This window comes from Dyella sp. M7H15-1 (assembly GCF_004114615.1).
Taxonomy (GTDB): domain Bacteria; phylum Pseudomonadota; class Gammaproteobacteria; order Xanthomonadales; family Rhodanobacteraceae; genus Dyella_B.
Map to the genome: position 1 here is coordinate 2,648,818 of NZ_CP035300.1, position 57,671 is coordinate 2,706,488.

Sequence of the window (57,671 nt, forward strand, 5' to 3'; positions counted from 1 at the left end):
TGGCGCCTCGCGCCAGCGAAGGGCCATCGCAACAGTGGTATCACCCTACCTTGCTCGGATACTGGAAAACGCGATGGCAACGCGGCGTCAAATGAGGGTGTTTTCGCCCTGACCGTGGTTCAGTTACTTGCCTTCTTTCAGCGCAATAGCCGGAATGCCTGCGCTGGACAGGCGCTGCTTGGCCGATTCCAGTTCAGTGGCCGAGTGGAACGGTCCCAGGCGGACGCGATGATAGGTCTGGCCACCCAGGTTGACCGACTGCACGTTGGCGACAAAGCCTTGCAACGCCAGCTTCGCCTTGAGTGTTTCGGCATCGGCTGCGCTCGGGAAGGCGCCAACCTGCAGGAGATAGCCACTTGGGGTATTAGCCGCCGGAGCCGGTTGCTGCACGGCTGAAGCGGGGGCAGCGGTAATGTTTTGCGTGACGGCCGCGGGTGCGTTGGCCGGTAGTGGCTGTGGGGGGGCGGCTGCAGGTGGGGTTTGCTTGGCGGCCTGTTGTTGCTGTTGTTCGGCCTTGGCCTGGGCGCTGATCTCGGAGTCTGGGATGCGCACTTCCTTTTCCGACAACACGGAATAGAAATCGTATTGCGGCTTCTTCGGTGTGGTGGCGCCGCCAGCCGGAGCCAGCTCTTCATCGTTGCCGGGCTGTGCTGTGGCTTCGGGGTTAGGTTGCGGCCCCTTGGGGGCCATAGGTACCAGGGAGTGGCGCATCAACACCACCACGACCAGAGCGCCGATCAGAATGCCAACGAGGACGCCGGCCCAGGCCGGAAATCCGCCGCTATGATTGCGCACGGCCTGTCGACCTTTGCCCTTGCGTGGTGCCATTACATGCTCTCCGGGGCGCTGAGGCCCAACAAATTCAAGCCATTCTTCAGAACCTGCCGCGTGGCTATCACCAGCACCAGACGCGCATCACGCAGGTCCTTGTCGTCCACCAGGAACTGATAAGCGTTGTAGTAGGTATGCAGCGCGTTCGCCAGCTCGCGCAGCCAGGAGGCGATTAGGTGCGGTTCGAGATGGGCCGCGGCGTTTTCGACCAGTTCAGGGTATTTGGACAATTCGGTCAGCAGGATCTGCTCATGTTCGTTGTCCAGGCGCGCCAACTGGGTTTGGCCGTTGGGCAGGTCGATAGCAAAGCCCTTTTCGCCGGCTTGGCGCAGTACGCTGCACGCGCGCGCATGGGCGTACTGGATGTAATAGACCGGGTTGTCGTTGCTCTGCGAGCGTGCCAGGTCGATGTCGAACACCAGTTGTGAATCGGAGCGGCGTGCAATCAGGAAGTAGCGCGTGGCGTCGCGGCCTGCTTCGTCGATCAGGTCGCGCAGGGTGAGGTAGCTGCCGGCGCGCTTGGAAATTTTCACCTCTTCGCCACCGCGCATCACCGTGATCATCTGATACAGCACGTAGTGCGGCCAGTCCTTGGGAATACCGATGTCCAGCGCTTGTAGGCCGGCCTTCACGCGGGCCAAGGTGCCGTGGTGATCGGAGCCCAGCACGGTGACGGCGTTCTCGTAGCCGCGCTGCCATTTGCTGAGGTGATAGGCCACGTCCGGGACGAAGTAGGTGTAGGTGCCGTCGGACTTGCGCATCACGCGGTCCTTGTCGTCACCGAAATCGGTGCTGCGCAGCCACAGCGCGCCGCCTTCCTCATAGGTATGGCCATGGGCGACGATTTCGCGCACCGCTTCCTCCACCTTGCCGTCGGTGTAGAGCGAGGATTCCAGGAAGTAGACGTCCAGTTCGACGCCAAAGGCCTTCAGATCTAGATCCTGCTCATGGCGTAGCGCGGCCACGGCGAAGCGGCGGATGGCTTCAAGATCGTCCGGGTTCTTGGCCCCAGTGACAATATGACCGTCCGCGGTGATCGACTCTCCGGCGAGATAGGCCTTGGCCACGTCGGCGATGTAGTCGCCGCGATAACCATCTTCCGGCCAGCCGGTATCGCCCGGTGCAACGCCGCGCGTGCGGGCCTGCACGGAGATCGCCAGATTCTGGATCTGCACGCCGGCGTCGTTGTAGTAGAACTCGCGTTTGACGTTCCAGCCGGTGGCCTTGAATAGGCGGCTCAGGCAGTCGCCGAGCACCGCATTACGGCCATGGCCCACGTGCAGCGGGCCAGTGGGGTTGGCGGAGACGAATTCCACCCCCACGGTTTTGCCGGCACCGCTCTGGCTAAGGCCGTAGGCATCGCCTTCGGCCAGGATGCGTTTCACTTCGGCGTGATAGGCCCCGGCAGCGAGGAAAAAGTTGATGAAGCCTGGACCGGCAATATCCACCTTGCCGATCAGGCTGTTGTCGGGCAGGGCGGCGACCAGCTTCTCCGCCAAGTCGCGCGGTTTGGCGCGGGCCGGCTTGGCCAGCAGCATGGCCGCATTGGTGGCGAAATCGCCGTGTTCGCGGCTGCGCGCACGTTCGATCACGAAGTTCGGCAACGCGATGCCGGCCGGCAAGTTGCCGTCGGCTTGAAGGATCCGGATGGCCTGAAGGACCAGTTCGCACAGCGCTTCTTTCACGGGTCTTGGAGATTGATCTTGATGGAACCGCGCATGCTAACAGACCCATGTGACTGACCGCGTTTCCGTGTGTCTAGCGTAGCCCCCTGTTGCATTGCGATGGGCGAGGCTGTGGATAAGTCTGTGGGGTAAAGTGAAGGCCACGTGGGCGTCTTTCTACGAAAAGTCCGCGGAAATCACTTTGTCATGCAGCTAATTATTTCAAAACAATGAGTTACATAGCCAAGTTGATGTGCTCTTCAGTGATCTGACGGTAAGTAGCCCCGTAGGCGTCATGTGCATAAGTCTTGCCACCCCAAAAATCGAGGCATGTCCATGGCATGTCATACGTCAGTCATGTCGCATTGCGACAATACCTGGGTATCGCCGGCGTCTCCCCCGACGGAGCGATGCGAGACTGCCACATCCTTGAATACCTTGCCCTCATGCGGCTCCCGGCGCGAACCACCTGTTCGCGCTTTTTGCTCCGCAGAAAACGTTAAAGCATGCCGCGGGCGGCCATGGAGACCGGTTCGGCGTGACCGATCACCAGATGATCGAGTACCCGCACGCCCACCAATCGCAGTGCCTGGCTCAGTTCGCGGGTGATCGTTTGGTCGGCGGTGCTAGGCTCGGCCACGCCGCTGGGATGGTTATGGGCGAAGATCACCGCGGCGGCATTGTGCTTGAGACAGGCGCGTACCACTTCGCGCGGGTGCACGTTGGCGCCATCCACGGTGCCGCGAAAAAGCTCTTCAAAAGCCAGCACGCGATGGCGATTGTCGAGGTACAGACAGGCAAATACTTCGTAAGGCAAGTGGCGCAGGCGCGCTGAAAGATAATCGCCGCTTTCTCGAGGATTACCCAGGGCAGGGCGTTCGGTTAATTGTTCGGCCAAGCTGCGGCGAGCGAGTTCCAGTGCGGCAACAATGCGCGCCCGCTTGGCCGGGCCCAGGCCGTGGGCGCGGATCGCCTGATCCTGCCTGCCGAGCAGTGCGCCAAGACTGCCGGCCTGCATCAGCAATTCGCGCCCGAGAGCGATGGCATCCTTGCCCCGCACGCCGCTGCCCAGCAGCACTGCAAGCAGTTCCGCATCCGATAGCGCAGTGCTGCCATGGGCCAGCAATTTTTCGCGAGGACGCTCGCCTTCCGGCCAATTCCGAATACTCATATATGCAGCATGGGCGCTACGGGTGCGATCGAGACAGCAGTTGCCATACATGAATCCGGTAAGCTAGCCGTCTATCCGTACGTCAGACCCCGCTTACATGTCTCTTGCCCAACGCCGCATACTGCTGGGAGTGTCAGGTGGCATTGCCGCCTATAAATCGTGCGAGCTGGTGCGCCGTTTGCGTGACCTCGGCGCGCAGGTGCGCGTGGTGATGACCGAGAACGCGACCCGTTTTGTGACCCCGACCACCTTCCAGGCGCTGTCCGGTGAAGCGGTGCGTGTCAGCCTGTGGGATGAGTCGGCCGAGGCGGCGATGGGTCATATCGAGCTGGCGCGTTGGGCCGAGCGAGTGCTCATCGCGCCGGCCAGTGCTGACTTCATGGCGCGACTGGCCCACGGGCATGCGAATGACCTGCTGAGCACCCTGTGCCTGGCCACGGCTTCGCCGGTTTATCTGGCGCCGGCGATGAACCAGCAAATGTGGGCGAATGCTGCCACCCAGGCCAATCTGGCAAGCTTGCGTTCGCGGGGTGTGCATATCCTTGGGCCGGCTGCCGGCGATCAGGCTTGTGGTGAAGTCGGCTCGGGCCGCATGTTGGAGCCGCATGAGCTGCGCGAAGCGATCGTGGTCTCATTCGGTGATCGCGTGCTGGCCGGCTTGAAGGTGGTCGTCAGTGCCGGACCTACCTACGAAGACATCGATCCGGTGCGTTTCATCGGCAATCGCAGCTCCGGCAAGATGGGATTTGCAGTGGCCGAAGCCGCCGTCCAGGCGGGCGCGCAAGTAACGTTGGTAGCGGGGCCGGTCATCTTGGCCACGCCACAAGGCATCGCGAAACGTGTCGACGTGCGTAGCACAGCGCAGATGCATGCCGCGGTGATCGATGCTGCCGCGAGTGCGGATATCTACATCGGGGCAGCCGCCGTCGGTGACTATCGGACGAACGCCGTCGCCGAACACAAACTCAAGAAACAGGCCGGTGCCGCCCTCATCCTGCAGTTGGCCCAGAACCCGGACATCCTGGCGAGTCTTGCCGCCCGCCAAGGGCATCCGTTCCTGGTGGGATTCGCCGCCGAAACGCAGAACGTGGAGAGCTATGCGCGTGACAAGTTGCAGCGCAAGGGATTGGACATGATTGCCGCCAACCAGGTGGGCGATGGTCTGGGCTTCGAGACCGCCGACAACGCGATTACTGTTTATTGGGCCGATGGTTCTATCGAACTGCCGCGCGCCGACAAGACGATGCTCGCGCGTCAGTTGATTGAACTTATCGCCAGCCGCTACAAGGCGATGCGGGGATGATCGATGTCGAGCTGAAGATCCTCGACCCGCGTTTGGGTGACATCATCCCGTTACCGCAAACAGCTACGGTGGGCAGCGCCGGGATGGACCTGCGCGCCGCCGTGGAACAGCCGCTCACCTTGTCACCGGGTGAAAGCGTGCTGGTGCCTAGTGGCATGGCAATCCATATTGGCGACCCGGGCTGGTGCGCGCTGATTGTGCCGCGCTCGGGGCTCGGCCACAAACATGGTCTAGTGATGGGCAACCTGGTGGGCGTGATCGATGCGGATTATCAGGGGCCGTTGATGATTTCTTGCTGGAATCGCGGCACGCAGCCATACATCATTGGGGTGGGTGAGCGTATTGCGCAGTTACTGTTGGTGCCGGTCGCACAGGCGCGCTGGAAGATAGTCGACGAATTCGTGCCATCGGAAAGGGGCGAGGGCGGATTTGGTTCTACCGGAAAACACAACGTAGGGAATGGGGCATGACGATGAACGGCGCACGAGCGCGTTTGCCGGGTTTGCACGTCGAATGGGAGCGATTGCTGATGTTGGCTGGCGCCACGCTGTTGCTGGCGTCTGGTGTTTTCAGTGCCTGGCAGACCTGGCTGATTGCGGATCAGGGCGGAGCCAGCCAGCAAGTGCATGTTGCACAGGATCAGACGGTGCAGGCGTTGGCTGCTGACATTGCGCAGCAGCGCAGTGAGGTAACCAAGGCGATCGCAGGCGTGGATGTCAGCGATCTGCCGGCCAGTTCGGCGCAAGTGCTCGCATCGCTGAAGCAGCATCTGCCGCAGGCGCTGAATGTGGAGTTGTACACCGCGGGGCTGGATGAGGTATTGCACGCCAACTACCGCGACTTCGGTTATGCCAAGGCTGCGCAATTGATGGCAGCGCCGGATGTCGAAGGTGAACCGCCGGTCGAATCGCAATTCAAGAACGTTGGCGATCGCCATTTGACGATGGTGGAGCCACTGGGGTCGCAGCAGAAACCCGCGGCATGGGTCTGGATCGAGTTGCCTTTTGCCCCCATTGCCCAACGCTTCAGCGAGCAATCAGTCGACGGCGGCCAGCTTCAGCTCCATCAAAGCACGGACTACGGCGAAAACCTTGAACTGATGGCGCACGGCAGCTCCGCTGCGATTGACGCGGAGCCTGTCGGCAAGCCGATCCCCGGCAGCAGTTTCAATATCGTGGCGGTCTTGCCCGGCGCGTATATCGTGTTGCCGCAATCCGTGCTGCTTGCTGCCTTGCTGACCTTGCTTAGCCTGGGCGCCGGTGCATACCTGTTTTGGTTGTTCGCGCACGGTCCTGCCCATCGTACCGTTTCTGTTGAGGAAGAAGGCTTGTCGGACGTGGCGCAAACCCAATCGCCTCCCGAACCCGCCAAGCCGGTGGTTCGTCTCGCTCCCAGGCCGGCACCCGCACCGGTACCTGCACCCGCTGCAGTCACGGTGGACCCTGCCATCTTTCGTACGTATGACATACGCGGTGTGGTGGGCAAGAGCCTTACCGAGGATGTAGCGAGGCTGCTCGGCCAGTCGATCGGCATGTTGATGCGGGAGAAAGGCCTGCATGAAATGGTGATAGGGCGCGATGGTCGCCTGTCCGGTCCTGAACTTGCGGGCGCTTTGTCCGATGGTTTGCGCGCGACGGGTATCGATGTGATCGACCTGGGTGCCGTGCCGACGCCGGTCGTCTATTACGCCGCGTATCGTTTCAATACCGGTTGCGGCGTGGCGGTGACCGGCAGCCACAATCCGCCGGATTACAACGGCTTCAAGATCGTGGTGGGTGGCGAGACACTGTCCGAAGGTGCGATCCAGGATCTCTACCAGCGCATTGTCGCGAATGCACTCGACCATGATGGCAAAGGCAGCTTGCGTCATGTCGACGTGGTGCCGGATTACATCGAGCGCATTACCTCGGATGTGCAGACCGAGCGCCCGCTCAAGCTGGTGGTCGATTGCGGTAATGGCATTCCGGGTGCCGTGGCGCCGCAGGTGCTGGAGGGTATTGGCTGCCAGGTGATTCCGCTGTACTGCGAGGTGGATGGCAACTTCCCCAATCATCATCCCGACCCGTCCGATCCGCACAATCTTGAAGACCTGATCCTCGCGGTGAAGCAGACCGGCGCGGACCTTGGCCTGGCCTTCGATGGCGATGGCGATCGTCTGGGTGTGGTCACGCGCAGTGGCGAAATCATCTTTCCGGATCGCACCTTGATGTTATTCGCGCGTGATGTGCTGTCCCGTCAACCTGGCGCAACCATCATCTACGACGTCAAATGTACGGGCCACCTCAAGGGCCAGATTCTTGATGCGGGCGGCAGTCCGCTGATGTGGCGCACAGGGCACTCGCTGATCAAGGCCAAAATGCGCGAAACCGGCGCAGAGCTGGCTGGCGAGATGAGCGGGCATTTCTTTTTCAAAGAGCGCTGGTACGGCTTCGACGACGGCATCTACGCCGGCGCGCGGTTGTTGGAAATCCTGGCGGGAGATATCGAAGGCCGTACGCCAGAGCAGATTTTCGCCACCTGCCCGAAAGGCGTTTCCACGCCCGAGCTCAAGGTCGAGATGAGCGAAGGCGAGCACTATCGTTTTATCGAGAAATTTCGCGAAAAAGCGCATTTTGGCGATGCTACGCTCATCACCATCGATGGTGTGCGTGCGGACTGGGTGGATGGCTGGGGTCTGGTACGGCCGTCGAACACCACGCCGATCCTTGTGTTGCGTTTCGATGCCGACAACGAGCAAGCGCTCAAGCGCATCAAGAACACGTTCCGCGAGCAAATGCTGGCGGTGGATGCCTCATTGAAATTGCCTTTCTAGCGCTGGGGTGCAAACCCAATCCACCCAAAGATTAAGCACAACGTTTTTTGATCTAAAACCGCAAAGATGCTTGACACCTCGCACACTCATTAATGGCTAATTGGGAATAATCATATGCATTTTAATGCTCATCTTCGCGTTAACCCGCATCAACCCGAGGTATCTGTGCCGGATACCACGCAATCACCTGCCAGTGACGCACCAACATCCGCCGAAGGGGGCGTTTTTCACGGTACACAAGTCTTAGATGCGCCACCACCTCGGGGTGGGCGAGGCGCGCGCCATGGGCCTCGTGGCGAGTTCAACGGGCGAGGCCAACCCGGGTCCGCCGATCGCGACCACATGCCAGCACTGGTTTCTACGTCAGGTCGCGGTGCGCGTCCAACGTCCGATGCGGCTCGAGGTGCCCCCTCACGGGGCGCGCATTCTGCGCAGGGGGGACAAGCTGTTAGAGGCACAGCACCGATGCAGCGCGGCGCACCAATTCATCCTCATCAACGCGGGGCATCTGTGCCGGGTACCGCGCGATCACCTGTCGGTAACGCACCAACGCCCGCTGGCAGTAGCGTTTTTCGCGACGCACAAGCCTCAAATGCGTCAACGCGTCGGGGTGGGCGAGGCACGGACCATGGGCCTCGCGGCGGGATCAGCGGGCGAGGCCAGCGTGGGCCCACCGGTAACAATCACACGTCGGCACCGGTTCCTCCGTCAGGTCGCGGTGCGCCTCCAACGCCCGATGTAACCCCAGGTATCCACACAGAAGCTGCGCCGGTGGATGGGAGGCCGGCCGTTAAGGGCAAAGCACCGACCGCACGGATCCAGTCGGCCGACGCACTGCGCGCGGCATTGCAAGCGCAACCGTGCCAGATAGATGTGTTGACGTGTGCATGCTGGTTCAAAGCGATGCAACGCTCCGAGTGGCCTACGCCGGATGATCTCGAGTTGCTCGCGGAGCAACTCCCCAAGCTTGTACGCAACTCACCCCGGTACATATTGAATGAGAAAACATATACCCAATGGAGCTCGCTATTTCTAAAAGTCGGGAACGCCCCTCATGGCAATCAGCAGTTGGACCCGTTATTGCGCGACATGGCCGACTGGTTGAACGACCTGCCAGAAGGATTGGGTCCTCAGTCCGTGGGCACCCTCCTTTACAACTTGCAGGCGATGCCATCCACCCCTGGCACCGAGGCGGTGCTGCAGGCTATGGCCCGGCACATTTCCAAGACACCCTCTTTATCTGCCCAAGCCATCGGCAATGCCCTGTACGGGCTGCAGAACATGCCCTCGACGGACGGCACCGAGGCGGTGCTGCAGGCTATGGCCCGGCACATTTCCAAGACACCCTCTTTATCTGCTCAAGCCATCGGCAATGCCCTGTACGGGCTGCAGAACATGCCCTCGACGGACGGCGCCGAGGCGGTGCTGAAGGCCATGGCTGGGCACATTTCCGAGACCCCCTTATCTGCCCAAGCCATCGGCAACGCCCTGTACGGGCTGCAAAACATGCCTTCGACGGACGGCACCGAGGCGGTGCTGCGGGTCATCGCTCCGCGCATTTCCGAGGCATCCCCCTTATCTGGCCAAGAAATCGGCAACGCCCTGTACGGGCTGCAAAACATGTCGTCGACGGACGGCACCGAGGCGGTGTTGCTGGCCATAGCTGAGCACATTTTCCCCGAGTTCTCTTTATCTGCCCAACAGATCGGCAACGCCCTGTCCGGGCTGCAAAACATGTCACCGACGGCGGGCACTCACGCGGTGCTGGATGCCTTGGTCGTGCATGCAGCACGCATCAGCGCTAACGACGTCACCCAGTCCGATATCCCCCCGGCAACCTATCTGGCTGAGTGTATCTTCAGCGTAAGAAACCATCTCACCGATCCCTCGACAAAATCTTTAATCACCCAGATCAGTCGCTCATTGAACCTGCCACTCCGTCCGCATGACCTCACGCCTGCGACCTATTCCAGGACGCTTTGGCGGTTACTAAACCCTCGACACATTTATAATGATCCCCAACACGGTCACCTACGTGAAGTGGATCTTCACCACTTGTCACACAAGTTAGGTCGCGCGTTTTGCACCATGGCGCTCCACCGGCTACTACCCGCCTGCGACACCCTCCGGGTGGTCTACGGCTCATCGCGTCATCTAGCTGCGAACAAAGGGAAGATGCGTGAAAGCGCGGAACTAGCACTGAGTCAATTTAAGGGTGAGGGGTACACCATTACCTATGCGTTCCAGAAAAACCGACCCTCCGTGCAGGTCACGAAGACGGCGGAGAGCGCGCATCACACGCTTTCGCCGAGTCATAGCATGTAGTGGCCAAACCCTGCCGTGGATAGCCATCCGAGATGGTTTTACGGCACCGGTCTCCTGTTTGCGGAATGAACGGCGCTGCGTTTAGAAGCCTCCATGCAGATCCTAGTGCAACGTCAGCCACTTCTTGTCGCATGGCGTGTCTTGTCAAGCTTTTTTGCGGTTTTAGATCAAAAAACGTTGTGCTTATCTTGGGTGGATTGGGTGCAAACCCCAACCGCGTCAGTATCCCCGGTCCACCTTCTCGGCGGCCTTCAAATCCCGATAATGCTGCAGTTCCTGTGCCTGCTGCTGCACCGTCGCGTTCCGGGTGGACTTCTGGCGCTGCAGCAGGGCCCGTTCGTTAGCAACCACGTTACGCTGGTTCGCAATCTGATCGGTCAGGAGTTTCGGTACCGGTTGCTTGGCGCGTTCGTCGTCCGCAGCGCGATTGAGCAGGTCGGTGAGTGCGGCGTCCTGGCTATGCAGGTTCACGCGCGTGATGTTCATTTGCTCGTCGAGGCTGTCCAGCATCTGTTGTTGTTTGGCCTTGAGCGTGTTCTCGTCGGGATAGCTGTTCAGTAATTGCAGATCGTTGCGTTTCTTTGCTTCGACTGCTCTCTGCTGGGCGGCTTGTTCGGCGGCCTGCTTGTCGGCTGCCGCGCGCTCGGCGGGCGTAAGTTGCCGTCCTACATGCGTGGCCACGATGCCTTCGTCGTTGATGACGTCGTAGCCGAATTTCACCGCGTCCGTGGTGAGGCTGTCGCTGTAATGCGTCAGGCCATTGGCGTCGACCCAACGGTAGTGAGCTCCATTGACACTGGATTGTGCCCCCGCCACGCCGGGCAGTCCGAACAACAAGGTCATGGATGCGATAAGCACGGATTGACGCATGATCCCCTCCCTCGATTTCCAGTATAGCTGGGGGTTTTGAATGCGAAACGACAGGTATGCGCCAGCGTGACTGAATTCACTGCCATGGCGTAGACCGGCGTTCAATCGCGGACGCCGTACTGCTCCCGGTAGGCCAGCATCCGCTGGTAGTCGGCAGCCAGATCAGTGCGCTCCGCGGCATAGTTCAATACGTCGCTGAAGCCGGTAATAGCCACGACCGGGATATCGTAGTCGCGCTGCACTTCCTGCGCCGCGGAAAGACTGCCCTGGCCCCGCTCCTGTCGGTCCAGTGCGATCAGCACGCCAACGGGCATGGCGCCCTGGGCGCGGATCAACGCCAGGGATTCGCGCACGGCCGTGCCGGCGGTCATCACATCGTCAATGATCAACACCCGGCCCTTTAGTGGCGCACCGACCAGCACTCCACCTTCGCCATGGTCCTTGGTTTCCTTGCGGTTGTAAGCCCAGGGCAGGTCGCGGTCATGCTGGTCGGCCAAAGCCATGGCAGTAGCCGCGGCGAGCGCGATGCCTTTGTAGGCTGGTCCGAACAGCATGTCTACTTTCAGCCCGGAGTTCACCATGGCAGCGGCATAGGCGCGGCCCAGTCGAGCCAGTGCGGCGCCGGAGTCGATGCGGCCCATGTTGAAGAAATAGGGGCTAAGGCGGCCGGATTTGAGCGTGAATTCGCCGAAACGCAGTACGTCGCGTTGCAGGGTCAGTTCGATGAAATCGCGTTGGTAGGGGCGCATCGGGACTTAAGGACTCGGGACTCGGGACTCGGGACTCGGTGGCGCGATGCCAACTCTCGCCTTACGGCACAGATGACGCGTTTCTGCCGTAAAGCTGCCCGCTCGCGGGTATTATCCACGAGTCTTGCGTACTGAGTCCTTAAGTCCCAATGAAAATCATCACCCTCAATGCCAACGGTATCCGCTCCGCTGCGACCAAGGGCGTGTTCGAATGGTTGCGCAAGCAGGAGGCGGACGTCGTTTGCCTGCAGGAGACGAAGGCGCAGGAAGATCAGCTCACCGATCCGATGTTTCGCCCTGATGACCATCACTGTTTTTATCGCGACGCCACCAGCAAGAAGGGCTACAGCGGTGTGGCGATCTACGCCAAGCGCGAGCCGGACAAGGTGTTCACTGAACTCGGTTGGGATGAGTTCGATAACGAAGGGCGTTATATCGAAGCGCGTTTTGGCAATCTAAGCGTTGTGTCGCTGTATGTACCTTCGGGTTCGTCAGGCGACGAGCGTCAGCAATTTAAATTCCATGTGATGGAGTGGATCACCCCGATCTTCGACAAGTGGCTCAAGAGCAAGCGCGATTACGTGATTTGTGGCGATTGGAACATCGTGCACACCAAGGACGACATCAAGAACTGGAGCTCAAACCAGAAGAACTCGGGTTGTCTGCCCGAAGAACGCGCGTGGCTGGATCTGCTGTTTAAGAAGAAGGGGTGGGTGGACAGTTTCCGTGCGTTGAAGCCGGAGGCGGTGGAGTATACGTGGTGGTCCAATCGTGGCCGGGCGCGCGAGAACAACGTGGGATGGCGCATCGACTATCAGGTGGTGACACCTTCGCTGCGTGATCGGCTTAAGCATTGCTCGATCTATCGAGACGAGCGGTTCTCCGACCACGCGCCGTATACGGTCGATTATGCCGACTGAGGCAGACGCAGGGGGGGCGCGCAAGTCGTCAATCTGGCAGGCGTTCTCACAGCCGGTTGCATGGACGATGTGCCTGCTCGGGTTTTCCTCCGGGTTGCCGTTTTTGCTGGTGTCCTACACCTTGTCGTTCTGGCTGAAACAGAACGGCATCGTGCTGAAGGACATCACGATGATCGCCAGTGCCGGCATGACCTACGCACTCAAATTCGTGTGGGCGCCGTTGCTGGACCATTGGCGGCTGCCGCTGTTGGCGCGCCTGGGGCAGCGTCGTGGGTGGCTACTGCTTGCCCAGTTGGGTGTCATCGTCGGTCTGCTGCTAATGGCCACGCTGACCCCGCATCAATTGCCGATGTTCGTGGCGGTGACGTTGCTTGTTGCCTTCATGGGGGCGACGCAAGACATTGCCATTGATGCTTATCGCATCGAAATCGCGCCACCTTCGGCGCAAGGCGCCCTGGTGGCCACTTATTCGCTGGGTTACCGGCTTGGCTTGCTGGTCTCCGGTGCGCTGGCGCTGATCCTGGCTGATCATATCCGCTGGGCGGAAATCTACGTGTTGATGGCGGTGACAATGGTGATACCAGTGCTTACCACACTGAAGATGCACGAGCCCGAGGTGCTTCGCCTTTCACCGTCGTCTTGGCGGGAAGCTATGCGCGAAAGCGTCATCGATCCGTTCGCCGATTTTTTTCGGCGCTATGGCTGGGCCATCGCCCTGTTGACCTTGCTCTTCATTCTGATCTTCAAGATTCCCGAGCAGGCGATCATCGGCGGCATAATGGGTCCGTTTTACCGCGACATGGGCTTCTCAAATACCGAAATCGGTGCGGTCACCAAGATCTATGGCATTTGGATCGGCATCGCAGGTGCTTTTGCTGGCGGCGCGGCTGTGGCGCGTTGGGGGGCGTGGCGATCGCTTGGCGGATGCATCGTGCTTGGTGCGATCAGCAATCTGCTGTACCTGTTGCTGGTCGCCCACCCGGGCCATCTGGCAATGTTGACGTTGGCCATTTCCGGGCAGAACTTCTTCGAAGGTATGCTAGGCCCGCCTACCGTCGCGTTCTTGTCCCTGTTGGTGAATCGTCAGCACACCGCCACGCAATACGCATTGTTGAGTTCACTGGTGAACGTATCTGGCAAGGTGCTTGGCATTTTTGCTGGCGCGATCGTGACCGTGTTGGGTTACAGCGGCTATTTCATCATCACCGTGTTCTCGGTATTGCCGGCGATGCTGCTGTTTGCCTGTTTGTGGCGGCGTTTCAGCAAGGAAGAACAGAGCCTTCCCGATTGAACGAAAACAGGCACGCAAACACGTTCACATCCTGAGTGCGAAGTAAGCGAATTGCTCGACTGAGCAGCGCTACGCGCGCGGCGCCGAATAGACGGCGCCCAACACCCGCAGGCCGCGTGCTCCGGTCACGGCTGGCAGATTGCCGGGCCGTCCGAGTAATCGCTGGCGCGCCAGCCAGGCGAACGCCGTGGCTTCCAGATAATCCGGATCAACGCCATGCGCCGCGGTGCTGCCAAGTACGCGCGGTGTAAGGAGTGTGTGCAGGCGTTGGACGAGGGCAGTGTTGTGCACACCACCGCCGCACATGAGTACGTCCTTGGCATCCTCCGCATGCCGCGCAATGGCATCGACCACGCTGCGGATGGTGAGCTCCAGCAGGGTTGCCTGGACATCGGCAGGGGATAAGGAAAAGCCACTGAGCTGCGCGTCCAGCCAAGCCAGATGAAAGTGCTCGCGTCCGGTGCTCTTGGGTGGTGGTAACGCAAAGTAGGGATCGCTCAATAGTTGAGTAAGCAGCGCTTCATCGGTGTGTCCGCTGGCGGCGAAGGCGCCGTCGCGATCGAATGACTCACCGCGATGACGCAAGCACCAGGCATCCATCAAGCCATTGGCCGGACCGGTGTCAAAGCCCGAAACGTGGCCGTTGGCGGCAAGCACAGTGATATTGGCGATGCCGCCCATGTTGAGCACGACCCGCGTATGACCGGGATGAGCAAGCAGCATGGCGTGTACCGCGGGCAGCAACGGCGCACCTTGTCCGCCGGCGGCGACGTCCGCACGGCGGAAGTCGGCGACCACATCAATGCCGCTGCGCTCGGCGATCACGCTTGGATCGCCAATCTGCAGCGTAAAGGGGAATTCGCCAGCGGGGCGGTGCCGGATCGTTTGGCCATGCGAGCCGATTGCCCGCACTGACGACACCGGAGTGCCGCTACCTTCAAGCAGCTTTTGCGTGGCTTCGGCAAACATCTGGCCGATAGCGACATCGAGTTGGCCATAGGCGTCAAGATCGAGGCGGGTTTCATCTTGCGCAACACGCAGGATCTGCTCGCGCAGTACATCCGGCCAGGGGTGTGCCAGAGCGTGAACCAGATGCGGACGGTCCTGCTCAAAACGCACCAGCACGGCGTCGATGCCGTCGGCGCTGGTGCCGGAGATCAGCCCGATATAGCGCGCGGACGCGTCATCCACGTGTCGGCTCAGTTGTCGGTGCGCATGGTCGATGGGGCACGCGCGAGCTTGTAGTTGTTGTCGATTTCCATCAGGCGCGCCAACTGCGGCTTGACCACGTTGGCCTGGAACTGTGCCATCTGCGGACCCGGTAGCGGCTCTGGCTTGGGTAAGGTGATCGTTTGTGGATTGCGCTGCACGCTGTCGACGCGGAACTCGTAGTGCAGGTGCGGGCCGGTGGCGAGGCCGGTCATGCCGACATAGCCGATCACGTCGCCCTGGCGCACGCGCTGGCCAATACGTCCGGTAGCGAAACGGGACATGTGGCCGTACGCCGTGCTGATGTGCGAATTGTGCTGGATGATCACGAAATTGCCGTATCCATTCATCCAGCCACGGAACTTGATCACGCCATCGCCGGCAGCGTGGATCGGCGTGCCAGTAGGCGCAGCGTAATCCACGCCTTTATGCGCACGCATCAGACCGAGAATCGGATGCATGCGTGCTGCGCTGAAAGGCGAGGAAATGCGGGTAAAATCTACCGGAATGCGCAGGAAGGATTTTTGCAACGGACGGCCGTCTTCACTGAACCAGCCGGTGCTGCCATCGGCACGCTTGAAGCGATACGCGGTATAGCGATGACCTTGGTTGACGAATTCTGCGGCGACGATATCGCCTTCGCGCAGATAACCGCCGTCGCGATACACCGTGTCATAGACAACGGTGAAGCTGTCGCCTACGCGCAGGTCCTGCACGAAGTCGACATCGTATTTGAAGAGGTCTGCAAGCTTGATCACCATCGCGTTGCTCAAGCCGGCTTTGTTGGCGGCGGCGAACAACGAATCCTGGACGACGCCGTGTGCGATCTGTTCGCGCGTATCCACCGCGCGGGCCACTGTCGTCACGTTTGGCGTGGTGCCATCAAGGCGAATAATGGCGCGTGTGAATTCGTCCTTGTCGAAACGAATGCCTTCGAGATTGCCATGGCGACCGATCAGGAAATCGAACTCCTCACCAGGGTGAATATTGTGGAGAGCCATCTTCGCGTCGCCGGCGCTGTCCACGACATGCTGCAGATCAGTAAGACTCAGGCCTTGGCTTTGGAAGATGTCAGAAAGCGTCTGGCCAGGATGTACTTGTACTACTCGCCAATCTTCAACCGTCGGTGCTTTGAGTGTAGGTGCTTCAGTCTTGGGCAATGCGAGCGGCAGCAGGGTGTGTTCCACCGGCGCAATCGCCAGCGGCTTCATGGCGGTCGCCCACGCAGGAATCAGAAAACCGGAAAGCACGGTGATCAGCAACGCCGTGGCTGCGAGCATCCAACGCTCGCGATGCCAATGAATAGGTGGCTGTTCGCTGCTGGTCTGTCGGTTGAAGGACCAGTGAGCGCAGCGCTGATAGAAGTGCGAGTGACGGCGTTGTGCCTTACGGCGGATGGCCAACCTACGGGTGATGCGTGCGTCTTGCTTACCGGTGACCATCGCGCGCGACCTTGTCCTTCTTATTCATTCCGACCACACCCCTGCGGTACAAAGTATCAATTGCCGCGTACCATAGCGACCTTGCGCAAATGCCGTCAACGCCTTTTCCATCAAGGGTTTGCGCGATCTTTCCGGTTAACGCACAATTAACACCATCGATGGCGGCGATCACGTTATTCGTTGTCTAGGCAACCATTTCACGAGGATGACATGAGCGAGCTTGAGCAGGCGCTGGCCACGATTGCGCGCGGCACTGACGAGATCATCAAGCAGGAAGAGCTGGCCGCACGGCTCAAACTGGGGCGCCCCTTGCGCATCAAGGCGGGCTTCGACCCCACCGCGCCGGACCTGCATCTGGGACACACTGTGCTCCTCAATAAGATGCGCCAGTTTCAGGATCTGGGACACACGGTGATTTTCCTGATCGGCGACTTCACCGGCATGATCGGCGACCCCACTGGCAAGAACATCACCCGCAAACCCTTGACTCGCGAAGACGTGCGGGCCAATGCCGAGACCTATGCCGAGCAGGTCTACAAGGTGTTGGACCGCGAGAAAACCGAGCTGCGCTTCAATTCCGAATGGTTTGGCCAGATGACGGCGGCCGACATGATCAAGCTTGCCGCGCAACACACCGTGGCGCGCATGCTCGAGCGCGATGACTTCGCCAAGCGCTATGCCGCCCAGCAACCGATTGCCATCCACGAATTCCTCTATCCGCTGGTGCAGGGCTACGACTCGGTCGCATTGAAGTGCGATGTGGAGCTGGGCGGCACCGATCAGAAGTTCAACCTGTTGATGGGTCGTGCCTTGCAAGAGCACCACGGCCAGTCGCCGCAGATCGTGCTGACCATGCCGCTGCTGGAAGGCTTGGACGGCGTCAACAAGATGTCCAAGTCGCTGGGTAACTACATCGGCATCAACGAGCCGGCCATCGATATCGTCACCAAGACCTTAAAGATTGGCGACGACCTGATGTGGCGCTGGTTCGAGCTGCTCAGTTTTGAGACCTCGTTGGACGACATCGCACGCATGAAGCAGGACATCGCCAATGGAGCACTCAATCCTCGGGATGCCAAGCTCAAGCTGGCGCGCGAACTGGCAACGCGTTTCCATGACGTGGTGGTCGCCGAACAGGCCATTGCAGGCTGGCACGCCGTTGTACGCGGTGAGGGTGATACTCGTCTTTTGCCGCTCACCGAAATTGCTGTTCCAGCGGAAGGCCTGCGTTTGGCTGCGCTGTTGACAGCGGCGGGCCTGACGCCGAGTAACGCCGAAGCAAATCGTAAGCTCAAGGAACGTGCAGTGCGTATTGACGCGGAAGTGGTTGAAGATGCTCAGCGCGTGTTTACGCCTGGCTTCGAAGGTGTTTTGCAGATCGGCAAACGCAACTTCGCGCGCGTGTTGTTGACTCAGACGTGAGTCAAACGCGACGATGCAATGTCGTCGCGACACGTTGAAAGAATAAGTTTCGCGACAGAACAGCGCCTTCCGCGAAATGTGGAAAAAATTTCAAAAATCGCTTGCCAACAGATAGGGCTGTCCCTACTATTCGCAACCCCGCCGCTGGCAACGTCCAAGCCGGCAACACCGAAAGCAAAAATGTTGTAATGAAGGTGTTGACGGACTGAGGAGGCGATGTAGAATGAGCGGCTCACCCGGGACGAAATGTTCAGGTAGCGATCTGAAGAAAAGGTCGCAAGAGATTGATCTTTGACAGTGTGCGCAGGTGACTTGTGTGGGCGCCTTGTGGTGGATGGACGATCTGTCCAAACCAATGCAAGCGTCTAACCTAAGAGTCAATTCAAAAGCTTGACGTTTTAAGGTTAGGACAACGCTTCAGAAAGATAGACCATTTTCGGATGGTCGAAAACTTAAGTGAAGAGTTTGATCCTGGCTCAGATTGAACGCTGGCGGCATGCCTAACACATGCAAGTCGAACGGCAGCACAGGTAGCAATACCGGGTGGCGAGTGGCGGACGGGTGAGGAAAGCATCGGGACCTGCCCAGACGTGGGGGATAACGTAGGGAAACTTACGCTAATACCGCATACGTCCTACGGGAGAAAGCGGGGGATCGCAAGACCTCGCGCGGTTGGATGGACCGATGTTCGATTAGCTAGTTGGTGAGGTAATGGCTCACCAAGGCGACGATCGATAGCTGGTCTGAGAGGATGATCAGCCACACTGGGACTGAGACACGGCCCAGACTCCTACGGGAGGCAGCAGTGGGGAATATTGGACAATGGGCGCAAGCCTGATCCAGCAATGCCGCGTGTGTGAAGAAGGCCTTCGGGTTGTAAAGCACTTTTATCAGGAGCGAAATGTTACCGGTTAATACCCGGTGAAGCTGACGGTACCTGAGGAATAAGCACCGGCTAACTTCGTGCCAGCAGCCGCGGTAATACGAAGGGTGCAAGCGTTAATCGGAATTACTGGGCGTAAAGCGTGCGTAGGCGGTGGCTTAAGTCTGCTGTGAAATCCCCGGGCTCAACCTGGGAATGGCAGTGGATACTGAGTCGCTAGAGTGTGATAGAGGATGGTGGAATTCCCGGTGTAGCGGTGAAATGCGTAGAGATCGGGAGGAACATCAGTGGCGAAGGCGGCCATCTGGATCAACACTGACGCTGAGGCACGAAAGCGTGGGGAGCAAACAGGATTAGATACCCTGGTAGTCCACGCCCTAAACGATGCGAACTGGATGTTGGTCTCAACTCGGAGATCAGTGTCGAAGCTAACGCGTTAAGTTCGCCGCCTGGGGAGTACGGTCGCAAGACTGAAACTCAAAGGAATTGACGGGGGCCCGCACAAGCGGTGGAGTATGTGGTTTAATTCGATGCAACGCGAAGAACCTTACCTGGCCTTGACATGTCGAGAACCTTTCAGAGATGAGAGGGTGCCTTCGGGAACTCGAACACAGGTGCTGCATGGCTGTCGTCAGCTCGTGTCGTGAGATGTTGGGTTAAGTCCCGCAACGAGCGCAACCCTTGTCCTTAGTTGCCAGCACGTAAAGGTGGGAACTCTAAGGAGACTGCCGGTGACAAACCGGAGGAAGGTGGGGATGACGTCAAGTCATCATGGCCCTTACGGCCAGGGCTACACACGTACTACAATGGTCGGTACAGAGGGTTGCGAAGCCGCGAGGTGAAGCCAATCCCAGAAAGCCGATCCCAGTCCGGATCGAAGTCTGCAACTCGACTTCGTGAAGTCGGAATCGCTAGTAATCGCAGATCAGCTATGCTGCGGTGAATACGTTCCCGGGCCTTGTACACACCGCCCGTCACACCATGGGAGTGAGTTGCTCCAGAAGCCGTTAGCCTAACCGCAAGGAGGGCGACGACCACGGAGTGATTCATGACTGGGGTGAAGTCGTAACAAGGTAGCCGTATCGGAAGGTGCGGCTGGATCACCTCCTTTCGAGAACGACAGAACCATCCCCGCAAGACGTCCACACAAGACACCTGCACATCCGCACGCCGACGGCGTGAACGATTTTTTCCGTAAGGAGAAGTTCGTGACAGCTTTATGGGTCTGTAGCTCAGGTGGTTAGAGCGCACCCCTGATAAGGGTGAGGCCGGTGGTTCGAGTCCACCTAGACCCACCAGTTACTAGGGTGCTGATCCATCGGCAACAGCCCGGCCATCCCTGGCCGGACTCTTCAAGGAAAAGCCGCTTCGAACAAAGCGACTGCAAACTTGAAGAACCCATGGTTACGGGGCCATAGCTCAGCTGGGAGAGCACCTGCTTTGCAAGCAGGGGGTCGTCGGTTCGATCCCGACTGGCTCCACCAGTTTCGCGAAAAGCAAGCGGATGTGTAGCGCACACAAAAGATTTTGAAACGGTACGGCGTTGAGGCCGGCATTGTGTTCTTTGAAAAAGTAAACGAGTGACAAGCGTCTTGGTAAAACCTGGATGACATAAGTCAAGACTTATGTCGCCAAACCGAGATGTGTCGTTGAGGCAAACGACGAAGAGTTGATTGGCGTATGACACGAATGGCTGCGAGGCGATTTGGGGTTATATGGTCAAGCGACCAAGCGTATACGGTGGATGCCTTGGCAGTCAGAGGCGATGAAGGACGTGGCAGCCTGCGAAAAGTGTCGGGGAGCTGGCAACAAGCTTTGATCCGGCAATGTCCGAATGGGGAAACCCACTGCGTAAGCAGTATCCAGCACTGAATTCATAGGTGTTGGAAGCGAACCCGGGGAACTGAAATATCTAAGTACCCGGAGGAAAAGAAATCAACCGAGATTCCGTCAGTAGCGACGAGCGAACGCGGAGCAGCCCAAAAGTGCAGCATGTTTTAGCCGAAGGGTCTGGAAAGGCCAGCCATAGCAGGTGATAGCCCTGTAGGCGAAAGGGCAGGTTGCATGAAATTGAGTAAGGCGAGGCACGAGAAACCTTGTCTGAACATGGGGGGACCATCCTCCAAGGCTAAATACTCCTGACTGACCGATAGCGAACAAGTACCGTGAGGGAAAGGCGAAAAGAACCCCGGAGAGGGGAGTGAAATAGACCCTGAAACCGTATACGTACAAGCAGTGGAAGCCCGCAAGGGTGACTGCGTACCTTTTGTATAATGGGTCAGCGACTTACTGTCAGTGGCGAGCTTAACCGTTTAGGGGAGGCGAAGGGAAACCGAGTCTGAATAGGGCGCATAGTCTCTGGCAGTAGACCCGAAACCGAGTGATCTATCCTTGGCCAGGTTGAAGGTGCGGTAACACGCACTGGAGGACCGAACCCACATCTGTTGCAATAGATGGGGATGAGCTGAGGATAGGAGTGAAAGGCTAAACAAACTCGGAGATAGCTGGTTCTCCTCGAAAGCTATTTAGGTAGCGCCTCGTATGAATCTTCCTGGGGGTAGAGCACTGTTATGGCTAGCGGGTCATCGCGACTTAGCAAACCATGGCAAACTCCGAATACCAGGACAGACTGTACGGGAGACACACGGCGGGTGCTAACGTCCGTCGTGAAAAGGGAAACAACCCAGACCCGCAGCTAAGGTCCCCAAGTACATGCTAAGTGGAAAACGATGTGGAAAGGCATAGACAGCCAGGAGGTTGGCTTAGAAGCAGCCACCCTTTAAAGAAAGCGTAATAGCTCACTGGTCGAGTCGGTCTGCGCGGAAGATTTAACGGGGCTAAGCATGACACCGAAGCTCGGGGTGCACAGCAATGTGCGCGGTAGAGGAGCGTTCTGTACGCCTGCGAAGGTGGGTTGAGAAGCCTGCTGGAGGTATCAGAAGTGCGAATGCTGACATGAGTAACGATAATGCGGGTGAAAAGCCCGCACGCCGAAAGCCCAAGGTTTCCTCGCGCAACGTTCATCGGCGCAGGGTGAGTCGGCCCCTAAGGCGAGGCTGAAAAGCGTAGTCGATGGGAAGCTGGTTAATATTCCAGCACTGGACTGTAGTGCGATGTGGGGACGGAGAAGGTTAGGTCTACCGGGCGTTGGTTGTCCCGGGGAAAGGCGGTAGGTGGGATGCTTAGGCAAATCCGGGCATCCATACACCGAGCACCGAGACGAGCCCAATTGGGCGAAGTGACTGAGACCACGCTTCCAGGAAAAGCCACTAAGCTTCAGCTACAGCCAACCGTACCGTAAACCGACACTGGTAGGCAGGGTGAGAATCCCAAGGCGCTTGAGAGAACTCGGGTGAAGGAACTAGGCAAAATGGCACCGTAACTTCGGGAGAAGGTGCGCCCGCCGGTGTGGTCACATGCGTGACTGAGCACTAGCGGGTCGCAGTAACCTGGCCGCTGCGACTGTTTATCAAAAACACAGCACTCTGCAAACACGAAAGTGGACGTATAGGGTGTGACGCCTGCCCGGTGCTGGAAGGTTAATTGATGGGGTCAGCCGCAAGGCGAAGCTCTTGATCGAAGCCCCAGTAAACGGCGGCCGTAACTATAACGGTCCTAAGGTAGCGAAATTCCTTGTCGGGTAAGTTCCGACCTGCACGAATGGCGTAACGACAGCGGCGCTGTCTCCACCCGAGACTCAGTGAAATTGAAATCGCTGTGAAGATGCAGCGTTCCCGCGGCAAGACGGAAAGACCCCGTGAACCTTTACTATAGCTTTACACTGAACGTTGAGTTCTTTTGTGTAGGATAGGTGGGAGGCTATGAAACCAGGACGCTAGTCTTGGTGGAGCCAACCTTGAAATACCACCCTGAAGTGCTTGACGTTCTAACCTAGGTCCGTAATCCGGATCGGGGACCGTGTATGGTGGGTAGTTTGACTGGGGCGGTCTCCTCCCAAAGCGTAACGGAGGAGCACGAAGGTACGCTCAGCGCGGTCGGACATCGCGCACTGTGTGCAAAGGCATAAGCGTGCTTGACTGCGAGATCGACGGATCAAGCAGGTACGAAAGTAGGTCTTAGTGATCCGGTGGTTCTGTATGGAAGGGCCATCGCTCAACGGATAAAAGGTACTCCGGGGATAACAGGCTGATACCGCCCAAGAGTTCATATCGACGGCGGTGTTTGGCACCTCGATGTCGGCTCATCACATCCTGGGGCTGTAGCCGGTCCCAAGGGTATGGCTGTTCGCCATTTAAAGTGGTACGCGAGCTGGGTTCAGAACGTCGTGAGACAGTTCGGTCCCTATCTGTCGTGGGCGTTGGAGATTTGAGGGGGGCTGCTCCTAGTACGAGAGGACCGGAGTGGACGTTCCGCTGGTGTTCGGGTTGTCATGCCCATGGCATTGCCCGGTAGCTATGAACGGAAGTGATAACCGCTGAAAGCATCTAAGCGGGAAGCACGCCCCAAGATGAGATCTCCCGAGACTTTAGTCTCCTAAAGGCCCCATCAAGACTAGGTGGTTGATAGGTGCGATGTGGACGTGCAGCAATGCATTGAGCTAACGCATACTAATGAGCCGTGCGGCTTGACCATATAACCCCAAGACGCTTCGTATACAGGCCCTTCTGTGACGAGCCTGGCCATCCCTGGCCAGGTTTTTCAAAAGAGCATGACCATTAACGAACCATCTCGACGAACTTCACCAGACGCTTGTCACTCGTTTACGCTTTATTAGACGCGACGTCCTTGTCGCGGAGAGCAAACTCTGCCATCCATGGTGGACTCTTCAAAAGGGCGTCAAACCAGACAGAAGCTGGCGCACATGCGCTGCTTCTACCCCTTCCCTGGCGGCTATAGCGCTGTGGCCCCACCCGATCCCATCCCGAACTCGGAAGTGAAACGCAGCTGCGCCGATGGTAGTGTGGACTTCCATGCAAGAGTAGGTCACCGCCAGGGATTTTATCCTAAAAACGCCTTCCTTTATGGGAAGGCGTTTTGCTTTGTGCGCCTTGGCGCACCCGCAACAGGGTTTTGAGCGTCTACTATCGCTGATTATTCCTCCGCAACAATTGCGTTAGCCCGACTTTCGCAACGGGCCTCCAATTTTTCTGAGTTCGGCAGCATACGCCGCGAGGGAGATCAACACGTTACAGAGGCCCGAAGGGGCAAAACCGCGTGTAGTGGCGACCTTGCCTCTTCACCTTGTCTGTGGCCGTGCCTACCATCGATAGCCGCCATGTACCCCTAATGCAGCCGGCGGTTCAAAGACGGTAAAGAACATCGCCTTTAGACGACGCAAGCCCGTTTTGGCGTTCATGCTTGGTGATCCACGCACAACGGCATGGATAAGGCGGAGTGATGAAATAACCCACTCGAAACAGTTTTTGCAGATAGCGATACGTGCACCGCTTTTATCGAGCGCTACGTCAGCACAATATTGGCGAGACAGGATGAAAGTTCGGTGAAACGACAGTCTGAGTGACGAGCCGTATCTTTGGGCCCGCGGCCGCCACGAGCTACCCAGTTGGTCGTGTTCAATTTGAACGTAAGCGCTAACTCAGCGGCGTTATAGAAGAAGCGGCCATCCGCGGCCACAGTGGTCTCCCCTTCATCACAGCGGAGACCGACATGGGCAAGCGGACAAAGACGGAAGCGACGCTTCAACACGAAGCGATGTGGCGCGATCGGCTTCAACACTACGAAGCAAGTGGGAAGAAGGCAGCGGATTTCTGCCGAGCCGAAGGGATATCGGCCTGGAGTTTCTACCCGTGGCACCAGCGCTTGAAGCAACGTGACAAGCCCTTGGTCAAGGAAGAAAGATCCGTTCCCTTCCTGGACCTATGCACGCTCGCATCATCGGCTCCGAGGGCGCCCGGCCTGGAGATTCGATTCGATCTGGGCGGTGGCCTGGTGCTGACGATCGCGAGGCACTGATGTTTTTCCCCGAAGGCCAGGTCCGGATATTTCTGTATGGCGAGCCGGTCGATATGCGCCGATCTTACGATGGCTTGTACGCGTTGATCCGCCAACGCATGCCACAAGATCCGTTGAGTGGCCACCTGTTTGCCTTCATCAACCGGCGCGCCAATCAGATCAAGGTGCTGTATTTTGATCGCACCGGTTGGTGCATCTGGTCCAAGCGACTGGAGCGTGGCCGGCTACTGAGCGACTGGCGTTCGATGCAGACACGCGAGTTGGATTGGACAGCGTTGAAGCTGATGTTGGAGGGCATCGAACCACGCCGCGTGCGCAAGCGTTTCGATCCGGCGGTGCAAGGCACGCTGGGTGAACCCTTTGCCGCCACTCCTGAACCTCTTGCCGATACCGTCAAGACCAAGGTGTCCGCACATGAGCGTGCGCGCAAGCCCAAATCGCCCGGTGGCGATAGCGATGAGTCGACGTTGCTCTTCGACGAGGCTCGTGTCCCGGTCGAAACCATCCAGGTACCCGATCCCGACGCCGAAGGGATGTTGCCGGACGACTATGAGGTCATCAGCGAGAAGGTCAGTTATCGACTGGCCATGCGTCCGGCCAGCTACGTGGTGTTGCGCTATCTGCGCCAGGTCATCAAGCGTCACGACACGCAAGCATTGTCCTGTCCGCCTGCACCGACGGGCGTGATCGAAGGCAGTCGCGCTGACGTCACCTTTATCGTCGGCATGACGGTGGACAAGTTCGTCTAGCACCAGCCGCTGCACCGGCAATGGCAGCACCTTCGCGATAGCGGCATCCGCGTCAGTCGCGCGTGGCTGACCCAACTGATCCGGCAAGCACTGCACTTGCTCAAGCCGATTTACACGGCGCAGCTAGCCTCCATTCGTGCCTGTGGATCCGTATGACTATCTCGTCGACGTACTGCAACGCGTCGGCACACATCCAAGCGCGCGTGTGCACGAGCTGACGCCTCGCCTGTGGAAAAACCTGTTCGCACAGCAACCGATGTGCTCCGACCTACGTCACGCCTCCATGCAGGTCAAGGACGTCGCTGGCTGACCGCTTACGCTGCTTGGATCGGCTGCTGCCGCATAAGCGCGCCCTGTTCGACCACCTGACACGGCGCTGTTGTCACTGACTGCCCCATTCGAGCCCGGCCATCGTCGGCCCAGGGACTCGAACTCCCACCCGCCGCTACCCTCCGTGCGATTCCAACGCGGAGGGTGGTGCGTATTCCGACGAAATCGGCCACTCATTCCAGCGCAAATCGGCCACCTGATCCGAGCCAAATCGGCCGGGTCTTCCGAGGTTAATCGGCCACCCCGGCAAAGGCCGTGCGCGGGGTGGGTGGATTATGGGGTGACGGAGCGGGTCGAGGCCACCGTGGCCGGAGCGCGCTTGCGCATGGACTCGCCGGTGAGGGCGAGTCGGTAGCTGTTATGGACGAGGCGATCGAGGATGGCGTCGGCGAGGGTGGGGTCGCCCAGGTACGCATGCCACTGCTCGACCGGCAACTGACTGGTGATGAGGGTGGATTTCTTGTCGTAGCGATCGTCGAGGATTTCCAGCAGGTCGCGCCGATTGAGGTCGGTCAGCGGTGCCAGGGCAAAGTCATCGAGCACGATCACGTCGACCTTGGCGAGCGAGCGGAAGTAAGCGCTACGACGTGATTCGGCGTGTGCCTTGGTCAGTTCATCGATCAATCGTGGCAGGCGGAAGTAGCGCACCGAGTAATCTGCCCGACAGGCCGCTTGAGCGAGCGCACACCCGAGATAACTCTTGCCGACACCGGTCGGTCCGGTGATCAGCACGTTCAGGTGCTCTTTGATCCACGTCAGCGTGGCGAGTTTGGCGATCAAGCACTTGTCCAGCCCCCGTGCGATGCGTGTATCGAGGTCTTCCAGGGTGGCGCTCTGTCCGAGTTTGGCCCAGCGTAAACGCTGATGCAGGCGCTGCGTATCGCGGTCGGCCATCTCGTGCTGAACCAACAGGGCCAGGCGGTCCTCGAAGGGCAAATGGTCGGCTTGGGTAGATGCCAGTTGCTGCGTCAGGGCGGCGGCCATGCCGCGCAAACGCAAGGATTGCAGTTGTTCGATCAAGGGATGTAGCACCATCGTGGTCTCCGTCAGTGGTAGTAGGACGCGCCGCGCACGTTGTCGTGCTCGGGCAGGGAAAGTGTCAATTCGGTTTGCGGAAGGGTGTGCTTGATCAGCGCACGAATGGCGCGGTAACTGGTGCTGTTGTGCGCCAGCGCCTGCTTGCAGGCTGCCTCCAGTTGCAGCGGCGAGAAGTCGTTGGCCAAGCGCAAAATGCCCAGGCATGCGCGCAACGCATATTCGGGATGCTTGCGCATGTTGACTTGCATGTTCAGCACGCCGACGACGTTCGGCCCGATGGTTTCGGCACGTGCAAACAACTGCTCGATCGTCAGCTCCGTGACCGCGCGATGGCTCTTCGGGCGATGCGCCGGGCAGGTCGTAAAACCGCCGCGCATCGTGGAGCGCGTATGCGCGGCGACGCGCGTGCCGCGCAGAAAGATTTCCACGGTGGAGGCACACAAACGCACGTCCACCACGCGGCCCGTCAGGGTATGCGGCACCGAGTAGTAATGCCGATCCACCTCGACGTGGTAGTCCAGGTGCACCTTGGCCTTCTTCCATTCGGCGTATTCGTAGCGCGTGGCAGGCAGCCGTTGCAGCGCTGCTCGTTCGATCGCCTCGAATACGCTCAGACGGCTTCCCTCGCGCTTCTGAAAGGGTTGCCGATTCAGTTCATCCAACAATGGGCGGATGGCTGCGTTGGCCTCGTTGAGCGAGAACAAGGATTGTTCGCGCAGCGGCGCCAGAATCCGCCGTTCCACCACCTGCACGCCCACTTCGGCCTTGGCCTTGTCGCGCGGCTTTCTCACCCGTGCCGGCAGCACCGTGGTGGCGTAGTGCTCGGCCAGATCCTGATACGACGGATTGATATCCGGATCGTAGCGATGTGCTTTGGTCACGCCGGCCTTGAGGTTATCGGGCACGATCGCGCGCGGCACACCACCGATGAATTCCAGTGCCCGCACGTGCGAGGCCAGCCAGTCAGGCACGCTCTGGGTCCAGGTGGCCTCGGCATAGGTGTAGCTTGAATGCCCGAGCACGGCCACAAAGATTTGTGCCGGACGCAGCTCGCCGGTGCGACGGTCGATGATGTCCAGCGTGTGTCCCGCGTAGTCGACAAACAGCTTGTCGCCCGGCACATGGACGTGGCGAAGCACCACGTCCTGCTTGCTGGCCCATTGCCGGTACAAATCGGCAAAACGGCTGTACTGATAACCGTCGGGGTGATGGGCTTTGTACTCCTCCCACAACAGCATCAGCGTGACGCCTTTGCGCGTCAGTTCGTAGTGGATACGAGGCCAGTCGGGGAGTGGTTGGTGAGCCTGCTCAGCCGACACGGTCGGCGGATAGAGCCGATCCCACAGCGTGTCTTCGTCCACCTCCTCGGGGAGCGGCCAATGGACGCCAGCGGCTTGCGCGCGGCGCAGGTAATCGGCCACGGTGCTGCGCGCCAGCTTGACGCTGGCTGCCACCTGGCGGGCGGATAGGCCGGCCGCGGTGAGCCGGAGAACTTCTCGAATCTTGCGCATGGACAACCTCGCTTTGGGCATCGCTCTGCTCGCTGGGGAAAAGCGGGCGAGCGTGCCCGATCAGGGGTCCACGCATGACGTTGGCAGGGTGGCCGATTTGGCTCGGAATGGGGGGCCGATTTACGTCGGAACGGGTGGCCGATTTAGCTCGGAATCAGTGGCCGATTTGCGTCGGAATACGCAGGGTGGCATGAGCAAGAGGAGTTTCGAGATGTATCAGTATCGACAAGTGCTGCTGCACATGTGGCAGGGAGATTCGGATCGTGACATTGCCCGTAGCGGGCTGATGGGGCGAGCCAAAGCAGCGGCGGTGCGCACGCTCGCTCAACAGCATGGCTGGCTGGATACGCAAACGCCGTTGCCGGCGGATGAGGCGTTGGCAGCGGTGTTTGCCATGACGGCACGGCCAACGTCCACCCTATCGACCCTGGAGTCATTGAATGACATGAAACAGCAAATTTCCCGAAGCCCTTGGTAGACTGCGGTTTCTGGAGCTTGACTGGACGTGTTTGGATGGAAGTATGGTGGCTATGGGTGGACTTGAACCACCGACCCCAGCATTATGAGTGCTGTGCTCTAACCGGCTGAGCTACATAGCCTAAGGGGCGTACGCCTGGGTTCGGTCCGGATCGGCTGGATTCAGGCGGGGCGCGGTAGTTTAATCGTGTTGCCCTTGCGGTTCAAGGGTTTGGCTTGCTCCGACTTTGTAGGCTGTGGTTGAATCGATCTCGGGTCACATGCGTGGTTCGCTCGCGAACAGCGCTGACATGGCCCGAGGAGGCTGGATGATCGACGTTGATGGCTACCGTCCAAATGTTGGCATTGTGTTGCTGAATGCAGACGGCAGGCTGTTCTGGGCGCGTCGCGTCCATCGCGACGGTTGGCAGTTTCCCCAGGGCGGCATGCGCAGTGATGAGACTCCGCTGGAGGCCATGTACCGTGAGCTGGAAGAAGAAACCGGCCTTGCTCCCGAGCATGTGGAAGTATTAGCTAGCACTCGTGGCTGGTTGCGTTACAAGCTGCCCAGCCGCTATATCCGGCACCAACAGCAGCCCACCTGCATCGGCCAGAAGCAGGTCTGGTTCCTGCTGAAGCTGGTTGGTGGCGAGGATGCGCTCTGCCTGGACGCCTGCGACAAGCCGGAATTCGACCTCTGGCGGTGGGTGGATTTCTGGTACCCGGCAGCCCACGTGGTGAACTTCAAACGCGATGTCTACCACCGGGCTCTACGCCATTTTGCCCCTCTGGTAGAGGCCATGCTGAGCATTGAACTGGGCCCCCAACCCCAATCGCGCGGCAGCCGCAGTCGACGGCAGGCCACCTGAGTGGCAGGATCCCCCTTAATTGAACACTTGTTGACAATCATTCGCATTCGCGTTGAAATACGCGTTATGTACATCTGCCTGTGCAACGCCATTACCGATCACGATATCCGTCGCGCTGCGACCGATGGCGTACGGACTTTTGCCGAGCTGCAAGCCCGCACCGGCTGTTCGGACTGCTGCGGCTGCTGCGAAGCCGATGCGCGCACCACACTGAATGAAGCGGTGGTGCAGGTAACAATCGATCTACCTACCCTGGTCGCGGCCTAATTCACCTCCTGCCTACCCATCGATAGATCGATAGAACGCCATCGATTTTTCGGTGGCGTTTTTGCATGCGCGAACGGTTCGCATTACCTACATGACTCACCGGGAATCCGTATAGTTCGACCTCAGCCAACGTACGGAGAGCAGCCATGAAGGGTGACACCAAGGTCAACGAGTTCCTCAATAAGGTGCTCTACAACGAACTGACCGCCATCAATCAGTATTTTCTGCATTACCGCATGTTCAAGAATTGGGGCTATGCGGAGTTGGCCGAGCACGAGTACAAGGAATCCATCGACGAGATGAAGCACGCCGATCACCTGATCGAGCGCATCTTGTTCCTGGAGGGCCTGCCCAATTTGCAGCATCTGGGCAAACTGCGCATCGGCGAGAACGTGCTCGAATGCATCCTGGGCGATCTCGATCTGGAGCTGGCTGCCACCAAAGACCTGCGCCATGCCATTGCGCATTGCGAAAGCGTTGCCGATTACGTCAGCCGCGACTTGTTCAAGAACATTCTTCACGACGAAGAAGAGCATATCGACTGGTTGGAAACGCAACTCAGCCTGGTCAAGGACATCGGCTCAGAGCGTTATCTGCAGTCGAAGATGGAAAGCTAAGCTAAAGGCAACGCTGAATAAGTATCGCCGTCGTCATGACACCTGGAAGGCCCGCAGGCTGTGCCGCGCAGCTTGGCAAGACGGTCGTCTTGCCTGCGTCACACGGCACACGACGCACAGGTGAACGGCCGCATGGCGCATCAGGGCGAGGATCACCTTCAGCGCGAGCTGCCAGCGCCTGAAGTACGCTCCGAGCTGCACCCGCAACAGCCTGAATTCATGACGGGTTGCGCCGACGGATCAGGGCTGGCTGCTGATATGCTTGAGTCTGCATCGCATCAACCCCATTTCCGCGCTATGGAAACCATCGTCGCTATCCCCGATTACCGCCAAGCCGGCGCCCCACTGGTCTTCACCGAGGCTGCCGCACGCAAAGTGCATGAGCTGATCCAGGAAGAAGGTAATCCTGATCTGAAACTGCGCGTATACATCACCGGCGGCGGGTGCTCAGGCTTCCAGTACGGATTCACTTTTGACGAAACCCGTGCCGAGGACGATTTCGCGCTTGATCGCGAAGGCGTCACCCTGCTAGTCGACCCCTTGTCGTTGCAATACCTCACCGGTGCCGAGATCGATTACACCGAGAATCTCAGCGGTTCGCAGTTCGTCATTCGCAACCCCAACGCCAAGACCACCTGCGGCTGCGGCTCATCCTTCTCAACCTAAGAGTCTGGTTACCGACACGGATGGCCGCGACGAACCTCAATACCTTCGCGGGACTCAGCCTGATACTCGATCGCGTTTCCGAACAACGCGATATCAGTGAGTGGGTGACTGCAAAAGCCGATTCGCCGGATGCGCGCTACCTGCTGCTTGATCCCGCCGGCGATGCCTATCTGCATCGCCACGACGAAAACCTGCGCTGGCTCGATGCCCGCGAACGCGCGCATCTGTTGCCCGATGCATCGTGGAGCCTGCTCGGCATCGCCGAAGGACAACCGCATTTCATGCTGGTGCTGGATGAGCGCCATGATCATGCCGCATTGGAGTCCGCACTCAACGCCCGTCGCATGGGCCTGCGCGAAGCGGGCCTGCGCCTGCCTGCCTATGAAGCCGGCCTGTTTGCGTATGCCAAGGGACTTTCTCATTGGCAGCGCGAGGCACGCTTCTGCTCGCGCTGCGGTTCGCCAGTGCGACTTGTGTCGTCGGGGCATCGCGCGCAATGCACTCATCCAGCTTGCGGCCGGCTGCACTTTCCACGCACCGACACTGCGATCATCGTGCTCGTGGAATACGAAGGCGCTTGCCTGCTTGGCCGTCAGGCCGGCTGGCCGCCCGGTCGCTATTCCACGCTGGCCGGCTTCATCGAACCGGGTGAAGCATTGGAAGATGCGGTTCGCCGCGAAGTCGCCGAAGAATCCGGCGTGATTGTCGGCGATGTGCACTATCACTCTTCGCAGCCATGGCCATTGCCGGCCTCGCTGATGGTGGGTTTTATCGCCCATGCCGTGTCGTCCGCGATCCGCCTGCGCGACGGTGAGCTGGAAGACGCCCGTTGGTATACGCCACGGCAAATCGTAGAAGGTCTCGCCGATGGAACTCTCGGCACGCCATCCCGGCTCTCCGTATCCTATCAATTGATCTCCCATTGGCTGCGGGAGCGCGCGGGATTGGACCTGGACTCACTGGTGGAGCGCACGCACTGAAGTAGCCCGCATGGGGGCGAAAAAACGATGGGCTCGTGAACGGGCTCCCATCACTCGCATACAATGCGTCATCCTACGGAGCCCGTTTTCATGGCCATTCGCCTGCTTGCCGCGCTGATCGCTCTTGGACTGCTGCACCTGCAGCCACAGCTCGCGCATTGGCGTGGCGATGCAGGCTTCCGTCGCTGGGTAAATCAGCTCGCCGACATCAGTGGCGCCGCTCGCGTACTGTTTACGGTGCTGGTCCCCGTTGCGGCGTGTGCACTGGTCGTCTGGATGTTGCATCGCACACCACTAGCCGCACTGCTGCAATTAGTGTTCGGACTGGCAGTGCTGTTGTTCTCGTTCGGCCCGCATGCTTATGAAGCGGATATCGAAACCATCCTCAAAGCGCCCGACCAGCAGGGCCGCGAAGCTGCAGCACAAGCCTTGTGTGGCGATTGCGAGACCGTGGCCTGGACCACGGCTGATCTTGGCGAAGCCACTGCCTACGCGGCTCTGCGTCGCCGATTTGGCGTGCTTTTCTGGTTTTTCCTGCTGGGACCGATCGGTGCATTGCTCTATCGGCTCTCGCGCCAGCTTGGACACGATAGTTCGCTGGCTCTCGACACCAGGGCACGCACCTGCGCACGCTACCTTGCCAATGCCCTCGACTGGATGCCCGCACAGTTGATGGTGTTCACGCTGGCCCTGGTAGGTCACTGGGATGCCGTCATCGGCGCATGGCGCCGCTGGCATCAGCAGGCCGCTCCGAATAGCTGGTATCTCTCCAATCCCGGCTTCCTCGGCGCCGCCGCACGCGCCGATGTGCTTACCGATATTGAAGGTGGCGACGGCTACACCGAAGAGCGCACCGACTCATTGCACGAATTGCGTCGTTTGCGTGATGCGCTCTTGCGCGCCTTACTGGCGTGGTTGAGCGTCGTCGCGCTAATTGTGATGGGCGGTTGGCTGCATTAAAGGCCGGGAATCGTAAATGGGGAATGGGGAGTTGTGACAGACAAGACCTGAGGCGCTTCACTTTACGCCTCCCGTTCACGCCATATCACCCCGCAACACCTGCACGCGATCCTGCAGCGCCGCCGCATCGACTTGCTCCGCAGGCCTCGGCGCGTCCACCACCAATTCGACACGCGCACGGAAACGGCGTGGCAGGCGTGCGCGTCGTAGCATCGAATCGCGACGGCTCCACACACTACCCCATAGTCCGCGCAAGGCCATCGGCACCACCCGTACCGGACGACGCGCCAGTATCTTTTCCACCCCCGGACGAAACGGTGCGATGTTGCCATCCTTGGTCAAGCCGCCTTCAGGAAAAATGCATACCAGCTCGCCGCGAGCCAGTGCAGCATCCACATCCTCAAATGCTTTGTGCAGCACCGCCGGATCTTCTTTCTTCCCTGCTATCGGAATGGCCTTTGCTGTCTTGAAGACGAAGTGCAGTATCGGAATGTGGAAAATCTTGTAATACATCACAAAGCGCGCAGGCCGACGCAAGTTTGCCATGAGGATCAACGGATCCATAAAGCTCACGTGATTGCAAACCAACAAGGCTGACCCCTCCTCCGGCAGATTCTGCATACCATCGACGCGGATGCGATACAGCGTATTCACCAGGATCCAGGTGATGAAACGCATCAGGAATTCGGGGACGAGCGTGAAGATGTAGGCAGCAACGATGACATTGAGTATGGCTGCCATCAGGAAAATCTGCGGCGCACCCAGGCCCAGCATATCCAGCCCCAGACCGAAGACCGACGCCATCACGATCAACAACGCATTGAGGATATTGTTGCCCGCAATCACGCGCGACAACCGATCGCGCGGCGTACGTGACTGCACAAACGCAAACAGCGGCACCACATAAAAGCCCGCAAACACGCCAATCAAAATGAGGTCCAGCACGATGCGCCAACTTCCTGCCGCATGCAAAAAAGCCAGCCAATCCAGTCCGCGCACGGCCGCAGCACCGGGACGCGCCAGGAATAGGTCGATGCCAAACGCCGTAAGGCCGAATGCGCCCAGCGGCACCAAGCCAATTTCCACGCGCTTGCCTGACATCTTTTCGCACATCAATGCACCCACGCCGGTGCCAATCGAAAACAATGTAAGCACCAACGTGTTGACCGAACCGTCGCCCCCTAGATTGATGCGCGTGTAGAGCGGCAATTGCGCTACCAGTACGGTGCCGAAAAACCAGAACCAGGAAATACCCAGCACCGCGTTGAAGACAGTCCGGTCTTCATGGGTGATGTGCAATACCCGCACCGTTTCGGTGAAGGGATTCCAGTTGAAGGTAAGGTTCGGTGCTGTCGCTGGCGCAGGCGGAATAAAGCGGCTAGTCAGATAGCCGGCCACGGCAATACCTATCGTCAATGCCGCCGAAAAATGTGGACCGATACCCGCAATCAACATCAGGGCGTTACCGGCCACCATGCCGATCAGGATCGCCATCTGCGTGCCCATCTCCACCAAGCCGTTACCGCCTACCAGCTCGGTGGAATCGAGGGTCTGTGGAAGAATGGCGTACTTGATCGGTCCGAAAACGGTCGAATGCATCCCCATCATGAACAACACTGCCAGCAGCAGCGACAGGTGGTGCCCGATAAAACCGTAGGCTGCCAACACCATCGCTGCGATTTCGAACACCTTCACGAAGCGAATGATGCGCGTCTTCTCGAACTTCTCCGCCAATTGCCCGGCCGTGGCGGAAAACAGAAAGAACGGCAGAATAAACAGCGCCGGAGCCAGATTGGTATATAGCCCGACATCGTGATCGGACAACCCCATCTGGAACGCCGCCAGCATCACCATCGCATTGCGGAATGCACTGTCATTGAACGCCCCCAGTGCCTGTGTCCAGAAAAAAGGCGCGAAGCGGCGACGGCCTAACAGAGCGAACTGACTCATGCGGATCCTTGGCGGCTAGACTACGCGTAGCCTAGCGCGAAAGCCTAGTGTGGTGTCTTACAAGTAACGCGAAGAAATCCACTCGGAATGATTTGATGGTACTTGTAAGACACCACAACTAGAACCCGACACCATGCTCTCGCTCATCGTCGTCGATGTTGTATTGACACTACACCTTGGATTCATTCTCTTCTGCACACTGGGTGCATTGCTTGCCCTGAAATGGCGTTGGATTCCCTGGTTCCAGCTTCCGGCAGCGGCCTGGGGCTTTTACGTGGAACTCAGCGGACGAATCTGCCCACTGACAAGCATTGAAAACCATTTTCGCGAGCAAGCGGGATGGACGGCTTATCAGGGCGACTTTATCAGGCACTATCTGTTGACGACGATCTACCCCAACGGATTGACCCGTGAAATTCAGTACTTTCTGGCGGCGTTCGTGCTGCTATTGAATGTATCCGTCTATGCATGGCTGATACGCCAATCCCTAAAGAATGCGCACCCGACATAAAGGCTGATCGGCCCATCGACCGGTCAGCCCGTGTCGGTCAGCCCCGCCGCAACGCGCGATGCGCAATATCGCGACGGCAAAAAGCGCCATCGAAGCGAATCTTGCTGATCGCTTCGTAGGCATTTTCACGTGCCCCGGTAATGTCCTTGCCAAGTGCGCATACGGTCAACACGCGCCCGCCCGCCGTAATCGGACGGCCATGCGCATCGACCTTAGTGCCGGCTTGGAACACTTTGACATCCGTGCCAAGGTCGGTATCCAATCCGTCGATCAGGTCCCCGCTTTTCACCTCGCCCGGATAGCCGCTGGCCGCCATCACCACGCCGATGGACGGCCGCGCATCCCATTGTGCGTGCGTGTGGTGCAATTCGCCATCGAGCGCTGCCTCGATCAGGTCAACGAAATCGGACTTCAGGCGCAGCATGATCGGCTGCGTTTCCGGATCGCCGAAACGCACGTTGAATTCAATGACCTTGGGCGCGCCTTGCTTGTCGATCATCAGGCCGGCGTAGAGGAAGCCGATGAACGGCACACCTTCGGCAGCCATGCCGCGCAAGGTAGGTTCAATCACTTCCCTGAGGATGCGTTTTTCCACTTCCGGCGTAACTACTGGTGCAGGTGAATAGGCACCCATGCCGCCCGTATTGGGCCCCAGATCGTTATCGTCACGGCGCTTATGGTCCTGGCTGCTGGCCATGGGCAATGCATGCGTGCCGTCGCTCATCACGATGTAACTGGCTTCCTCGCCGTTGAGGAATTCCTCGATTACCACGCGTGCAGATGCATCGCCGAACGCATGCGCACTGAGCATATCGTGCAGGGCCAGCTCCGCATCGCCCAACGTGAGCGCGACAACGACCCCTTTGCCTGCAGCCAGACCATCGGCCTTGATCACGATTGGCGCGCCATGTTCGCGAACGTAAGCCAGTGCCTTGTTGAGTTCGGTGAACACCGCGTAGCGCGCCGTGGGAATGTTGTGGCGTAGCAAGAAATCCTTGGCGAAGGCCTTGGAGCCCTCCAATTGTGCGGCGACGGCGCGTGGCCCGAAGATGCGCAGGCCCGCAGTTCGGAATGTGTCGACCACGCCGGCCACCAACGGTACTTCCGGGCCGACCACGGTGAGTTCGACCTTTTCCGCCTTCGCCAGCTTCAGCAGCCCTTCGATATCGGTCACGGCAACATCGGCATTGCGCAGGCCGTCTTCGCGCGCGGTACCGGCGTTGCCGGGCGCCACGATCACCTCGCTCACGCGCCGCGATTGCTTGAGCTTCCACGCCAGCGCGTGCTCGCGACCGCCGTGGCCAATAACCAGAACTTTCATGCCTTGACTCCGAGATTGCGGGCGCCTTGCAGGCGCAATCGTCCTATTGTAGCGGGTGAATCAAGCGGGCTTTGGGTGGATGGCGTCTACCGCACTGGTGGCAACCTCACCCCTATCCTCCCTTGCGTGCAGAGAAGGAGTGCATCGCCAAGGATCAGGCACTGGCGTGGCGTATGAGTAAGTCGAGCAGGTCCGCGCGCGACAGTTTGCCGGTTTCGTTGCGAGGTAGGTGATCGACCAGGCGCAATGGACGAGGCAGGAAAACGGGATCGATCGAGGCACGTAGCGCATCGAGGATGAAGTACTCCTCCAGTGCAGGCGCCACGACTAGCGCGGCAATGCGGCGCACACCGATGGGGTCGGGATCGTCCAATTGGAACACTACACCATCCTTCACACCGGGAATGGCAAGCAGACGGTGGGTGAGGTCACCCAACGATGCACGTTTGCCAGCAATTTCCAACAGGTCTGCGTGGCGGCCGCGAAGCTCGAAGCAGCGACCTTCGTTATGCAAAGTTACGATGTCGGCAAGGACGGCCGGCGTATCGAGCTGGGGCGCCTCGATCTGGGTGCCATCCGGTTGCGGATACAGGTGCACGCCGCGATAAAGCGACCAATGGCTATCCACCGTCACACGACGCGAGGCGAATGCACACGTTTCGGTGGAACCAAACACCTCCAGCAAAGGCGCATCGAATCGCTGCTCAGCCTGTGTCGCCAGCTCGCATGACATGGGTGCGGTGGCGGAAAGCATTGCGGCCAGCGGCGGCAATGACACGCCTGATTCGACCAGTGTGCGCAGATGCACCGGCGTAGTGACCAGCACACGGGGTTCAGGCATGCGGGCGAGCGCCGTGGCGATATCGGCCGGGAAGAATGGCCGCCCGGAATGCACCCGCACATCGCCGAGCAGGGGTAGCAGTACTGACATCTCGATGCCGTAGATGTGCTGCGGTGGCACGGTAGCAACCACGCTGAAGCAATCGCCTACCATCTGATGCAGCATGCGCAGGTTACCGGCGGTGCTCGCATGTAGGCTGCACCAGGTTTTTACGTTCGGGCGTGGTGTGCCGGTAGAGCCCGAGGTGTAACCCACCACCACACTCTGCAGCGCCGACAAGAACGGCCATTTCGCGGGTACCGGCACCTGTGCATCGACAGCGAGCATGGGTAAGACGCAATAGTGATGCGGGGCTGGGTCCAGCATGCGATCCCCGACAACGTGGCAACCCGGATGGGTAACCATCACTTCTTCCACCGCATGCGGTGCCCGTGAAGGCGGCAGGAGATTGGTCTGGCCGCGCAGAGCAATGGCACAGAAGGCGACCAAAAAGACGTAACGGTCTTCGCACAGATTGACTGCCGCCGGCGCATCCGGCAGCAGTGCGGTGACCTGTTCGACATGCGCGACAAACTGGGCTGCAGTGATCTCGTCACCGTCACGCATCGCGATGACACGCCGTGGGTCGCTAACCCTCATCAGAGGCAGTAAGCGCTCGGCTTGATCGCGTTGAAAGGCGTCGTAAGCGGTCGCCACGCCGTTAGCTCCTAATTGCCTGATCGATGCGAATCCTCATCCGGCCCAGGCGGTCGGTAGCTGCCGGTATGCGGGATTATGTCTTGCAACCCCCATCCTCACGATCATGGCTGAATCGGCACCTACTGCGCCTGCGGCCACGTTTGGAGTATTCAGCTCCGGATGAAAGCGCCTGTCAACGCGTCCCGGATGGTGCTTGGCTGGGTAGCCCCGCCAAGCGGCGCATCGACGATGCCATCCAGCGCTTCTCCGAAATAATGGGCCAGGGTCGCAAGATCACGCGCGGGTGGCTTGCCGTGAAGGTTGGCACTGGTGGAAACCAACGCACCGCCAAACGCTCTGCACACGGCAACCGTGGGGGCATGTCCGCTGACACGCAGGGCGATGCCGGAATGCGCGCCCGTCACCCAATCGGGGACTTCCGTGCTGCGCGGAAACACCCAGGTAAACGGTCCTGGCCAACTCGCCCGGACTTGTGCAAGTACACCGGGGGGAACCTTGGCCATGTCCACGTAGTGTTCGATCTGGGCGAAGTCAGCAGCGATCAGCAGGACACCCTGATTAGAAGGCCGCTGCTTGAGGGTGAAGATGCGTTCGAAGGCGGTCTGGTTGTGCGGATCGCATCCAAGGCCGAAGACGGCTTCGGTGGGATACGCAAGTACGCCACCTTTGCAGAGCAGATCGGCAGCTTCGTCGAGTTGGGCAAGGGTGTAGTGCTTGGGCATGTCCGCGAACCGCGACGACGAATCAGAGGCAAGGGCGTTTCATGGCAACCCTCTCACCACAGGGGAGAGGGAGCAGATCGACGCGAGGATCAAGCTTTAGCCTTTTTGGTAGCAGCTTTCTTCGCAGCGGTCTTTTTCGTTGCTGTTTTCTTAGTCGCGGCTTTCTTGGTGGCAGCTTTCTTGGCCGGCTCTTTTTTGGCTGCGGCCTTTTTGGCCGACGCGCTCTTCGCTGCCGCTTTCTTGCCAAAACGCCCCTTCTTCTTCACGGGTGCCGCTGCCAGCAACTCCAAGCATTGCGCTTCACTTAGCTCCTTCGGCTCCTGATCCTTCGGGATGCGCGCATTCTTTTCGCCGTCGGTGATGTACGGACCGAAGCGGCCGTTGAGGATCTGTACACCGTTGCTGAAGTCCTTGATGATGCGACTGGCGATCAGTTCCAGCTTTTCCTGCACGATCTGCAGTGCCCGCGGTAGCTCGATGGTGTAAGGATCGTCTTCGGCTTTCAGCGAGGCATAGGTGCTGCCCTGCTTCACGAACGGCCCGAAGCGACCAACGCCGACGCTGACTTCCTCGCCATTCTCAGCCTGACCAAGTTTGCGCGGCAACTTGAACAGCTCGATCGCTTCTTCCAGCGTGATCGTGTGCATGCTTTGGCCGGGGCGCAGGGACGCAAACTGCAGTTTCTCGTCCACGTCCTTGTTGCCCATCTGTGCATAGGGCCCGTAACGCCCTAGCCGCACGGAGACCGGCTTGCCGGATTTTGCATCGGTGCCCAATTCGCGCGCACCGGTGGCTTCGCTGCGATCGACCGATTCGGTTTTCTCTTCCACCTGCTGCTTGAACGGCTGCCAGAAGCGCCGCATCAATGGCACCCAGGCTTCCTCGCCGCGACTAACCGCGTCGAGTTCGTCTTCGAGCTTGGCCGTGAAGTCGTAATCGACGTACTGGGTGAAGTGTTGGGTAAGGAACTTGCTTACCGCCCGACCCACGTCGGTTGGGCGAAAACGACGGCTATCAAGCAACACGTATTCGCGGCTCTGCAGCACCTGGATGATGCTGGCGTAGGTGGACGGACGGCCGATGCCGTATTCCTCCAATGCCTTCACCAGGCTGGCTTCGGAATAACGTGGCGGCGGCTCGGTGAAGTGCTGATCGGCCACGATGTCCTGCAGCGGCACATCTTCGCTCTTAGCCAGACGTGGCAGGCGACGGCCTTGGTCGTCATCCTCGGCAGTCTTCTGATCGCGGCCTTCTTCGTACACAGCGAGAAAGCCCGGATCCACCACCGTGGTACCCGTGGCACGGAATGCAGCATCGCCGCCTTTCACATGTTTCACGTCGAAATCCACCGACACCGTGTTCATGGTGGCGTGGATCATCTGACAGGCGACGGTGCGCTTCCAGATCAGCTCGTAAAGCTTGCGCTGCTCGTCATTTAGGAATGGGGCTACTTCGCGCGGCGTGCGCATGGCGGAGGTAGGGCGAATCGCCTCATGCGCTTCCTGCGCGTTCTTGGACTTGGTGCGATAAACCTGCGGACCATCCGGCAGCGCCTTGTTGCCGTAGTCGCGAGCAATCAGCTCGCGCAGTTCGCCCACTGCTTCACCCGAAAGCGCGGTGGAGTCGGTACGCATGTAGGTGATCAGGCCGACGTTGCCCTCGCTACCCAGACCCACACCTTCGTACAGGCCTTGCGCGACCTTCATCGTGCGGCTGGTGCCAAAACCCAGTTTGCGCGCCGCTTCCTGCTGCAACGTAGAGGTGGTGAACGGCGGCGCGGGGCGGCGCTTGCGCTCTTTGCTGCCGACTTCGCTGACCGTGAGATGGCCGCGCGCGGCTTCCTTCAGCGCGGCGCGCGCCGCCATCGCATCGGCTTCGTTGGTGAGGTGGAACTGTTCGAACTTCTTGCCGTTGAGCTTGGTGAGGCGCGCGCTGAAATCGCCCTCGGTGTGCTTGAGCTGGGCTTCCACCGTCCAGTATTCACGAGCGACGAAGGCTTCGATCTCCTCCTCGCGTTCCACGATCATGCGCAAGGCAGGGCTCTGCACGCGACCGGCGGACAGGCCGCGCTGCACCTTGCGCCACAGCACCGGCGACAGGTTGAAACCCACCAGGTAGTCCAGCGCACGGCGTGCCTGCTGCGCGTCTACCAGATCGTGCGACAACGCACGCGGCGTGGCGACGGCCGCCTTAATCGCCTTGGGAGTGATCTCGGAGAACACCACGCGGTGCATTTGCTTGCCCTTGGAGATGCCGCGCTCTTTCAGAATCTCGCTAATGTGCCAACTAATGGCCTCGCCTTCGCGATCCAAGTCGGTGGCGAGATAGATGTCATCGGCAATTTTGGCGGCCTTGGCGATGGCGTCAACGTGTTTCTCGTTGCGCTCGATCACTTCGTACTTCATGGCGAAGTCGTGTTCGGGGTCGACCGCGCCCTCTTTGGGCCTCAGGTCGCGCACGTGGCCATAGGAAGCGAGGACCTGAAAGTCCTTGCCAAGGTATTTGTTGATCGTCTTGGCTTTGGCCGGTGACTCGACGATGAGCAGGTTTTTTGCCATGTGGCGTGGGGTTCCAGATGTTCCATTCGCAGCCGTATCGAATCGGCCGTTCTATATATAGTTGGAAGCATGCCAACTCAATGACTGTCAAGCTGGCGCTTGTGAAAACGCGGCCTGGCGCCCTTTTCAGAGCGAACCTAGATGCCCGGCAGACGTTGGTAACGGCCACCCGGCAAGCCTTCGACACAATCTTCCAGCTCCAGCATGAGCAGCATGGATGACAAAACGGCGGCGCTTTGCCCGGTACGCTCTGCCAGCTCATCCAGTACCACAGGATCGTGCCCTAGCACGTCCAGCAGGCGCCGGTATTCCGGATCGTCGCGCCAGCCACCAAGCGCCGGCTGATCACGCCCGGCGCCTGCCGCCGGTAACCGTTCCAGGCGCTGGGCCAACTCAGCACCCAGCGCCCGCGCGGCGGGAACCAGGGTTTCAACGATCTCCGAAGCGCTCTCGACCAGTCGCGCGCCCTCCCGGATGAGACGGTGACAACCGCGGGCGAGCGGATTATGGATGGAACCGGGCACGGCGAATACCTCCCGCCCTTGCTCACCCGCCAATCGCGCCGTAATCAGCGAGCCGGATTGCAGCCCCGCCTCGACGATCAGCGTTCCCAGCGACAACCCGGCAATGATGCGATTGCGCCGCGGAAAGTGGTCGGCACGAGCGCCTGTGCCAGGCGGAAATTCGCTGATCAATACACCCTGCGCTTCCACTTGCGCCGACAGCCCACGGTGCTTGCGCGGGTACACCAGATCCGGCCCGGTGCCGATCACGGCAACGGTAGACAAACCTGCTTCCAGAGCCGCCTCGTGTGCTGCGCCGTCAATCCCGTCGGCCAGCCCACTGGTCACGATGAACCCGGCTTGGGCGAGGTGTCGGGCAAAGGTGCGGGCGGTCGTCTTGCCCGCCGTGCTGGCACTGCGTGCACCGACGATGGCGATCTGCGGGTGCAACAACAGGCCGGCATCGCCGCTGACAAATAACGCAGCGGGTGGTTGCGGAATGCTTTCAAGCTGAGGCGGGAAGTCAGCTTCAGTGCAACACAGGAGGCGGTGGTTGGGTTCGGCTAGCCAGTCCAGATCAGCAGCCAATCTCGCTTCATCGGGTTGCTTCAGCCACGCCTGAGCCTCCGGGTCGAGCCGGGACGCATGACGCTGAAGCTGGGCGAGCACCTGGTCGATCCGACCCTGGGTTGCAGCTAACCGCTCGCGCAATCCAGCCGGCCCCAGGCCCGGTGTGCGCAGGACCGTCAGCCAGTCCCGCCATTGGGCTTGTTCGTTCATGCCGAGAGTCTACGCGAGGCCCGAAAACAACCACGGCGCGGGATTACCGCGCCGTGCTGTGGGTATGGCCTTCGGCCGGGAATAGGGCATCATTCCGGCATCTTCGCCCTGGCACCAAGGTGCACCGGCTTCAGGCCATCCATCACCACGCCATAGCTCACCCGGTCGAAGGTGCGGAAGATCATCAAGTGCCCGACGAATTCATCCGGCAATGTGACCCACTTGCCACTGTCGCGGATCCAGCTATCGTGCGCCACGTCATCGGGCATCTTCTCGCCTGGTTGCCACAGGGAGAAGGTGGTGCCGTTGTCGACGCCGTCCTTCGAGCCGACCGAAAGCACCACCACGTCGTAGGGGCCGACCCGGGTCAGGCGCTCATGGGAGAAGGCAATCACGCGTGCATCCGCCGGCAGGGTCCGGGGTGGATGCGGGTAGAAGTACGGGTCGTACGGATGGTCATCCACTGGCATCAAGCGGTCGCCGGCACGGACTTCCATGATCGAACTGAGCAGCAACAAGGTGGACGGATCGCCGCCACGCAGCACCTCCGCCTGGCCGATCACCTCGACCTCCATCCCGATATCCGTGCTACTGATCTTGCTAAAAAAGTTGTGATCGGGGGTCACCTCGCCAAGGGTGGTCCTCCACTCCTCATTCCAAGGCGTCGAGGAGGTGGCCACATCGCTATCCACAATGTTGGCGGCCATCTCGTCGCTTTGCTCGGCTGCCGAACCGCCAAAGGTGCGGAACATATGGGTGGGACGCACAATCGCCCAGCGCTGGCCCGGCTGCGCATCGAGATGACGCACGTAGAGGTTGCGGCCGGATGTGCCGGTGATATCACCCTCCTCGAAACCCATCACATAGGGCGCATTCTTCACTGCCGCCGGATCCACCACGCGGGAATCGCGCAGGAACGGTTTGAGCTTGTCGACCGGAATGGCCGGAATGGCCTCGCCCTCACGATGAATGGCCGGCTCCAGCCGCAGTGACGGGCCGCCATGGATGAAGGACAGGTCCAGCACGTCCCCCGGATAGATCAGGTGCGGATTGCGTACCTGCGGGTTGGCCTGCCAGATTTCCGGCCACAGCCAGGGCTTGGACAAGAAGCGGGCGGAAATGCCCCAAAGGGTGTCACCACGACGCACGGTATAGCTGTCGGGGTGATCAGCACGGAGCTGTGTACCGGCCGCATAAATGGCCACCGTGACCAGCATGCCGGCCAACAGCCCAATGGACTTTCTAATCATAAGCGGGATTCCCCCATGCCCCCTTGGCTTGGGCGAGTGTAACCGAAGCATTAACTCAAGCAACACGTGCCCAGTTGGCAAAATCGTGCGCCGACAACACCTTGAACCACGTACAATATCCACATTCTAGACCGCGCCCGGGTTGGCTTTTTACCAAAGCGCCGGCAATTCTGGCGCCCGAGGTAAAAACCCATGTCCGTTCTGAGCATTCTTGAATTCCCCGATCCGCGACTGCGCATCAAGGCCGAGCCGGTTACGGTTTTCGACGCCACATTGAAGCAGTTCGCCGATGACATGTTCGAGACGATGTACGCCGCCAACGGCGTCGGTCTGGCTGCTACCCAGGTCAACGTGCATAAGCGCGTGCTGGTGGCGGATATGAGCGAGGAACGCAACCAGCCGCTAGCCCTGATCAATGCAGAAATCCTGGAAAAGGATGGCACGCAGGTATATCAGGAAGGCTGCCTGTCCTTCCCAGGCATCTATGCCGATGTGACCCGCGCGCTGAAGGTGAAGGTTCGCGCCCAAGACGTCGAAGGCAGGACCTTCGAACGGGAAGTGGAAGGCCCACTGGCCGTATGCATCCAGCATGAGATGGATCACCTGGTCGGCAAGGTCTTCGTGGATTACCTTTCGCCGCTGAAGCGTTCGATCCTGCTCAAGCGCATGGAAAAGCAGCGCAAGCAGGTCGCCAGCGCGTGACGGAGGGAGGCCCTGATCTGTTCTGTGCAGGCGTCATCGGCGCTGTCTGTTCGCATCTCGTCGGTGCGCCGACTCGACAGACAGCCAGTCTGCCCGCGTCAGTGCCCCTGTGATCTGCGAACAGACACCACCAGTGCCACCTACACAGAACAGATCAGTGCATTCCTTACGCATCGTTTTCGCCGGCACGCCGGAGTTCTCCGTTCCTTGTCTTGAAGCCTGCCGCATCAGCGGTGCGCAGATTGTTGCGGTTTATACGCAACCCGATCGCCCCGCCGGTCGTGGCCGCAAGCTCACACCCAGTCCGATCAAGGAAGCGGCGCTGGCCGCTGGCATGGCGGTGGAACAGCCGGAAACATTGAAAACAGTGAAAGCGCGCGAAAAGCTCGCTGCCTATCGGCCCGACCTGATAGTAGTGGTGGCCTACGGATTGATCTTGTCGCGCAAGGTATTGGCGATTCCCCGGCTTGGCTGCTGGAACGTGCATGCCAGTCTGTTGCCACGGTGGCGCGGCGCCGCACCAATCCAGCGTGCGATTCTCGCCGGCGATGCGGAAAGCGGCGTCGACCTGATGCAGATGGAAGCCGGCCTCGATACCGGCCCGGTGTTGCTGGAGCGCCGCACTCCCATCAGCTGTGACGACACCGGCGGTACCTTGCACGATCGCCTCTCCTTGCTTGGCGCGGACGTCCTCATCGAAGGTTTGGGCTGCGTGCTGGCGGGCGAAGCTTTGTCGGCACAGCCGCAATCCGAAGCAGGCGTGATGTACGCGCATAAGCTGGAAAAAGCCGAAGCACGACTCGATTTCATCCGCCCCGCGCTGGCACTGGAACACCAGGTTCGCGCATTCGATCCATGGCCGGTGGCCGAGGGTGACATCGCCGGCGAAAACCTGCGCATCTGGGCCGCACGAGCCATCGAGCAGAACCACCACGCCGCACCCGGCAGCGTGATCGCCACACAACGCGATGGCATCGATATCGCCTGCGGCGAAGGCGTGCTACGCGTGACCGCACTGCAGCGCGCGGGCGGCAAGCGCATCAGCGCTGCCGACTATCTCAACGCACGTCCTGAACTGCGTCGCACACGATGAACCATACGCGTGCCCTGGCCGCACAGGCATTGGCTGACATTGCTCTGCGCGGTATGTCGCTGCGCGAGGCGATGGAACAAAAGGCCCCCCGGCTTCGCGACCCGCGCGACCGTGCGCTGTTGATGGCCTTGCTCAGCGATGGCGCGCGCTGGTGGCTGCGTTTCGATACAGCACTTGATCGCCTGCTGGACAAACCGCTGCGTCACAAGGAGCCGGAAGTGCACGCGCTGTTGGTGCTGGGGTTGGTGCAACTGGAAGTCCTGCAACTACAGGACTACGCCGCCGTTGCCGCGACGGTGGAAGCCGCTCGCGCACTCAACCGTCCACGCCTCGCCGGCTTGGTCAACGCCATACTGCGCCGCTGGCAGCGCGAACGGGTTGACCTACTGGCCGCACTCGATGCCAAGGTGCAAACGCGTTATGCCCTGCCGCCGTGGCTGGTCAAAGCAATCGCCACGGACTGGCCTGAACAACACGAAGCCGTATTGGCCGACAGCAACCGCGAGCCCCCCCTGATGCTGCGCGCGAATCGCCGCCGCACTATGCGCGATGCGCTAATTGAACTATTGCGTGCCGCAGGTTATACAGCCGATTCACATCCGTGGCTGCCCGACGGCATCGTGCTGCCGCACAGCAGCGATGTCACCCGTATGCCCGGCTTCGCCGAGGGATTATTTGCGGTGCAGGATGGTGCTGCGCAAGTAGCTGCCGAGGTAGCCGACGTGCAGGGTGGCCAGCGTGTGCTCGATGCCTGCGCAGCTCCCGGTGGCAAGGCCTGCCATTTGCTTGAGCGCGCAGACATTGCGCTTACTGCGTTGGAATTCGACGCCACGCGCGCCACACGTATTCGCCAAAACCTGGATCGTCTTGGCTTGCAAGCCGATATACGCATGGGTGATGCGGGTGCCCCCGCCGACTGGTGGGATGGAGAGCCTTTTGATCGCATTCTTATCGACGCCCCCTGCTCTGCGACCGGTGTGCTGCGCAGGCGCCCGGATGTGCGCCTGCACCGCCGCGCCAGCGATATCGAAGCACTGGTCGTGCAGCAGCAGCGCATCCTTGCTGCGTTATGGCCGCTGCTGGCTCCCGGCGGGCGTCTTGTCTACATCACCTGTTCGCTGCTGCGCGCAGAGAACGAAGCGGTGATCGAACACTTTCTCGCCGGCCGCGACGATGCCCGTGTCATCGCCCTGCAACTACCGACAGGACAAGCTGCCGCCGTCGGTTGGCAAATCCTGCCTGGCGATGGGGATCTGGACGGCATGTACTATGCGGTGCTTGAGCGCCGCTGACCCTCATTCTTGCGCAACCCACTCCCTCTCCCCTTCGGGGAGAGGGTCGGGGTGAGGGGCCAATCTTGCGACCACATTCACCAGCTCTGCCCGCTTTATTAAAAGAGACACCACGAAATAATGGGACTTACGGTCAGCACCGCCCCTCACCCCAACCCTCTCCTCGCTCCTCAAAGCCGAGCACATCCATGTGCTCTCCCCGCGTGCCCCGGAGGGGAGAGGGAGCTAAAAGCAGAACGCCGTCAGTTCTGGCTACTGATGTTGTACGCCATCCTGATGCTCGGCATGGGCATCGGCCTGCGCGATCCCTGGCCCTCTGACGAACCGCGCTTCACCCTGGTCGCCAAACAGATGGTCGAAAGCGGCGACTGGCTGTTCCCGCATCGCGGCACAGAGTTGTATGCCGACAAGCCGCCGATGCTGATGTGGCTGGAAGCGGCCAGCTTCGAAGTCGTGCGCAACTGGCGCATCGCCTTCATGCTGCCGTCGTTCTTGTCGACGCTGGGCGTATTGCTGCTGATTTACGACCTCGGCCGACGGCTGTGGAATCGCAAAGTTGGCATGTATGCGGCGATGGCCGCACTGATGTGCATCCAGTTTGTGTTTCAGGCCAGGCGCGCACAGATCGATCCCCTGGTGGTGTTCTTTATCACCGCCGCAAACTGGGGGCTGCTGCGACATCTGCTGTGTGGGCCGGACTGGAAGATGTACTGGTTCGGCTGTTTCTGCGCAGGACTTGGCGTCATCACCAAAGGTGTGGGTTTTCTCGCGTTGTTCATGCTGCTGCCCTACCTGTGGGCCACCGTCCGCCAGTGGAACGGCGTTACCGTCATGGGGCCCGGCGCATGGTGGCGCTGGTTGCTCGGATGGGTCGCCACCCTGGCCGCCATCGGCGTGTGGCTGGTACCCATGTTGTTGGCCGCGCGATCCCATGTCGACAACCCGGCTTACGCGGCTTACGTCAACAACATCCTGTTTCATCAGACCGCCGGGCGTTACGCGCACGCGTGGCATCACATCCAGTCGACGTTCTATTACCTGCCGATCATGCTGTACGCCTGGTTGCCACTGTCGCTGACCTATCCCGGCAGCGTCCTGCGCTGGTGGCAAGCCCTGCGCGCGAAAGACGCGCGCATTTTGCTGCCGCTGGGCTGGATAGTGTTGGTGCTGCTATTTTTCAGTGCCTCAGCCGGCAAGCGCGATGTCTATATCCTGCCGATGTTGCCGATGCTGGCGCTGATCACCGCGCCTTATCTGGAAGCCATGCTATCGATGCGCTGGCTGCGCGTGCTTTGTACGTTGTTCCTCATCGTGACCGGCGGCGCATTGCTTGTGCTTGGCGTCTACGCACTCGTCTCGCATCCAACGTTTGCCGCCAAACTCGCTGACGACCGTGGTTTCGATGGGCCAGCGGATAGCCTGTGGTGGATGTGCATCGTGATCGGTGCAGCCCAATGGCTGATGCTGGCACTGTTTCGCGTGCGGCATGCGCAGTGGGCGGTTGCTGGCGGCATGCTCGCGCTGTGGATCGTGTGCGGCCTGTGGGCCTACCCCTTGCTCAATGACAGCAGCTCGTCGGTGGCGCTGATGCGACGGGTGAGCGCGCACCTTGCGCCACAGGACGAACTCGGCATGGTCGACTGGAAGGAGCAAAACATGTTGATGCTCGATCGGCATGCCACGGACTTTGGCTTTACCGCGCCCACCTCGCAGCAATTTACGCGCGCCGTACATTGGCAGGCCGCCGCGCCGGCAACGCGCTGGCTGTTCGTGCAGGAATCTGCGATGGGCGATTGCGTGGACCGCAGCAAAGCGATTGACGTCGGCCATGCCAACCGGCTCAACTGGTGGCTGTTCAAGGGTGATGCCGTCACGTCAGGATGCATGCCAGGCGCGGTGACGAACGAGGACGCTCCATAGCCCCAAACACAATCCCAGGAAGCCGTACAGTCCCCTTCAGTTAAGATGCGATCCCATTGTGGTAGAGGACTACCACGCTATCGACCTACCCCTCCCTTTCGCCGCTTGTTTTTATGGATACTCCGAAAAGCGAATCGCTTCGCCTACGTCAGGCAATCCTGCTAGCCGGCCAATGGTGCGCGGTAGCCAGTCTGTTCGTGGTGCCCATCAACAAGCCGGCAACCAACGTGGCTGTTTTTCTCAGCATTCTTTTTTCCTTGCTGGGGAGTGACACCCGTCAGCGCTGGCTCGCCGCATGGCACAGCCCGGTTGCACGCGGCGTGCTCGCCTGGTGGGGCGTACTACTACTGAGTGTGCTGCATGCGTGGTATGCGACGGGCCGATTCCCGGCCACGGGAATGGGAACGGCACTCTGGGCCTACCTTTATCCCTTGGCGTTTGCCTCACTGCTGTACACCAGCACATGGCGCAAACGTGCCATCGGGGCTTTCGTTGCCGCCATGACGCTGGTCCTGCTCATTTCGTACGGCATGGATGCGGGGTTACTCCCCCAGCGCGCAGTCGTGCATACCTCACCGGACATGCGCAACACGGTATTCAAGGAATACACCCAGCAAGGTCTGGATACGCTTGTTCTCGGCTGCATAGCATTGGCGTTGGCGATCACGTCCACCGTTAAACGGACCAGGGTCGTGTTTGTCATCATCGCCGTGGCGGCCCTCGCCAACGTAGCCTTGGTCATTCAAAGCCGCACCGCCTATATCACGCTGATTCCGGTGTTGCTGTATGGGGGTTACCGGCTACTGAGCCTATCGGGCTGGAATAAAAAACAGATCGTCTTGACGGGCGCGGCCATGGCGATGGCGGGCTTGATCATCTGGAAGGCTTCGCCCATTCAGGACCGGCTTGTCAACGCCATTCCCAGTGAAGTCGCGCAATACGAGCAGTCACACCAGGCAACCTCTACCGGCATTCGCCTTGAGTTATGGCAACACACGCTTTCCATTATCAAAACAGCTCCGTGGTTCGGGCACGGTTATGGGCAGTGGATTCCTCTTTATGAGCAGTCGATCGGTCACCAGCCCAACGCCAACCAGTTCATGGAAGGCCACCCGCACCAGGAAATGTTGTTGATTGCGTCGGAGGAAGGCGTACTGGGCCTGGCGTTCTATCTATTCCTGTTGGCTGCCTTGCTGCGCTATGCACTGCGCCTTGCGCTACCCGAGCGAGATATTTACCTCTGCCTTTTGCTGATATACCTGGTTGCAGGGCTTGGCAATTGCCTTTGGGCTGATTTTTCCCATCGTCATCTTTTCATTCTTCTGCTTGCTTGCATTCCTGCGATGCAATCAAAGCCGCAGGCGTCCAGCAAGAGCACAGTTTCCCCGGAACTCACTGCATGAATCCTCTTTCGCTGGATCAGGTTACGGTGGTTTGCGTGACCTACCACAGCCGCAGTCTCGTCGATGACTTGATCCAAACTCTGCAAGCGTTTCCCCATGTCATCGTGGTCGACAATGGCAGTGATGACGGCATTATCGACGTGCTGAAGGAACGGTTGCCCCACGTAAAGTTGATCGCACGCGATGACAATCTCGGCTTCGGCAGGGCGAACAATCTGGCCATGACGCAAGTCCAGACGCCCTACGCATTGCTGCTCAATCCCGATTCCAGCATCGAGGCAAAGGATGTGCTGAAGCTGCTCGACACCTTGTGCACCTACCCAGATGCGGCCGTGGTTGCGCCGCAGAGCTGGCGCGGGGGCAACGTGCCGCAGATGTGCTTTCGGCCAGCTTTTTACGAATACCCGCCGGCCAAGCCTTATCGCGTCCCGGCAGGCACTTGTTGCGCCAAATGGCTGCACGGTTGCTGCCTGCTCCTGAGCACGGAAAAATTTCGCGAGATAAACGGTTTCGACGAATACTTTTTCCTCTATTACGAGGACGATGACTTGTGCTTGCGCTTCCAACAGTGCGGCTACGCTTGTCTGTTCGAACCCGGTGCGAATGCCCGACACAAGGGTGGCGCATCCTCCAGACCATCGTTAAGAACGCGGTTTCTCAAGCACTTTCATTACGCGCGCTCGCGGCATTGGGCGATCCGCAAATATCAAGGAACGGGTGCGGCTCGCTGGTACCTGATCAAGACATTGCTCAGCGCCGCCATCGTTACGCCACTTTATGGCATAGCGCTCCAGCGCAAACATTTTGTCAAATGGGTGGCGTGGGGTTGCTCCGCCTTTCTTTCGGCGGTAAGAAGCAAGCCATTGTTGAGTCATCCCAAGACGTGATGCCCACACTTCCCATCACCCTGGTCGTCATCACCCGCAACGAGGCGCAAAAAATCGGACGTTGCCTCGACAGCGTGCCGTTCGCGGCCGAAAAACTTGTTGTGGACAGCGGCAGCACCGACGACACAGCGGCGCTCGCCCGCATCCATGGTGCGCGCGTGGTGCACCAGGACTGGCTGGGCTTCGGCCCACAGCGAAACTTCGCTGCCACCCAGTGCACCCATCCCTGGATACTCGCGCTGGACGCGGACGAGTACCTTACCCCCGAACTGATCGACGAGCTGCAGCGCAGACTACCCGCCCTGATGGAAAGCGCCGCCGCCGCCGCCATCCTACGTCGGCACCTCATCTACATGGGTGGACCGATGCGTTGGTACCGCCCGGCAGTCGGCGAAAAGATGGCCCGTTTCTATCATCGAGACCGTGCCCGCTGGAGTGATGTGCGGGTGCATGAGTCACTGCAGTTCAAGGGTTCGTCGACCACCTTCAAGGCCCCGTTCCTGCACGACAACAATCCCAGCCTGGTCGAAAAGCAACTCAAGGTGCTGCTTTATTCCGAGCTGAAGTGCCGCGATTGGCTCGATAAGGACAAGTCCGCGCGCATGTGGCAGACACCGTTCGTGTTTGCGCTCGCCTTTTTCAAGGATTACTTCCTGCGGCTGGGCTTTCTGGACGGATGGCGCGGCTACGTCATGGCGCAGACCGCCGCCAGTTACGCTGTGTACAAGCGCATGCGCTACTACGAAATGCGCCAGAATCCCGCCTCCCGCGACGCCGCCGCTGCGGCACTCACGCGCAGCGGACTGGATCAATAACCATGCCGAAAAAGCACTACCTACTCTACGGATCGGAACGCTATGCGCTGGCCATCCTGCGCCCCTTGCAGGCGGCTATCCGCGCACGTGGTGATGAACCCGCGTGGTTCTTCGATGGCCCTGGCGCGGAAGACCTGGCCGAAGACGAGCGGCTGCTCAGCGTAGCGGAGGCACGCCGTTGGAATCCGATCGCCGTCATCACGCCTGGCAATCATTTGCCGCACTTCTTTCCCGGCGTGAAAGTGGAAACCTTTCACGGCTTCAATGCCGGCAAGCCGCGCCACGTCTATATCCGCGGCTTCTTCGACCTGTATTGCACCACCGGCCCGAAAGATACCGCGCAGTTCGGCGCGCTCGCCCAGAAGCTTGGCCATTTCACCGTCACCGAAACCGGTTGGCCCAAGCTCGATCCTTTTATGAAGGAGATCGCCGGCCCGCTCTCGCCCGTGCGCAAACCGTCGGTGATTCTGTATCACTCCACCTTCTCGCCATCGTGGAGCGCCGCCGAAACCTTGTACGAGGAAGTGAAACGCCTATCGCGTGATGGCCGCTGGCACTGGATCGTCTCCTTCCATCCCAAGATGAGTCCAGAGACGACGGCCAAGTTCAAGGCACTGCAGAACGAATACCTCACCTTCGCCGAGAACGACAACATCCTCGATCTGTTCCCGCAGGTGGACATGATGTGCTCTGATACCTCTTCGGCGCTGAGCGAATTCTTGCTGACCGGCAAACCCGTGGTGACGTTCAAGAACCGTGCACCTGGTGCGCAGTTGATCGACATCGACGATCCCGCGCAATTTGAACAGGCCATCGAGCGCGCTCTGTCGCGTCCACCCGAACTGATGCAGGTGATCAAAACCTTCGGCGATGCGATCCACCCCTATCGCGACGGACGCTCCAGCGAACGCGTATTGGATGCCATCGATGCATTCATTGCTGCTGGTGGTTGCAACCGCAAGTCCAAGCCTTTGAATTTCTGGCGCAAGTTGAAGCTGCGCCGCCGCATTGGATACTGGGGTCCGGCTTGACAGCCAAACCCATCACAGCCAGTTCACCCCCATAGCTCAGTAGAATCTCGACCACCCAAAGCGGATGGCCTCTTAGAACTCGTGCCCATGAAAAGCTATCGACGATCCGAAGACCTGCGCGCCCTGTGGCCATGGTTGCCGCTGTGGACCCTGGGTGCGTTGATCGCGATCTTCTCGCATGGGCCGATGCCCCTCTATTCCACCCGCACGCTGGCGGTGGCATGGGAGATGTGGCACGAACATCACTGGCTGGTGCCGCATATCAACGGCGAGCCCTACAGCGAAAAAGTGCCACTGCTGTTCTGGCTGATCCATGCGGGCTGGTTCGTGTTCGGTGTCAGCGACGTGTGGCCGCGTGTGCTGGAAGTGATCTTCGGCGCCACGCAGCTTGTGCTGGTATCGGTGCTGGCCCGCCGCTTGTTTCCGAATCGCCCCTGGGTAGCGAAAGCGGCGCCTTGGATGTTACTGGCACTGTCGTATGCCTTTCTGTTTGGCTTGCAGATCATGTACGAAGTGCTGCTGGTCGATTGCGTGCTGGGTGCCTTGCTCTGTCTGACACCGAAAACCCGCCGTGCCGAACCGCGCTGGTTGCTGTTCGGGTTGCTGATCGGTGCCGGCCTGCTCACCAAGGGACCGGTGATGCTGCTGCACATCGCGTTTCCCTGGTTGCTGGGCCCGATGTGGAACGACTGGGCCCGCGAAAACCGCCGCCGCTGGTACACGTGCGGGGGCCTGGCGATGCTGCTCGGCCTGGCGATGCTGCTGGCCTGGGCAATTCCTGCCGGTTTCAGCGGTGGCGATGCCTACCGTCACCGCCTGTTCTTCACGCAAACCGCCGGACGCGTGGTGAAGGAGGTACAGACGGATCAGAAGCTGCAAAGCCATCCACGCTGGTTCGGCTGGTACCTGGTATGGCTGCCGATGCTGCTGTTTCCATTTAGTGGCTGGCCGCGGGTATGGGTGGCATTGGGTGCGCTGCGCAAGCCGCTGGATCACGGTCTGCGTTTTGCGTTGTGCTGGTTGGTGCCCTCGTTGGTCGTGTTCTCGGTGATCAGCGGCAAACAGTGGTACTACCTGTTGCCGGAATTCGCCGGTTGGATGCTGTTGCTGGCGGGCGCCATTGCCGTGCTGCGCGAGCGGCACGGCAAGCTGGCTGACAACTACTGGTTGGGAAGCTGGCCGCTGGGTCTTGGCAGCATCTTTTTCGCCGGATTCCTGTTTGCCTTGCCCTACCTGACCCAGGGACATCACCTGCACAACGATTGGGTGGAAGGCGCCGCGTCCTATAGTCGCACCTTCAGCGTGATATTCCTGCTGCTCGGCTGCCTGCTGCTGGTGCGCGGACGTGGCGAAATGCGCCGTGTGGCGATTGCCGGCTTGGTTGGCGTGTTGGCACTCAATACCTTGTTCACGCTGACGCTGTGGCGCAAGTACGACCTGACGCCAGCATCGACTGTGATTGCCACTGCCGAAGCCGAAAATCGCGCCATCGCCATCGAGGGCAACTACGAAGGCCAGTTCCATTTCGCCGGACGACTAAGCCAGCCGATCACCGAGCTGTGGGACGGCGAAGCGATGCAGGATTTCGCGAGGAAGCATCCGGACGGCCTGATCATTACCCATCCGGACAAGCTGGAATCCTCCGCCTTGCGTTATGCCGTGTTGGTGCAGCCATTCCGCTCGTCCTGGGTGGAAGTGTGGCCGGCGTCAACGCTGGCCGACCTACGCGCGGGACGCACCCCAGACGAACCTTCGCAACCGCCAACGATCTTTCCTGCCCCGACTGCCCTGCAATACGGTTCGCAACCATGAATGTCGCCCTGATTGCCAGCCTGCGCGCGCAATGCAACGGCCCGCGCGACGGTGCGCTGCTGCGCTTCTCGCTCGGCAACGCTTTATTGGAACAGGGTGACCACGTTGCCGCGGTAGAAGAACTTCGCCGCGCTGTGTCCTTCGATCCCCACTACTCTGCCGCGTGGAAACTGCTAGGCAAAGCCTGCCTAGCCCATGGCGACACCTCCAGCGCAGCGAACGCTTGGCGACAAGGTATCGACATTGCGCGCGAGCGCGGCGACAAGCAGGCAGAGAAAGAGATGACGGTGTTTTTGCGCCGGATCGAAAAGGCCGATTCGTAATCTCGCCTGCTAGTGTGGTGTCTCGCAAGTAACGCGAACAAATTCCGGCGTCTTTCGCCGCGATCCTGCGTTGCTCGTCGTCGCCATAGCGCCCACTATGACTCCTCCTCGCGCCTTGTCTCGCGACGACATCCACTCGGAATTTATTCACGTTACTTGCGAGACACCACACTAGTGATCGTAAGGACTCGGCTGCTTGCCACCCGTATACCGCTTGTAATGCCACTGGTATTGGGCGAACGCGAGGTTCACGCAATTCTCCACGCCACGATTAAGTGCCGTGCAAGCACGGCTTAAATCAGCATCGGTCAAACCTTCTGGCGCAGGTAGGAAGTGGATGCAATAACCCTCGCCACGTGGCACGCGTTCGGCAAAGGCAAACAAAACGATGGAACCTGTGCGCGCGGCAAGTCGTGGTAACAACACCATCGTGGTCGCCTCGCGCCCAAAGAACGGAGCCCATTCGCCTTCGCCTGAACGCGGCTTCTGGTCTGGCAGAATGCCCACCGTACCGCCGGACGCCAACCGCTTGTACAAGGGCCGCACCCCAGCGCCCTCGGCCCGCACCTGTTCCGGCGCCAGCGCGCCGCGCACCTTGCGCAGCAGCGGTTCCACCGCGGCAATGCGCGGCGGGCGATAAAGAATGGCCATCGGCGTCTTGCGGCATAGCCAATAATTGAGCAACTCCCAGCACCCCAGGTGCGGCGCCGCGATGATCACACCCTTGCCGGAAGCCAGTGCGGCATCAAACAAGGCTTCGCCACGCACTTCGCGCACCAAGCCCAGTGCGCGCTCTGCACCCGCGCCCCAGATTTTCACAATCTCGGTGAAGGACTTACCGCTCTCCATCAGCGCTTCGCGCACCAACGCCGCCCGCGTCGGCTCGCCAAGATCCGGCCGGGCAATCGACAGGTTCACCGCCGTATCGCGTGCCATCCTGCCGTGTTGCTTCAGCGCCAGCAGTCCAAGCCCTGCACCCACGGCCTGCAACCAGCGCAGGGGCAGCAGGCCGAACAAGCGCAGCAGCAGGTAGATAAGGTAGATATCAGGGCGCATAAGCGAGGAGTGAGTAAAGAGAAATGAGGATTAAGCGTCGCGAACCTACGATTGTGCCGTAAGCTGACTGCATTCACTCACTTCTCACCCTCGCCACTTAACTTCTTCCCATGATCGCCCTGATCCAGCGCGTCCTGTCTGCGCGCGTCGATGTCGACAACGAAACCGTAGGAACGATCGGCGCGGGCCTGCTCGCCTTGGTTGCCGTGCAGCCGGAGGACGGCGAGACGCAAGCCAAGCGCATGCTGGAACGCCTACTTGGCTACCGTGTATTTTCGGACGAGGCCGGCAAGATGAATCGCTCCCTGTCGGATACAGGTGGTGGCTTGTTGCTGGTCAGTCAGTTCACTCTGGCCGCCGATACACGCGCCGGCATGCGTCCCAGCTTTACCAGCGCCGCATCACCGGAACATGGGCGCCGCTGGTTCGAGCGGCTGGCGGCATTGGCAAAATCTTCGCATCCAACCGTGGAAATAGGTCGCTTCGGCGCCCATATGCAGGTACATCTGGTGAATGATGGTCCCGTAACGTTCTGGTTGGATGTGCCTTAAGGCAACGCGCGAACGAATGGCCCGAAAGGCTCCATACCCACGCCGAAGCCTGTGATTTGGCGCGATTTTTGCGTGGGTATTCTTCCGAAATTTTCCACTTGAACCTGGCCAAAAAAGCAGCACATCGCTATACTGATTGGTTCCTATCCCGCGGCGATTGGTATGAATAATAAAGCCCACGAGCAACAGTCAGAAATCAAAGCGCTTATCTCCAAGGGTTTGGAGCAGGGCTATCTGACTTACGCCGAGATCAACGATCACCTCCCCGACGACATCGTCGATCCGGAGCAGATCGAAGACATCATGGCGGTGCTCAAGGGTGTCGGCATCGACGTGCACGATGCCGCTCCGGATGCCGACCCGCTGACCGACAGCGCCCCCG

48 protein-coding genes, 3 tRNA genes, 3 rRNA genes and 2 pseudogenes (2 of these 56 only partly in view) are annotated in these 57,671 nt (G+C 59.7%); 37 read left to right on the plus strand and 19 right to left on the minus strand.

Annotated features, from left to right (window positions below; genetic code table 11):
- A protein-coding gene (locus tag EO087_RS12285; RefSeq protein ID WP_128899119.1) for a formyl transferase crosses the window boundary here: on the plus strand, nucleotides 1–95 show its final stretch. It extends 676 nt beyond the left edge of the window; the window shows 95 of its 771 coding nt (coding positions 677–771); the start codon falls outside the window, past its left edge; its stop codon occupies nucleotides 93–95.
- A 28-nt stretch (nucleotides 96–123) separates the two neighbouring features.
- On the opposite strand, the gene EO087_RS12290 is transcribed toward EO087_RS12285, so the two are convergent.
- The 3 genes from EO087_RS12290 to radC all read right to left on the minus strand — a co-directional run bounded on the left by EO087_RS12290 (nucleotide 124) and on the right by radC (nucleotide 3,666).
- Nucleotides 124–828 (minus strand): SPOR domain-containing protein, encoded by a 705-nt coding sequence (locus EO087_RS12290; protein WP_128899120.1) that lies wholly within the window; start codon nucleotides 826–828, stop codon nucleotides 124–126.
- Complete coding sequence (gene argS / locus EO087_RS12295) at nucleotides 828–2,516, minus strand: arginine--tRNA ligase (protein ID WP_128899121.1); 1,689 nt, start codon at nucleotides 2,514–2,516, stop codon at nucleotides 828–830. Before argS ends, EO087_RS12290 begins: the two co-directional genes overlap by 1 nt.
- 478 nt (nucleotides 2,517–2,994) lie before the next feature.
- Nucleotides 2,995–3,666 (minus strand): DNA repair protein RadC, encoded by a 672-nt coding sequence (gene radC / locus EO087_RS12300; protein ID WP_128899122.1) that lies wholly within the window; start codon nucleotides 3,664–3,666, stop codon nucleotides 2,995–2,997.
- A 97-nt stretch (nucleotides 3,667–3,763) separates the two neighbouring features.
- On the opposite strand from radC, the gene coaBC reads away from it, so the two are divergent.
- The 4 genes from coaBC (at nucleotide 3,764) to EO087_RS12320 (ending at nucleotide 10,106) form a co-directional block, all read left to right on the plus strand.
- Nucleotides 3,764–4,969 carry a bifunctional phosphopantothenoylcysteine decarboxylase/phosphopantothenate--cysteine ligase CoaBC gene (coaBC, locus tag EO087_RS12305; RefSeq protein ID WP_128899123.1) on the plus strand — a complete coding sequence of 402 codons (1,206 nt, stop codon included), beginning with the start codon at nucleotides 3,764–3,766 and terminating at the stop codon, nucleotides 4,967–4,969.
- Nucleotides 4,966–5,439: a dUTP diphosphatase gene (gene dut, locus EO087_RS12310; protein WP_128899124.1), complete on the plus strand. Its 474-nt coding sequence runs from the start codon at nucleotides 4,966–4,968 to the stop codon at nucleotides 5,437–5,439. Before coaBC ends, dut begins: the two co-directional genes overlap by 4 nt.
- Nucleotides 5,436–7,781, plus strand: coding sequence for a phosphomannomutase/phosphoglucomutase (locus EO087_RS12315; protein ID WP_128899125.1), 2,346 nt, complete (start codon nucleotides 5,436–5,438; stop codon nucleotides 7,779–7,781). Before dut ends, EO087_RS12315 begins: the two co-directional genes overlap by 4 nt.
- A 993-nt stretch (nucleotides 7,782–8,774) precedes the next feature.
- Entirely contained in the window at nucleotides 8,775–10,106 is a 1,332-nt protein-coding gene (locus EO087_RS12320) for a hypothetical protein (protein WP_128899126.1), read from the plus strand.
- A 219-nt stretch (nucleotides 10,107–10,325) separates the two neighbouring features.
- On the opposite strand, the gene EO087_RS12325 is transcribed toward EO087_RS12320, so the two are convergent.
- Nucleotides 10,326–10,976, minus strand: coding sequence for a DUF4124 domain-containing protein (locus EO087_RS12325; protein ID WP_128899127.1), 651 nt, complete (start codon nucleotides 10,974–10,976; stop codon nucleotides 10,326–10,328).
- Between the two features lie 101 nt (nucleotides 10,977–11,077).
- On the minus strand, nucleotides 11,078–11,725 hold the full coding sequence (gene pyrE / locus EO087_RS12330; RefSeq protein ID WP_128899128.1) for an orotate phosphoribosyltransferase: 648 nt from the start codon (nucleotides 11,723–11,725) through the stop codon (nucleotides 11,078–11,080).
- A 149-nt stretch (nucleotides 11,726–11,874) separates the two neighbouring features.
- On the opposite strand from pyrE, the gene EO087_RS12335 reads away from it, so the two are divergent.
- A complete protein-coding gene (locus EO087_RS12335; protein ID WP_128899129.1) occupies nucleotides 11,875–12,645 on the plus strand; it encodes an exodeoxyribonuclease III in 771 nt (256 codons plus the stop codon).
- On the plus strand, nucleotides 12,635–13,936 hold the full coding sequence (locus EO087_RS12340; RefSeq protein ID WP_240669046.1) for an MFS transporter: 1,302 nt from the start codon (nucleotides 12,635–12,637) through the stop codon (nucleotides 13,934–13,936). Before EO087_RS12335 ends, EO087_RS12340 begins: the two co-directional genes overlap by 11 nt.
- Before the next feature lie 69 nt (nucleotides 13,937–14,005).
- Here EO087_RS12340 and EO087_RS12345 read toward each other — a convergent pair whose 3' ends face one another.
- From EO087_RS12345 to EO087_RS16285, 3 genes are read right to left on the minus strand one after another with little or no spacing between them, the layout of a single operon-like run.
- On the minus strand, nucleotides 14,006–15,127 hold the full coding sequence (locus EO087_RS12345; protein ID WP_128899130.1) for an anhydro-N-acetylmuramic acid kinase: 1,122 nt from the start codon (nucleotides 15,125–15,127) through the stop codon (nucleotides 14,006–14,008).
- An 8-nt stretch (nucleotides 15,128–15,135) separates the two neighbouring features.
- Nucleotides 15,136–16,587: a peptidoglycan DD-metalloendopeptidase family protein gene (locus EO087_RS12350; protein ID WP_128899131.1), complete on the minus strand. Its 1,452-nt coding sequence runs from the start codon at nucleotides 16,585–16,587 to the stop codon at nucleotides 15,136–15,138.
- Entirely contained in the window at nucleotides 16,574–16,759 is a 186-nt protein-coding gene (locus EO087_RS16285; RefSeq protein ID WP_164931832.1) for a hypothetical protein, read from the minus strand. The genes EO087_RS12350 and EO087_RS16285 overlap by 14 nt, the downstream gene beginning before the upstream one ends.
- A gap of 38 nt (nucleotides 16,760–16,797) precedes the next feature.
- Between EO087_RS16285 and tyrS the strand changes: the two genes are divergently transcribed.
- The 10 genes and pseudogenes from tyrS to EO087_RS12395 all read left to right on the plus strand — a co-directional run bounded on the left by tyrS (nucleotide 16,798) and on the right by EO087_RS12395 (nucleotide 25,885).
- On the plus strand, nucleotides 16,798–18,009 hold the full coding sequence (gene tyrS, locus EO087_RS12355) for a tyrosine--tRNA ligase (RefSeq protein ID WP_128899132.1): 1,212 nt from the start codon (nucleotides 16,798–16,800) through the stop codon (nucleotides 18,007–18,009).
- Nucleotides 18,010–18,462: 453 nt separating this feature from the next.
- Nucleotides 18,463–20,003 (plus strand): 16S ribosomal RNA (locus EO087_RS12360).
- A 110-nt stretch (nucleotides 20,004–20,113) separates the two neighbouring features.
- A tRNA-Ile gene (locus EO087_RS12365) sits at nucleotides 20,114–20,190 on the plus strand.
- A 110-nt stretch (nucleotides 20,191–20,300) separates the two neighbouring features.
- Nucleotides 20,301–20,376: transfer RNA gene (locus tag EO087_RS12370), tRNA-Ala, on the plus strand.
- A 233-nt stretch (nucleotides 20,377–20,609) separates the two neighbouring features.
- A 23S ribosomal RNA gene (locus EO087_RS12375) occupies nucleotides 20,610–23,485 on the plus strand.
- A 250-nt stretch (nucleotides 23,486–23,735) separates the two neighbouring features.
- A 5S ribosomal RNA gene (gene rrf, locus EO087_RS12380) occupies nucleotides 23,736–23,848 on the plus strand.
- Together the 16S, 23S and 5S rRNA genes with 2 tRNA genes alongside form the textbook arrangement of a ribosomal RNA operon.
- Nucleotides 23,849–24,520: 672 nt before the next feature.
- Nucleotides 24,521–24,826, plus strand: a complete 306-nt coding sequence (locus EO087_RS16290; RefSeq protein WP_164931833.1) for a hypothetical protein — start codon at nucleotides 24,521–24,523, stop codon at nucleotides 24,824–24,826.
- A 53-nt stretch (nucleotides 24,827–24,879) separates the two neighbouring features.
- Nucleotides 24,880–25,083, plus strand: a pseudogene (gene tnpB, locus EO087_RS16805) (IS66 family insertion sequence element accessory protein TnpB); the annotation flags it as partial.
- Between the two features lie 216 nt (nucleotides 25,084–25,299).
- Nucleotides 25,300–25,716 (plus strand): annotated as a pseudogene (locus EO087_RS12390) (transposase); the annotation flags it as partial.
- Between the two features lies 1 nt (nucleotide 25,717).
- Complete coding sequence (locus tag EO087_RS12395; protein WP_343133216.1) at nucleotides 25,718–25,885, plus strand: transposase domain-containing protein; 168 nt, start codon at nucleotides 25,718–25,720, stop codon at nucleotides 25,883–25,885.
- 293 nt (nucleotides 25,886–26,178) lie between these two features.
- Here EO087_RS12395 and istB read toward each other — a convergent pair whose 3' ends face one another.
- Together istB and istA are read right to left on the minus strand one after the other, a co-directional pair.
- On the minus strand, nucleotides 26,179–26,940 hold the full coding sequence (gene istB, locus EO087_RS12400) for an IS21-like element helper ATPase IstB (protein WP_128897577.1): 762 nt from the start codon (nucleotides 26,938–26,940) through the stop codon (nucleotides 26,179–26,181).
- 11 nt (nucleotides 26,941–26,951) lie between these two features.
- Nucleotides 26,952–28,475, minus strand: a complete 1,524-nt coding sequence (istA, locus tag EO087_RS12405; RefSeq protein ID WP_128897578.1) for an IS21 family transposase — start codon at nucleotides 28,473–28,475, stop codon at nucleotides 26,952–26,954.
- A gap of 169 nt (nucleotides 28,476–28,644) precedes the next feature.
- On the opposite strand from istA, the gene EO087_RS16480 reads away from it, so the two are divergent.
- Nucleotides 28,645–28,932 carry a hypothetical protein gene (locus tag EO087_RS16480; protein WP_205744361.1) on the plus strand — a complete coding sequence of 96 codons (288 nt, stop codon included), beginning with the start codon at nucleotides 28,645–28,647 and terminating at the stop codon, nucleotides 28,930–28,932.
- A gap of 44 nt (nucleotides 28,933–28,976) precedes the next feature.
- Here the strand turns inward: EO087_RS16480 and EO087_RS12415 are convergent.
- Nucleotides 28,977–29,053, minus strand: a tRNA-Met gene (locus EO087_RS12415).
- A gap of 186 nt (nucleotides 29,054–29,239) precedes the next feature.
- On the opposite strand from EO087_RS12415, the gene EO087_RS12420 reads away from it, so the two are divergent.
- The 6 genes from EO087_RS12420 to ampE all read left to right on the plus strand — a co-directional run bounded on the left by EO087_RS12420 (nucleotide 29,240) and on the right by ampE (nucleotide 33,269).
- Entirely contained in the window at nucleotides 29,240–29,779 is a 540-nt protein-coding gene (locus tag EO087_RS12420; RefSeq protein WP_128899134.1) for an RNA pyrophosphohydrolase, read from the plus strand.
- Between the two features lie 66 nt (nucleotides 29,780–29,845).
- Entirely contained in the window at nucleotides 29,846–30,046 is a 201-nt protein-coding gene (locus tag EO087_RS12425) for a (2Fe-2S)-binding protein (RefSeq protein WP_128899935.1), read from the plus strand.
- A gap of 146 nt (nucleotides 30,047–30,192) precedes the next feature.
- Nucleotides 30,193–30,663: a bacterioferritin gene (bfr, locus tag EO087_RS12430; RefSeq protein WP_128899135.1), complete on the plus strand. Its 471-nt coding sequence runs from the start codon at nucleotides 30,193–30,195 to the stop codon at nucleotides 30,661–30,663.
- A gap of 297 nt (nucleotides 30,664–30,960) precedes the next feature.
- A complete protein-coding gene (gene erpA, locus EO087_RS12435; protein ID WP_128899936.1) occupies nucleotides 30,961–31,329 on the plus strand; it encodes an iron-sulfur cluster insertion protein ErpA in 369 nt (122 codons plus the stop codon).
- A 20-nt stretch (nucleotides 31,330–31,349) separates the two neighbouring features.
- Nucleotides 31,350–32,309 (plus strand): NAD(+) diphosphatase, encoded by a 960-nt coding sequence (gene nudC, locus EO087_RS12440; RefSeq protein WP_128899136.1) that lies wholly within the window; start codon nucleotides 31,350–31,352, stop codon nucleotides 32,307–32,309.
- A gap of 90 nt (nucleotides 32,310–32,399) precedes the next feature.
- Nucleotides 32,400–33,269 carry a regulatory signaling modulator protein AmpE gene (gene ampE, locus EO087_RS12445; protein WP_128899137.1) on the plus strand — a complete coding sequence of 290 codons (870 nt, stop codon included), beginning with the start codon at nucleotides 32,400–32,402 and terminating at the stop codon, nucleotides 33,267–33,269.
- Between the two features lie 75 nt (nucleotides 33,270–33,344).
- On the opposite strand, the gene EO087_RS12450 is transcribed toward ampE, so the two are convergent.
- Complete coding sequence (locus EO087_RS12450; RefSeq protein WP_128899138.1) at nucleotides 33,345–35,219, minus strand: MFS transporter; 1,875 nt, start codon at nucleotides 35,217–35,219, stop codon at nucleotides 33,345–33,347.
- Between the two features lie 133 nt (nucleotides 35,220–35,352).
- On the opposite strand from EO087_RS12450, the gene EO087_RS12455 reads away from it, so the two are divergent.
- Nucleotides 35,353–35,730 carry a DUF2784 domain-containing protein gene (locus EO087_RS12455; RefSeq protein ID WP_128899139.1) on the plus strand — a complete coding sequence of 126 codons (378 nt, stop codon included), beginning with the start codon at nucleotides 35,353–35,355 and terminating at the stop codon, nucleotides 35,728–35,730.
- A gap of 37 nt (nucleotides 35,731–35,767) precedes the next feature.
- Here the strand turns inward: EO087_RS12455 and purD are convergent, their stop codons facing one another.
- The 6 genes from purD to EO087_RS12485 form a co-directional block, all read right to left on the minus strand.
- Nucleotides 35,768–37,051 (minus strand): phosphoribosylamine--glycine ligase, encoded by a 1,284-nt coding sequence (gene purD / locus EO087_RS12460; protein WP_128899140.1) that lies wholly within the window; start codon nucleotides 37,049–37,051, stop codon nucleotides 35,768–35,770.
- Nucleotides 37,052–37,205: 154 nt separating this feature from the next.
- Nucleotides 37,206–38,588, minus strand: a complete 1,383-nt coding sequence (locus tag EO087_RS12465; protein WP_128899141.1) for an AMP-binding protein — start codon at nucleotides 38,586–38,588, stop codon at nucleotides 37,206–37,208.
- A 152-nt stretch (nucleotides 38,589–38,740) separates the two neighbouring features.
- Complete coding sequence (locus tag EO087_RS12470) at nucleotides 38,741–39,313, minus strand: Sua5/YciO/YrdC/YwlC family protein (RefSeq protein ID WP_128899142.1); 573 nt, start codon at nucleotides 39,311–39,313, stop codon at nucleotides 38,741–38,743.
- A gap of 89 nt (nucleotides 39,314–39,402) precedes the next feature.
- Nucleotides 39,403–41,871, minus strand: coding sequence for a DNA topoisomerase I (locus EO087_RS12475; protein ID WP_128899143.1), 2,469 nt, complete (start codon nucleotides 41,869–41,871; stop codon nucleotides 39,403–39,405).
- A 137-nt stretch (nucleotides 41,872–42,008) separates the two neighbouring features.
- The gene (gene dprA / locus EO087_RS12480; protein WP_128899144.1) at nucleotides 42,009–43,154 is read right to left on the minus strand and encodes a DNA-processing protein DprA; all 1,146 of its coding nucleotides are present in this window, start codon (nucleotides 43,152–43,154) and stop codon (nucleotides 42,009–42,011) included.
- 89 nt (nucleotides 43,155–43,243) lie between these two features.
- Entirely contained in the window at nucleotides 43,244–44,404 is a 1,161-nt protein-coding gene (locus EO087_RS12485) for a LysM domain-containing protein (protein WP_128899145.1), read from the minus strand.
- A gap of 192 nt (nucleotides 44,405–44,596) precedes the next feature.
- On the opposite strand from EO087_RS12485, the gene def reads away from it, so the two are divergent.
- The 10 genes from def (at nucleotide 44,597) to EO087_RS12535 (ending at nucleotide 55,682) form a co-directional block, all read left to right on the plus strand.
- Nucleotides 44,597–45,106, plus strand: coding sequence for a peptide deformylase (gene def, locus EO087_RS12490; RefSeq protein ID WP_128899146.1), 510 nt, complete (start codon nucleotides 44,597–44,599; stop codon nucleotides 45,104–45,106).
- Nucleotides 45,107–45,263: 157 nt separating this feature from the next.
- Nucleotides 45,264–46,199: a methionyl-tRNA formyltransferase gene (gene fmt, locus EO087_RS12495; RefSeq protein WP_128899147.1), complete on the plus strand. Its 936-nt coding sequence runs from the start codon at nucleotides 45,264–45,266 to the stop codon at nucleotides 46,197–46,199.
- Nucleotides 46,196–47,491, plus strand: a complete 1,296-nt coding sequence (rsmB, locus tag EO087_RS12500; RefSeq protein ID WP_128899148.1) for a 16S rRNA (cytosine(967)-C(5))-methyltransferase RsmB — start codon at nucleotides 46,196–46,198, stop codon at nucleotides 47,489–47,491. The genes fmt and rsmB overlap by 4 nt, the downstream gene beginning before the upstream one ends.
- Nucleotides 47,492–47,749: 258 nt before the next feature.
- On the plus strand, nucleotides 47,750–49,411 hold the full coding sequence (locus EO087_RS12505; RefSeq protein WP_240669047.1) for a glycosyltransferase family 39 protein: 1,662 nt from the start codon (nucleotides 47,750–47,752) through the stop codon (nucleotides 49,409–49,411).
- A 113-nt stretch (nucleotides 49,412–49,524) separates the two neighbouring features.
- A complete protein-coding gene (locus EO087_RS12510; RefSeq protein WP_128899150.1) occupies nucleotides 49,525–50,814 on the plus strand; it encodes an O-antigen ligase family protein in 1,290 nt (429 codons plus the stop codon).
- The gene (locus tag EO087_RS12515) at nucleotides 50,811–51,701 is read left to right on the plus strand and encodes a glycosyltransferase family 2 protein (protein WP_128899151.1); all 891 of its coding nucleotides are present in this window, start codon (nucleotides 50,811–50,813) and stop codon (nucleotides 51,699–51,701) included. The genes EO087_RS12510 and EO087_RS12515 overlap by 4 nt, the downstream gene beginning before the upstream one ends.
- The gene (locus tag EO087_RS12520; RefSeq protein ID WP_128899152.1) at nucleotides 51,701–52,516 is read left to right on the plus strand and encodes a glycosyltransferase family 2 protein; all 816 of its coding nucleotides are present in this window, start codon (nucleotides 51,701–51,703) and stop codon (nucleotides 52,514–52,516) included. The genes EO087_RS12515 and EO087_RS12520 overlap by 1 nt, the downstream gene beginning before the upstream one ends.
- A gap of 2 nt (nucleotides 52,517–52,518) precedes the next feature.
- Nucleotides 52,519–53,547 carry a CDP-glycerol glycerophosphotransferase family protein gene (locus EO087_RS12525; protein WP_128899153.1) on the plus strand — a complete coding sequence of 343 codons (1,029 nt, stop codon included), beginning with the start codon at nucleotides 52,519–52,521 and terminating at the stop codon, nucleotides 53,545–53,547.
- Nucleotides 53,548–53,634: 87 nt separating this feature from the next.
- Nucleotides 53,635–55,359: a glycosyltransferase family 39 protein gene (locus tag EO087_RS12530; protein ID WP_205744362.1), complete on the plus strand. Its 1,725-nt coding sequence runs from the start codon at nucleotides 53,635–53,637 to the stop codon at nucleotides 55,357–55,359.
- Nucleotides 55,356–55,682, plus strand: coding sequence for a tetratricopeptide repeat protein (locus EO087_RS12535; protein WP_128899155.1), 327 nt, complete (start codon nucleotides 55,356–55,358; stop codon nucleotides 55,680–55,682). Before EO087_RS12530 ends, EO087_RS12535 begins: the two co-directional genes overlap by 4 nt.
- Before the next feature lie 171 nt (nucleotides 55,683–55,853).
- On the opposite strand, the gene EO087_RS12540 is transcribed toward EO087_RS12535, so the two are convergent.
- Nucleotides 55,854–56,738, minus strand: a complete 885-nt coding sequence (locus tag EO087_RS12540) for a lipid A biosynthesis acyltransferase (RefSeq protein ID WP_128899156.1) — start codon at nucleotides 56,736–56,738, stop codon at nucleotides 55,854–55,856.
- 110 nt (nucleotides 56,739–56,848) lie between these two features.
- On the opposite strand from EO087_RS12540, the gene dtd reads away from it, so the two are divergent.
- Both dtd and rpoD read left to right on the plus strand, forming a co-directional pair.
- Nucleotides 56,849–57,289 carry a D-aminoacyl-tRNA deacylase gene (gene dtd / locus EO087_RS12545; protein WP_128899157.1) on the plus strand — a complete coding sequence of 147 codons (441 nt, stop codon included), beginning with the start codon at nucleotides 56,849–56,851 and terminating at the stop codon, nucleotides 57,287–57,289.
- Between the two features lie 162 nt (nucleotides 57,290–57,451).
- Nucleotides 57,452–57,671: the beginning of an RNA polymerase sigma factor RpoD gene (gene rpoD / locus EO087_RS12550; protein ID WP_128899158.1), read on the plus strand. It continues 1,637 nt past the right edge of the window; the window shows 220 of its 1,857 coding nt (coding positions 1–220); the start codon lies at nucleotides 57,452–57,454; the stop codon falls past the right edge of the window.

Coding starts and splice junctions, on each gene's coding strand:
- EO087_RS12290 (WP_128899120.1), bottom strand. CDS start 828: ATGGCACCACGCAAGGGCAAAGGTCGACAGGCCGTGCGCAATCATAGC.
- radC (WP_128899122.1), bottom strand. CDS start 3,666: ATGAGTATTCGGAATTGGCCGGAAGGCGAGCGTCCTCGCGAAAAATTG.
- coaBC (WP_128899123.1), top strand. CDS start 3,764: ATGTCTCTTGCCCAACGCCGCATACTGCTGGGAGTGTCAGGTGGCATT.
- dut (WP_128899124.1), top strand. CDS start 4,966: ATGATCGATGTCGAGCTGAAGATCCTCGACCCGCGTTTGGGTGACATC.
- EO087_RS12315 (WP_128899125.1), top strand. CDS start 5,436: ATGACGATGAACGGCGCACGAGCGCGTTTGCCGGGTTTGCACGTCGAA.
- EO087_RS12325 (WP_128899127.1), bottom strand. CDS start 10,976: ATGCGTCAATCCGTGCTTATCGCATCCATGACCTTGTTGTTCGGACTG.
- pyrE (WP_128899128.1), bottom strand. CDS start 11,725: ATGCGCCCCTACCAACGCGATTTCATCGAACTGACCCTGCAACGCGAC.
- EO087_RS12335 (WP_128899129.1), top strand. CDS start 11,875: ATGAAAATCATCACCCTCAATGCCAACGGTATCCGCTCCGCTGCGACC.
- EO087_RS12340 (WP_240669046.1), top strand. CDS start 12,635: ATGCCGACTGAGGCAGACGCAGGGGGGGCGCGCAAGTCGTCAATCTGG.
- EO087_RS12350 (WP_128899131.1), bottom strand. CDS start 16,587: ATGGTCACCGGTAAGCAAGACGCACGCATCACCCGTAGGTTGGCCATC.
- tyrS (WP_128899132.1), top strand. CDS start 16,798: ATGAGCGAGCTTGAGCAGGCGCTGGCCACGATTGCGCGCGGCACTGAC.
- EO087_RS16290 (WP_164931833.1), top strand. CDS start 24,521: ATGGGCAAGCGGACAAAGACGGAAGCGACGCTTCAACACGAAGCGATG.
- istB (WP_128897577.1), bottom strand. CDS start 26,940: ATGGTGCTACATCCCTTGATCGAACAACTGCAATCCTTGCGTTTGCGC.
- istA (WP_128897578.1), bottom strand. CDS start 28,475: ATGCCCAAAGCGAGGTTGTCCATGCGCAAGATTCGAGAAGTTCTCCGG.
- EO087_RS16480 (WP_205744361.1), top strand. CDS start 28,645: ATGAGCAAGAGGAGTTTCGAGATGTATCAGTATCGACAAGTGCTGCTG.
- EO087_RS12420 (WP_128899134.1), top strand. CDS start 29,240: ATGATCGACGTTGATGGCTACCGTCCAAATGTTGGCATTGTGTTGCTG.
- EO087_RS12425 (WP_128899935.1), top strand. CDS start 29,846: ATGTACATCTGCCTGTGCAACGCCATTACCGATCACGATATCCGTCGC.
- bfr (WP_128899135.1), top strand. CDS start 30,193: ATGAAGGGTGACACCAAGGTCAACGAGTTCCTCAATAAGGTGCTCTAC.
- erpA (WP_128899936.1), top strand. CDS start 30,961: ATGGAAACCATCGTCGCTATCCCCGATTACCGCCAAGCCGGCGCCCCA.
- nudC (WP_128899136.1), top strand. CDS start 31,350: ATGGCCGCGACGAACCTCAATACCTTCGCGGGACTCAGCCTGATACTC.
- ampE (WP_128899137.1), top strand. CDS start 32,400: ATGGCCATTCGCCTGCTTGCCGCGCTGATCGCTCTTGGACTGCTGCAC.
- EO087_RS12450 (WP_128899138.1), bottom strand. CDS start 35,219: ATGAGTCAGTTCGCTCTGTTAGGCCGTCGCCGCTTCGCGCCTTTTTTC.
- EO087_RS12455 (WP_128899139.1), top strand. CDS start 35,353: ATGCTCTCGCTCATCGTCGTCGATGTTGTATTGACACTACACCTTGGA.
- purD (WP_128899140.1), bottom strand. CDS start 37,051: ATGAAAGTTCTGGTTATTGGCCACGGCGGTCGCGAGCACGCGCTGGCG.
- EO087_RS12470 (WP_128899142.1), bottom strand. CDS start 39,313: ATGCCCAAGCACTACACCCTTGCCCAACTCGACGAAGCTGCCGATCTG.
- EO087_RS12475 (WP_128899143.1), bottom strand. CDS start 41,871: ATGGCAAAAAACCTGCTCATCGTCGAGTCACCGGCCAAAGCCAAGACG.
- dprA (WP_128899144.1), bottom strand. CDS start 43,154: ATGAACGAACAAGCCCAATGGCGGGACTGGCTGACGGTCCTGCGCACA.
- EO087_RS12485 (WP_128899145.1), bottom strand. CDS start 44,404: ATGATTAGAAAGTCCATTGGGCTGTTGGCCGGCATGCTGGTCACGGTG.
- def (WP_128899146.1), top strand. CDS start 44,597: ATGTCCGTTCTGAGCATTCTTGAATTCCCCGATCCGCGACTGCGCATC.
- rsmB (WP_128899148.1), top strand. CDS start 46,196: ATGAACCATACGCGTGCCCTGGCCGCACAGGCATTGGCTGACATTGCT.
- EO087_RS12505 (WP_240669047.1), top strand. CDS start 47,750: ATGTTGTACGCCATCCTGATGCTCGGCATGGGCATCGGCCTGCGCGAT.
- EO087_RS12510 (WP_128899150.1), top strand. CDS start 49,525: ATGGATACTCCGAAAAGCGAATCGCTTCGCCTACGTCAGGCAATCCTG.
- EO087_RS12515 (WP_128899151.1), top strand. CDS start 50,811: ATGAATCCTCTTTCGCTGGATCAGGTTACGGTGGTTTGCGTGACCTAC.
- EO087_RS12520 (WP_128899152.1), top strand. CDS start 51,701: ATGCCCACACTTCCCATCACCCTGGTCGTCATCACCCGCAACGAGGCG.
- EO087_RS12525 (WP_128899153.1), top strand. CDS start 52,519: ATGCCGAAAAAGCACTACCTACTCTACGGATCGGAACGCTATGCGCTG.
- EO087_RS12530 (WP_205744362.1), top strand. CDS start 53,635: ATGAAAAGCTATCGACGATCCGAAGACCTGCGCGCCCTGTGGCCATGG.
- EO087_RS12535 (WP_128899155.1), top strand. CDS start 55,356: ATGAATGTCGCCCTGATTGCCAGCCTGCGCGCGCAATGCAACGGCCCG.
- EO087_RS12540 (WP_128899156.1), bottom strand. CDS start 56,738: ATGCGCCCTGATATCTACCTTATCTACCTGCTGCTGCGCTTGTTCGGC.
- dtd (WP_128899157.1), top strand. CDS start 56,849: ATGATCGCCCTGATCCAGCGCGTCCTGTCTGCGCGCGTCGATGTCGAC.